Below are 43784 nucleotides of genomic sequence, written 5' to 3'. Positions count from 1 at the left end.
TGTTTTGATCAATAATAGCGCGATCATTTTAACATACGACTATATGTTTCTCAACTGAAAACGGTTATCTTCAGGTGCATAAATTCGTTTTCTACACGGACTATCAAGGGTTTTCTGCATTTTCGTTCAGACACTAACTACAAGGGACAACTCGGAAACGGCACGACAAGTAATCAGTCATATCTCTTCGGTAACGTAAACAGCATTATAAATTCCACAGCTGTGGTAACGGGATGGGAACATACATGCTCGTTGTCTTCGGACGGATCTGTACAATGTTGGGGTAATAACGGATATGGTCAATTAGGCAACGGAACGAATACCGACTCAACCTCTCCGGTGGGGATCAGTCTCGATACCAGTTCTCCTACAAGTCCGACTGCTTTAATTGCAAATACGGTAAATACCACTCAAATCAGTCTAAGCTGGACACCTTCAACCGATAATGTGGGAATAGATCATTATGAGGTAGAAAGATGTTTTAATAATGGAAAATATAATGTAATTGGCAATGCCACGACCACTTCTTTTACTGACACCACAGTTTCAGGTGGCATTACCTATCTTTACCGGATTCGTGCCGTGGATGCTGCGGGGAATAAGTCGGGTTACAGTAATATCGATTACGCTACAACGATCATTTTTACCGATAATCCCCTTGTAGCCGGAGTCACAATGATTAAAGCTCAACATATCACAGAACTGCGTCAAGCGGTCAACGCTGTGCGTGCCAGCGCTGGTCTGGCTGCGGCGCCATGGACGGATTCTACCCTGTCAGGTGTTTCTGTAAAAGCGGTTCATCTTCAGGAACTCCGAAGTAATTTGAATCCTGCTCTCACCACGTTCGGATTTTCCTCTCCCAGTTACACAGACCCATCCCTAACGGCAGGAATAACAGTCATCCGGAAAGTTCATATTGATGAACTCAGGAGTGGGGTAAAGTAATTTTAAGAAATAAGAATAAGTATGGAGAAAACTAACGTGAAAAAACAAATCCAAGCCTCGTACAAAAGTTTATTTTTTTTAGTGGTTTTATTGTCCCTTTGTCCTGATACCACTCATGCCCAATGGGTAACCAGTGGAAGTAACATTTATAATTCAAATATTGGGAATGTGGGAATCGGGACGACAACCCCTGGGGCTAACTTAGATGTGAAACCTACTTCTGATTCACTTGCCGTATTTCGTATTCAGAATTCTGCAGGAGCAAGCGTCGCAAGGGTTGATACAACCTATAAACAATTGGTTTTGGGGTCTAATACCGTTGCAGGCCTGTTGCAATTTGATAATGGGTTCCAAAACTCTGGTTTCATTTTGAAGAATACTGGAGCAACAGGTCAGAGCAGACTCCAGTTTACAAAGGATGCTACAGATGTTGTCACAATAGATAATAGCGGCAACGTTGGCATAGGGACGAGATCACCGGGACGAGCCTTAGATATCAACAGTACGTATCTCGGTCTTACTTCGGGTGCTGGTGCAACGAGGATTATTTTAGGGAACCGGGACTCTGCAGCGATCCCCGGGATTATCACATCAGGCAATGGAAACATAGGTTTTGGGCGGGGATCAGCTTTTGGGTCTACCGATGGGGGCACTTATAGCGAATATTTAACTATTTTAGGGAGTACCGGCAACGTTGGTATAGGGACGACAGCTCCTGCTACCAAACTCCATGTTACGGGTGATGCGACGGTAACAGGAAATATGACGGTAAACGGGAATATAACGGCGAAATATCAGGATGTGGCGGAATGGGTGCCGGCGAGTAAGAAAATTTCTGCAGGGACGGTGGTGGTTTTAGACGAAGGACATGTGAATCGTGTGCTTCCGTCGTCGACGTCATACGATACACGTGTTGCCGGTGTGATCACCTCTACTCCTGGTTTGTTGCTTGGGGAAGCAGGAAAAGATAAGGTCAAAGTAGCGACAACAGGGCGGGTAAAAGTCAAAGTGGATGCAAGTCAGAAACCGATTAAAGTTGGAGACTTACTGGTGACAGGCGACAAAGAAGGGGTTGCGATGAAATCAGAGCCGTTGGACTTAGGGGGAGTGCCGATTCATCGTCCCGGCACTTTGATTGGAAAAGCCTTGGAACCGTTAATGTCGGGTGAAGGAGAAATCCTGGTTTTGTTAAGTTTGCAATAAAGGCGAAGGATTTTTTTTAAACAAAGACCGAAGATATGGGAATTTTAAGGCCTGGAAATAAAGAGGAAGTTAACTCGTTTTTAATCGTCAACTTTTGAATTTCAGAAAACTTTCCATTTGTTAATGTAAAAACAGCAATGGTTTGTTTATCCGGGTCGACAATCCAATATTCTTTGACTCCATGTTTTTCATAAAGTCTTTTTTTAATCCCAAGATCACGAGAAGCCGTCGAAGGAGAAAGGATTTCGATGACTAAATCGGGCGCGCCATGAATATTCTTTTCGGTGAAGATAGGCATTCTTGATTTTGAGACGAAAAGTAAGTCGGGCACGACAACGTCAATATCCGAAAGGACTACATCGAGCGGGGTTTCATACACTTCGCCCAGATGATGGTCTTCAACCCATTTGTTTAATCGAAGGAAAAGTTGTTTTGAAATTCTTTGATGTTTAGTGATAGGCGAAGGGGTCACGTAGTGCTCTCCGTCGATGATTTCATGGCGGTTCAGATCGTCTGTGATTTGAAGATAGTCTTGATAAGTCAATTTAATCGCAGTGTTGTTCATAAGTAAATTGTATCAAAATTAAATATCAAAGTCAAAAAATAATTCGCCGGGAGGAATAGTAATGATCTGTAAAATCAGAGATACATATGGAAAAAAAGTTTTCTGGAAATTAGTCTGTTTGTTTATCGGAATATTATTTATCAATGGTTTCTATATAGAAGTCGTCCAAGCCCAGTGGGCTACCAGTGGAAGTAACATTTATAATTCCAATTCGGGCAATGTGGGTATCGGGACAACAAGTCCGACCAAGAAATTATCGATAAATGGTGAAATTCAGATGACCGGTTATCCAACAGGAGTTTACTTAGGAAACGGTCAAGGTTTTTTCGATAATGGTAACGGTGGTTTAAACATTTCAGTTCTAGGTACATCTGCACTTTCTCTCATAACAAACGGTGGAAACTTATCATTAAATGGCGGTAATGTCGGTATTGGCAAGACTAATCCTAACTATACCTTAGACGTGAATGGAACCATGCGTTTAGAAAACTCTTCAGCTATATTGCAACTGCATTATCCAGGAGCAGGCACTGGAGCGGGTATTCCTATCTATTGGTCTGGAGATCTTGGTGGAACAGAAAAAACATTAGGAGCGGTTGCTTGGAGAAAGCGGAAAAGGCAAAGTCAAAGTGGCGACAACAGGTCGGGTTAAAGTTAAGGTGGATGCCAGTAAAAAACCCATCGAAGTCGGTGATTTATTGGTGACCAGCGATAAAGAAGGGATCGCCATGAAATCGGAACCTTTGGATTTAGGGGGAATGCCGATTCATCGTCCCGGCACCCTTATTGGAAAGGCCCTCGAACCTTTGAAAGAGGGAGCCGGAGAAATCCTGGTTTTATTAAGTTTGCAATAAGATTGAAGACAAAGAGATTTTAAGACCTGGAAATAGAGAGAACGTTAACTCGTTTTTAATCTTCAACTTTTGGATTTCAGAAAACTTTCCGCTTGTTAAAATAAAAACAGCAACTGTTTCTTTATCCGGACGAGCTAAAATAACAATTTGCATTTTTTAAAAAACAGGATTATTCTAATGCTAGTGTAGTGAGTCATAAATCTCTTTGCATTATAACCAATCAGCATATCATGTTAAAGATTGTCATTGCGAACGAAGTGAAACAATCTCGCTTTTTAACGGACATAAACAGGGGATTGCTTCGTCACTAATGTTCCTCGCAATGACAAACCAAATGTAAAGAAGCGTTGGATTTACTACACTAGAATAATAGTCCTCAAGGTTCTCCAACAAATCCTGCAAAATTTCTGAGAAAGTCTGTTCAAAACAGATGAATGAAAGAAAAATTAGAGATGAATCATGCCAGACAAACCATTATTCCACAAAACCGTAATTCAGCCTGATCCGGTGATCGAATGCTATAAGCGTGATGTAGACCGGACTCTTCTTCGGGAAAACTTGAAGCTCACTGTTGAGGAGCGTTTCCGCAAGCTCATCGCCCTGCAACGTTTTGCCGAAGAATTAAGACAAGCCAAGCATGTTCTGAAATGACCGACTTTGAAGGTTTACTGAAAATCTTGCAAAGTCACGGTGTTGAGTTCATCATCGTAGGGGGAGCTGCTGCGACGGCTCATGGATCTACCCATCTTACTGTGGATCTTGACATTGTCTATTCTCGATCGCCTGAAAATATTGAGCGGTTAGTTTCGGCATTAAGACCCCTTTCTCCTTATCTTCGAGGCGCGCCCCCGGGACTTCCCTTTCGCTGGGACGCAGAGACAATCCTTCGAGGACTTAACTTTACCCTTTCCACATCTTTGGGAAGTCTTGATCTATTTGGTGAAATTACGGGAGGAGGAACCTATCAGACGCTCCTTGCAAATAGCATTAATATCACACTTTTTGGGATTAAGTGCTATTGCCTCGGTTTGGATCAGCTGATCCAGGTTAAGCGCGCAGCTGGCCGGCCCAAGGACCTGGAAGTCATTGCTGAACTGGAGACCTTGCGGGAAGAACCTGACTCATTCTAGGACAAAGATTGAAGACAAAGAGATTTTAAGACCTGGAAATAGAGAGAACGTTAACTCTTTTTTAATCTTCAACTTTTGGATTTCAGAAAACTATCCGTTTGTTAATCTAAAAACAGCAATTGCTTGCTTATCCGGGTCAACAATCCAATATTTCTGGACGCTATATTTTTCATAAAGTCTTTTTTTAATCCCAAGATCACGAGAAGCCGTTGAAGAGAAAAGATTTCAATGACTAAATCAGGGCGCGCCCTGAACATTTTGTTTGGTGACAATTTCTGCGCGGGACTTTGAAACAAAGAAGAGGTGGGGGGGGTTACAACATTGGTATTATCCAACAAACGGATTGTGAAAAGACGATTTTGAAAGTTGTTGCAACCTATCAGGTCCCATCCAGAGCCTGTTCCGACCCGGATAAAAAGGGCAAAGGGATCGCCCTTGGAATGACGATCGGATCCTGGAGCGGCATTGCTCCGGATCAGCAGGCCAGACAGGCTTTGTATGCGGGAGAGTATCTGGGCTTCGACCGCCTGGACCTTTCGATCGGTCCCGTGGTTCGTCTTAAAGTGGCTTATCCGATTTCTAATTTTCCTCCGAGATTAAGCGAAATTCTAGTTGCGGTGTTCGGGAAGCTTTCTATGGATAGAGAAATAAAGCTGGTTGATCTCTCTCTTCCGGCTGAAACAGCCTCTGAATTTCCTGGCCCACGCTATGGGATTGAAGGAATCCGAAAAAAGCTGAATGTTTTTCACCGGCCTCCGCTGATGAGTATTTTTAAATGCGCCTTTGGATTAAATCCCAAAGAATATGCAGACTCCTTTTCTGAACAGGTGGCGGGAGGAATTGATCTGGTCAAAGACGATGAAATCTATTTTGACGGGGCCGGACGCATTGAACGGGTTAAATATTGCCGGGAGGTGATGGATCAGGTTTCCCATAGGGAGAAGCGGCAGGTGATTTACGCGGTGAACCTTTCTGCGCCTTCCACCCGTCTTTTGGAAACAGCCCATCAACTCGTCGATGCGGGCGCGAACGCGCTGTTGGTGAATGTGCTGGCTTACGGCTGGAACGCGTTTCATGAATTAGCGGCAGACTCAGAGCTGGATGCCATTCTTGTGGCGCACCCTGCGCTCGCAGGCGCCATTTATCCGGCGCCTTTTCATGGCATCTCTTCATCCCTATTGCTTGGAACCTTTATGCGGATGACCGGCGCCGATTTAACCTTATTTCCGTCTCCTTATGGGAATGTTTCTCTTCCCCGGGGGGAGGCTCTTGATATAGCGGAAAGACTTCGCGAAAAAGGCGCCTATCGCTCGTCTTTTCCTGTTCCTTCAGCCGGGATTCATCCCGGGCTGGTCCCGGAAATGATCAAAGATTTCGGAATAGAAATGGTCATCAATGCGGGAGGAGGGGTGCATCATCATCCAAACGGGACCCGGCAAGGCGCCCGTGCCTTTTTGGATGCCATAGAAGGGGTATGTGAGGGAAAAGAGTTAGCCGAGGTTGCCCGTGGTTCGATACCCTTGAAGGAAGCCCTTGCCCAATGGCCATGATTTCCAAAAAACCTTTCGTCTTTTTAGATTTTGACGGCACGATTACCGAAATCGATGTCATGATTGCCATCATGAAGCAGTTTGGGCCGGAAGAGTGGATTCCGTTAAAGGAGCAGATGCTCTCCCGGCAAATCAGCGTCAGAAAGGGTGTCGGAGCGATGTTCTCTTTGATCCCCTCCAGCGAAAAGAACAGGGTCATTTCCTTCGTCAAAAATGAAATTAAAATAAGAGATGGATTTCCGGAGTTTCTTGATTTTTGTCAAACCGAAGCCATCGAATATAAAGTCATCAGCGGGGGACTCGATTTTTATGTTTATCCACTGATTGAAAAATGGGTCCCAAAGGATAAAATATTGTGCAATGAAGTTGATTTTACCTCTTCTCATTTTCAGGTAAAATGGACCTATCCCTGTGATTCTTATTGCCATCTGGATTGCGGTTTCTGTAAGGTCAGCCTGGTCAGAACCTGTGATCCTGCCGTTTATAACCGGGTTTTAATCGGGGACAGCTTAACCGATTTAGGAGCGGCCAGGATCACGGAAACCGTTATCGGGCGGGATTATTTGTTAGACCAATGCAGGGCCGAGGGGATCGAGGCCTTTTCTTTTAAAAACTTTTTTGACGTAAAAGAAGTTTTGAAACGTTGATGAAAAATTATAAAAAAGAGCTCCGCCTCCTTGCCGGGGTCAAAACCGATTTTGCGTCACGGGGCTGGATGATGGCCACCAGCGGAAATTTCTCTCTTAAAGTTAAAGAAAGCCCTCTCCAGTTTTTTATCTCGGTGAGCGGCAGGGATAAGTCAATCAATCTGCCCGATGATTTTATTTTGGTGAATGAATGGGGAGAGTCGTTAGAGTTGAAAAAAAAACCAGGGACGAAGGTCGTCCGTAAACCCTCTGTCGAGGCGGGGATTCATGCCGAAATTTATAAAAAACGAACTGCCGGGATTGTTTTGCATGTCCACACGCTTTACAATACGTTTATTTCAAAACATTTTCGGGGGAAAGGCGTATTGATTGAAGGGCTGGAGATGATTAAGGGGCTCGGCCGATGGGAAGAAAACTGCCGGGTGAAAATTCCGATTGTCCCCAATTTTCATGATTTAGCCGAACTCGCTTCCGGAGTGGCAAAATCAATTGATCCAGCCGTGCCGGGCATTCTGATTGAAGGCCACGGGCTCTATGCCTGGGGAAAAACCCTTCATGAAGCCAAACGGAATGTTGAAGCCTTCGAATTTTTATTCCAATATTCCGTTTTAGAAAATCAATTGATGAAGGGTGTGAAAAACGGTTAAAAAGGAATATTATGCCAGTGGCGCTTTAAAGTCGGAAACCCGTTGGAAAGACGCCAGGCAGGAAGGAAAAGCGATTACCCGTTATGAAACCGGTCCGGTAAAGACGGAATGGAATTATAAAAACGGTTTGTTGGAAGGGCTTGCGAAAGGCTATTATGAATGCGGGAAACTTCGAACAGTACGGCTATACGAAAAAGGGAGGCCGGCTGGAAAAACCGTTGAATATTTTGAAAATGGAAAAATAAAAGCTGAATGGACATATGTCAATGGAAAACGGGAAGGGATCGTCCGGGAATTTCATGAAAACGGAAAAATAAGATCAGAATGGCATTATCAGAAGGGAAAGCCGGACGGGGGCGCTAAAGAATATTTTGAAAACGGGATGTTGAAGGTAGACGGATCATTTAAAGAAGGCAAACAGTATGGCGAGACGCGGGTTTACGATGAAAACGGTGAAATCCAGGAGATTTGGCGTCATCGCGATGGGCTGTCGGAAAGAAAAAATAAGTGAAGCAACTGGCTCTGCCAGTGCGGAACGCGGGGTTCGGGGGCATTGAGCGTATTTTGCGAAGGTCCCTGAATATAAATAAATGAAACGTGATCGGAGACTCCACCCCCTCTCCTGGAGTCATCATGATTTGTTGATCTACGCAGATCGGGTCAGAATGGCATTAACGACCGACCATCCTTCTTACCGGACATCGATCGAGGCGTTGGTTGAACAGACAAAAGAATTCTGGGGCGCTGTTTTTCAGGAACATATGGGTGCCGAAAGGGAGATCCTCTTTAGCTGTTTGAACTCCTTTTCGGATCAATTTATAAATGAAATGGAACTCATTAACCATGAATTTAAGGAACTGGCCAGGTTGTTTCAGACCATTGAAAATCAGCCGTCCATCGGAGAAGAAACTAAACCCAATCTAATCCGTATCGCAGACCTGGTCACTCACCATGTCCGTTTTGAAGAGAAAGAACTTTTTCCGAGAGTTCAAAGGACACTTCCCGAAGCCGAATTCAACCGGGTGGGTCAGGAACTCATTAAAAGACTTCCCCGCCTCTGCCGTACCAAACACAAATAGGCAATTTCTAGCTTTTTTTATTAAAAAAAAAACGAAAAGCATACAATTTTGTCGTACTAACATGAAACCTCTTAAAACAGGACAAATATGTCTTGACACTTTTTAGTTTTTTAGGCATGATAAAAAACTTTCAACTGGGAAAATCATGAAATCGCTTCGGCTGGCCCTTTCGCAATTTAATGCGACGGTAGGGGACAATAAAGGAAACGCCAAGAAAATCTGCCAGGAGGTCGAAAAGGCCAAAGGGTTGGGAGTCGATTTAATTGTGTTTCCTGAATTGGCCATCACAGGTTACCCTCCGGAAGATTTACTGTTAAAACCCTCCTTTATTACCGAAAATCAGTCCGCCTTAAACGATGTGGTTAAGGCTTCGACCGGAATGGGTGTCATTGTCGGGTTTGTTGACCGACGGGCCGATATTTATAACGCGGCCGCGTTTATCTACAACGGAAAAATTCAAGGGATCTATCATAAAATATATCTTCCGAATTATGGTGTGTTTGACGAGGAGAGATATTTTCGCTCAGGGTCCGCTTATCCGATTTTTGTCTTCAACGGGGTTTTAATCGGGGTGAATATCTGTGAGGATATCTGGTATCCCTATGGTCCGACAACGATTCAATCGGTCGAAGGGAATGCCGAATTAATTATTAATATCAGTTCCTCCCCCTACCATGCCGGAAAGGGTCAATTCCGTGAAAAAATGCTTGCTACCCGGGCCGTCGATAACAATGTCATCATTGCATACGTGAATTCCGTCGGGGGACAGGATGAACTGGTATTTGACGGTCAAAGCGTCATCATAGATCAGAAGGGAGATATCCTGATGCGGGGTCCCGCCTTCGAAGAGAAATCTCTGGTTTATGATCTTTTGATCGATCCGGTTTTTCGATCAAGGCTCCATGATCCCCGACGCAGAAGAAAAGGTTTTCTATTTAGGGAAATGACGGCTTTAACGCCCCAGCCGGTCGTCGTTTCGGAATCAGGCGTGTTAAAAAAGAAAAAAAAGATTTCGCCTTCCCTTTATCAGCCTCTTCCTCTCATTGAGGAAATTTATAAAGGTTTGGTCACGGGCGTCCGGGATTATGTTTTCAAAAACAGGTTTTCAAGAGCGGTCATCGGATTGAGCGGAGGGATTGATTCGGCATTAACGCTCGTGATTGCGGTCGATGCGTTAGGAAAGGAAAACGTTACCGGCGTCTTCATGCCGTCTCCCTTTACCTCAAAGGAAAGCAAAGAAGATGTCCTTGCCCTGGTCAAAAACGCCGGGGTCGATCTCATCACCCTTCCCATAACGGAAATATTCGAAATCTATTTGAAAACTTTTAAAAAGGAGTGGGGCGAGTTAAAACCAGACAAAACGGAAGAGAATATCCAGGCGAGAATCAGGGGAAATTTTCTCATGGGTCTCTCCAATAAATTTGGCTGGCTTGTTCTGACCACCGGCAATAAAAGCGAGATGAGTGTTGGGTATGCTACCCTGTATGGCGATATGGCTGGCGGTTTCTCAGTCATTAAGGATGTTTTAAAAACCGAGGTTTATGCTCTTTCGGATTACCGGAATATGCGGGAGGGGAAAGAAGTGATTCCGCAACGGATTTTTGAAAAGCCCCCTTCTGCGGAACTTAAGTTTAACCAGACGGATCAGGACACCCTTCCTCCCTATGACATTTTGGACGGGATTATTAAAAGTTATGTGGAGGAAGATCAGAGTCTGGACGAATTAGTCGCCCAGGGCTATTCCCGGGGAACGGTTGAAAAAATTATGAAAATGGTGGAGGGAAGCGAATATAAAAGGCGCCAGGCTCCTCCCGGCATCAAAATTACCCAACGCGCGTTGGGGAAGGATAGACGGATGCCAATTACGCAGCAGTACAAGGAGTTCTAAATCATATTAATAACGATGCCATTTTGTAATTCACGATAAGGTAGATTAAAAATGGTCAAAATAAAGAAAGGGAATGTCTTATGACACCGAAGGAAGTCTTGGAGTTTGCCAAGAAAAGCAAAGCAGTAATGGTTGATTTTAAGTTTATTGATCTGCCGGGTGTTTGGCAGCATTTTTCCACCCCTTTACACGAATTGTCTGAAGAGGTCTTTAAGGAAGGCCTCGGGTTCGACGGTTCAAGTATCCGGGGATGGAAATCGATCGAATCGAGCGATATGCTGGTGGTTCCAGATCCGGCCTCAGCGAGAATGGATCCCTTTTCTCAAACCCCCACGTTAAGCGTCATCTGCGATGTGATTGATCCTATTTCCCGGGAACCGTACGACCGTGACCCCCGGTATATCGCCAGGAAAGCAGAAAGTTACTTAAAGTCAACTCATATTGGAGATACCGCTTATATCGGGCCGGAAGCTGAATTTTTCATTTTTGATTCCATCCGTTTCGACCAAAATAGCCATAGCGGGTATTACTTTCTCGATTCCGACGAAGGGGTCTGGAATTCCGGAAAAGAAGGGGAACGCAATTTAGGTTACAAGCCGAGGCATAAAGAGGGTTACTTCCCGGTTCCTCCTACCGACAGTCAGGAAGATATCCGTACCGAAATGGTTTTGGAAATGGAGAAAATCGGGATTTCAGTGGAACGCCAGCACCATGAGGTGGCGACTGCCGGCCAGGCTGAAATTGACATCCGTTTTGATTCATTGCTCAATATGGGCGATAAGCTCATGTGGTTTAAATACATTCTGAAAAATGTGGCCAAGAGGCATAATAAGACGGTAACGTTTATGCCAAAACCAATCTTTGGGGATAACGGTTCTGGCATGCACACGCATCAAAGTATTTGGAAAGATGGAAAACCATTGTTTGCCGGAAAAGAATATTCAGGGATGAGCCAATTGGCGCTTTATTATATCGGCGGTATTCTGAAACATGCTCATTCTCTCGCGGCTTTTACCAATCCAACCACGAATTCCTACAAACGATTAACACCGGGATTTGAAGCGCCGGTGAACCTGGCCTATTCCAGCCGTAACCGAAGCGCGTCGATTCGAATTCCGATGTATTCTCCAAGCCCAAAAGCAAAAAGAATCGAAGTTCGTTTTCCTGATCCTTCCTGCAATCCGTATCTTGCGTTTTCAGCGATGGTCATGGCGGGAATTGACGGAATTCAGAACAAAATTGATCCGGGCGCTCCTATGGATAAAGACCTTTATGACCTTCCGGCAAAAGAAGCCGCCAAGATTAAAACCATGCCGGGCAGTCTTGATCAGGCCCTCAAAGCGCTGAAAGATGACCACGATTATCTGACAAAAGGCGGGGTTTTTTCGGAAGAACTCATTGATACCTGGATGACTTATAAGAAGGAAAAGGAAATTGATCCGATGAGGCTTCGTCCGCACCCGTATGAATTTTTCCTCTATTACGACATTTAACGGTCACGGATCTCTTATTAATAAGAGTGAAGCAACCGGCTTGGCCGGTGCGGAACGTGGGGTTCGGGGGCATCGGAGGATTTCACGAAGTAAAACCGGACGGGCCCCTGAGTATAAATATGATGGAGTGAAAAGAATAGCCCTATCGTAATAGATAGGGCTATTTGGTTTAATCTGTGAATTCTTTGAACGATTTTAAAAAAAATAAGATTAACGAAGTTAAAATTCTTGAATTAACCGCTTTATATGAAATTAGTAAAGCGCTGGCTTGGTCGCTTGACCTTAAAGTGACCTCGACAAAAATCATGGAAATTCTTTCGTCTATCCTGGGAATGAGACGGGGCACCTTAACCCTTCTCCATCCTGAAACAGGTGAACTGGTGATTGAAACCGCCCATGGTCTTTCTCAGGAAGAAATCAGCCGGGGACGATACAGGCCGGGGGAAGGGATCACGGGAAAGGTCCTCGAAACCGGTGAAGCGATTGTGATTCCCGATATCGGAAAAGAGCCTCTCTTTTTAAATAAGACGGGAGCCCGTCCGCTTGATTCCAGGAAAGGAATCTCTTTTATCTGTGTTCCGGTTAAAGTGGCTGGAGAAACGATAGGGGTGTTCAGCGCGGACCGGTTGTTTGATGAATCGGTATCCCCTCAGGAAGATCTCCGGGTCTTAACGATTGTCAGTTCATTGATCGGGCAGTCGATCAAACTCCATCAGCTGATTACCATTGAAAAAGAAAGACTCATGGATCAGAACCGTCAACTCCAGGGAGAACTGAAAAATAAATATGGAATTAAAAATGTCGTCGGTCAGAGTCCGAAAATGGTTGAGGTCTATGAAGCCGTTGAGCGGGTAAGCAAAAGTAAAGCGACGGTATTATTAAGGGGAGAGTCCGGGACGGGGAAGGAACTGATCGCCAAAGCAATCCATTTCGCAAGCCCGCGCGCTGAGAAGCCCTTTTTAAAAATTAATTGCGGGGCCATACCGGAAAATTTACTTGAGAGCGAACTCTTTGGTCATGAAAAAGGCGCGTTTACCGGCGCAACCGAAATGAGAAAAGGGCGTTTTGAAATGGCGCACGGAGGAACGCTCTTCCTGGATGAAATAGGAGAAATGCCCTTAAACCTTCAGGTAAAAATTTTAAGAGTTTTGCAGGAAATGAAATTTGAAAGGCTGGGAAGTTCCAAAACAATTTCAGTGGATGTCCGTCTTGTGGCCGCGACCCATGAAGATCTTGAAAAGTCCATGACGGATGGGACGTTTCGGGAAGACCTTTATTACCGTTTAAATGTCGTTCCCATCCATCTTCCGCCCCTTCGTGATCGGAAGGAAGATATCCCCATGCTGGTCTCCTTTTTCCTGAAGAAATATAACGAAGAAAACGGGAGTTCTATTCAAATCGATTCCGGAGCCATGAAAATGTTAATGGAGTATAACTGGCCGGGAAACGTCAGAGAACTTGAAAATACCATCGAACGGATGGTGGTCATGGCGGAAACCAATTCCATTCAAAAACAAGACGTAGTCAAAATGTTTATGGGGATGCCCGCCGGGGGAAACCAGGGGGACGAAACTCCAGATGAGAGAACGGGGGATCTTCCTTTTACCGTCGAATCGGTTGAACGGGTAAAAATTATTCAGGCACTCAATCAGTGCAATGGCATTCAGGCCAAGGCGGCCAAGCTTTTGGGGATTACTCCGCGGCAAATCGGCTATAAAATCAAGAAGTATAAGATTCAGGGTCAAATGAGTTAAAGTGAGGAAAATTTGAATCGATTTCTACTCATCGTCACGCTCCTTTTGGCAACAGGCTGTATCCGGGGTGATAAACCGCCGCTCATACAGGAACATCTCATAGACGGTGTGATTCAAAAAGAACAGCAGGAGATGTCTATAAAAGTCGAGATGTCCCCGAGACTCTCCATTTTGGGAGAAAACCGGGTCTTCATTACCTTGAAAGATCCTTCCGGAATTCCAATCGAAGATGCTCATTTAAATATCTCTTCGACTTCGAGATTGCCCGGTATGTTGATCGAAAGGGTAGAAGTGAATGACGGCCCTAAAGGAGTTTATGAAACCAAACTTCATTACATGTCAGTGGGGCAGTGGAAAATAACCCTCTCTATCCATCGGTTTGGAAAGAGAGAAATCAAAAATATCTTTCTCTTCGACGTGATCGGTCACGCTTAAATGTTGAAGAACGGTTCATGTCCAGAACGACTTTCCGCTATAAATCGGCCTCATTAAATCGTACATTGAAATAATCCCGATCACTTTAGAGTCTTCCGCTACGGCAAGATGCCGAACTTTATGCTCAACCATCATATCGCTCGCTTCGTCGTCGGATTTATCTTCGTTAATGATCAGGGGAACGGACATCACCTGTTCCACTTTAGTGACATAATAATTCAAATCCTGAGCAAGAACTTTTCGAATGATATCCGCTTCCTCAATAACGCCGACAATTTCTTCACCTTTACAGACCATTAAACATCCAAATTTTTTATCTGCCATCACATTAATGGCTTCACGAACCGTTTTATTAGCATCGATTTTAACAGGATTTTTGGTCATTATTTGTTTTACTTTAACCATTTGCAGGTCTCCTCTCTATAAAAAAGATAATAAAGCGACCGGGTGGGGATCTTTCCTTTAAGGATGACCCTCCGACGGAATATAACGCGTCGTTTTTGTTTGATCCCCACCACTTTAACCTGGAAGAGAGCAAAGAGCGTACCACAAAAAACGAAATGCCATCCAATATCGCATAAATAAAATCCATTAATTTTCAATAAGTTAGAAAAAATTTTCCGGTGATTATTTTTTTAAAAGAAGAGGAGGGAAAAACGGTGTCAACTTTTATTGACGGTTAGAATCTCTGTTTATAAAAATGTGAAATTTATCAATGGGTCGGGGATGTCCAGCGTTTTAGACAACCTTATCTGAGATAGACAATCATTTCCTGAAAGTTTTTTATAAGGTGTATCCATTCCCAAAGAAAAAGTTACCCTTGACAAGTTGCGACCGGTTCAATACTATTTAAGTATGCAAAAGGTTTATTCCAGACGTATGGGAATTTTTTTCCTCTTATTTTCGTTGGTTTCTTTTTTAGCGGGAAACACCTATGCCTGCCTTTTCCCATTTTCCATGCAAATGGAAAAAAGCTTGATGACTTGCGACTCTCCTGAAGTTCTTTCTCCGATGACCCCTCTACAAGCTGATGAAAATTGCAATCAGGCGATCCTGGAGGCAGGAAAAGTCCATCATGTGAATTCTTATCCTCATCCGGTCTCACTTAAAACTGCCCAAACCTCTTCCGTTTCCAGCCCTTTTAATTGCCAGTCGGTTTTTTTACCTAAAAGACCATTTTTATTTTCCTCAACAAAAAATAAATTTCTTCCAACCTACCATCATTTTGTTCCGATTTATACCTTCACGGGCAACCTGTTAATTTAAAATCTCCCTTCACCTGTTATTTTTAGTCAATGATGGTGTATTTAAGGGGGGTTTTATGTCTCGGGAAATTAAAATCCGTTCCCGTTTTCTGCTTTTTTTTATTCTGCTGGGAATCGGACTTTTCAACCATTCTTCACGGGTTCTTGCACAGGATTCCCCGGTTCCAAATGAACCGGGCCAATTATGGTTGCTGATCGACCAGGCAAGGTTGCGCAATCCTGAAATTATTGCAGCCACAAAAAAGCTGGAAGCCCTCCAACAGGAAATTCAGCAGGAAAAAGCCTGGGAAGATCCGGAGTTTACCTTAACACAATATGAAGCCCCCTCCAATTTAGACTTAAGTCATCCCGCGCAAACCTGGTATGGACTCGGTCAGTCCTTTTCTTTTCCGGGAAAGCGTGCCCTAAAAGGAAAAATTGCAGAAAAAGAGGCTGAATATCAATACGAAATGCTTCAAACAACGATTAGAGAAGTTGTCTTTAAGCTTAAATCAGCCTATTACCGCCAGTTTTTTGCCAGTAAAGGAATTAATATTCATCTGGCGCATCAAACGCTTCTTGAGGAATTCACCCGAAGCGCCCAACAAAAATATGCTGCCGGATTCGGGAGTCAACAGGAGATTGTTAAGGCTGAAGTTGAACTCTCCAAACTTCATAACAGCCTGTTAGCCTTGGAAGAGGATAAAATCGAAGCAGAAACAACGTTAAATGCCATTTTAAACCAGCCAGCAGATGTTTTTCTTGAAACTTCGGAAGAGCCGGAGAATACCGAATTTAAGCACACCCTTGAAGAATTAATTCCCTCGGCTTTAAAAAACCGTCCTGAATTGCTGGCCGCCAATCTTCAGATTCAGAAAAAAGGGATCAGCCTTTCCTTAGCGGAAAAATATATCTATCCCGATTTTATGGCTGAATTGACGTATATGGAATCCCACAAAGGAGAGGAAAATAAATGGATGGCGATTGCCAAAATGAACCTCCCCTGGATCTTTAATCATAAATATCAGGCAAAAATCCGTCAGATCCGCCTGGAAAAAGAGGAGACTGAAGCGGAATTGAAGGGGATAGAGAATAAAACCCTGGCGGAATTAAGAATCCTCCACTCCAAAATTAAATCATTGGAGAAATCCCTGAATATGTACAGGAACGGGATTCTCCCCCAGGCTGAACAGTCCTTGAAGGCCTCCCAAATCGCTTATCAGTCCGGAAAGACCGATCTGTTGAATGTCATTGACAGCGAAAGGACTTTAAAAGATCTGGAGATGAATTACTTTGAAACGCTGGTCGATTTTAATCAGCGAATCAGTGAATTGGAAAAATTAACGGGAAAAGATTTGAATTAAACAAAGGAGACACTCAAATGAAAAGGGTATTGATTTATTCAGGATCGATTTTCCTCCTGATTCTTGTCGGAGGGAGTTTTTATTTCAGCTCTTCTTCTATGGAGAATATGCCCGAGGAGGGGAAGAAATCAGGCGTGGAGACCGGAATGCCGGTTCAGATCTCGCCTGAAAAAAGACAAATGATCGGAGTGAAAACAGGTCTTGTCGAAAAGCGTTCGCTGGATACGATTATCCATGCCGCGGGGACGGTTGATTATAACGAAAAAAAAATCAGCCAGATTCAATTACGGGTTTCGGGATGGATAAAAGAACTTTATGTCAACTCAACAGGACAGCAGATCAATAAAGGAGAACCCCTTTTTCAACTCTACAGTCCGGATCTTTTTGCGACCAAACAGGAGTATCTGCTGGCCAAAGAGACTTTTAGCCGGATCAAAGAGAGTCCCATGATCCATGTCCGGGAAGGGGTTCAGTCCCAGATTGAATCGGCAAGAGCGCGGTTATTGTTATGGAACTTGACTGAGGAGCAGATCGACCGGTTAGACGAGGAAGAGGATATGAAACCGGAAACAGTCCTTTATTCTCCTGTCAAAGGGTTTGTGACTAAAAAAGCGGCGGTCAAAGGACAATATGTGACGCCTGAAATGGTGCTGTACGAAATTGCGGATATCTCCTCTGTCTGGGTCTATGCGGATATTTATGAATCCGATCTGGGCTACATCCAACAGAATCAACAGGTCATGATTTCATTCACCGCTTATCCGGATAAGACCTTTTCCGGAAAAATTATTTACATCTCCCCAAATTTAAGCCCTGAAACAAGGACAGTCAAAGCCAGAATTGAATTGCCAAACCCTGGTTTACTTCTTAAACCGGGGATGTATGGCGATGTGGATATCCATATCAAGATCCCGAAGAGACTGGTTGTTCCTGTTGAAGCCGTTATCGATTCGGGGATGCGTCAACTTGCTTTTTTAGACCGGGGAAACGGAATCTTTGAGCCGAGGGAAGTCAAACTGGGAGCCCATCATGAAGGATATATCGAAGTGGTTTCCGGACTCAAAGAGGGAGACCCGATTGTGACATCCGCTACCTTTTTAATCGATTCCGAAAGCAAACTCATGTCGGCGGCCAATATGATGGGGGCGCTCGGAATGGGGGGCGTCAATATGGAAAAAGCCACCATGGGAAAAATGGAGACGGCGGGTATGGATATGAAAGGAATGGATATGGGCGGGATGGAGAAAAAGGATGAAATCCAGGCCATCCGGTCTAAAAAAGCCGGTCCATATGTTCTTAATCTGGAACTGACTTCCGATCCGCCTCGTGTCGGAGAAGATAAAATCTCTCTCAAGATCACAAATAACCAGAATCAAATCATTCGCGACGCGGAGGTGATTTTTTCCTACACGATGACCATGCCGGGGATGATGGTCGAAGAGGTCAAAGGATCGTTCGTAAAAGATACTTATGAGGGAAAAGTAAAATTCGCGATGGCAGGCGGATGGAAGATCGAGGTTTTGATTAAAAAAAAGGGGCAACCCGATGTCAAAGAATCTTTTATTTTTAATGTGAAATGAGTTTTTGCAGGGGGGGAGGCGGAGTCTGTTCCTATGATTGAAAGAATGATCGACTATTCAGGTAAAAATCCGCTCATTGTCCTTTTGGGAGTTGTTTTCCTCTCGGTATGGGGGTATTGGGCTGTTATCCATACTCCCCTGGATGCCATCCCTGATCTTTCCGATGTCCAGGTGATTGTCTATACCGAATGGGAAGGGAGAAGTCCCAATCTCATCGAGGATCAGATTACCTATCCCATTGTCACCTCCATGCTGGGGGCTCCAAAAGTTAAATATGTCAGAGGATCCTCAGACTTCGGATTTTCTTACGTCTACATTGTCTTTGAAGATGGAACGGATATGTACTGGGCCCGAAGCAGGGTGTTGGAGTTTATGAGCAAAGTTTCCGGGAAACTTCCGGAAGGGGTGCGTCCCGTTTTAGGACCGGATGCGACGGGGGTCGGGTGGGTTTATGAATACGCGTTAGTGGATCATTCTGGGAAACGGAGTCTGGCGGACATTCGGGCCTACCAGGATTGGACCCTGAAATATCAGCTCCAGTCGATTCCGGGAGTGGCGGAAGTGGCCTCCGTCGGAGGATTTGAGAAGCAATATCAGGTTCATGTCAATCCCCAGCGGCTCCTGGCATTAAATATTCCCTTTACGAGAGTGACCCAGGCTATTCGGATGGCCAATAAAGATGTCGGGGGACGTTCGATCGAATTAAGCGAACGGGAATATATGGTCCGGGGCCAGGGCTATATTAAAAGCCTGACCGATCTTGAATTGATTCCCCTGGGCGTCAGCAAGAGCGGAGTGCCCATTTTACTCAAAGATATCTCCCATGTGACCGTCGGTCCTGAAATGAGAAGAGGCGTCACGGAATTAAACGGCGAAGGAGAAGTCGTCGGCGGGATTGTGATTATGCGGTACGGTGAAAATGCCTTGAAAGTCATCGAACGGGTCAAGGAAAAAATAGCCGAGATTCAATCCGGTCTGCCGACAGGGCTTAAAATCGTTCCGACCTATGATCGTTCGGGTCTGATTTTACGGGCCATTGCGACACTGAAAGAAAAACTCATTGAAGTAACGCTGGTGGTGAGCGGGGTCACGATTATTTTTTTATTCCATTTCCGGTCAGCCCTCGTGGCGATTATCAGCCTTCCGATTGCCATCCTCCTCTCCTTTATCGCCATGTCTCTGCTTCATCTGACCTCGAATGTGATGTCTTTGGGAGGGATTGCCATAGCGATCGGGGCCATGGCAGATGGCGCCATTGTGATGATTGAAAATGCCCATCGGCGTCTTGAAGAAGAGCCTGAAAAAAAACGGTCAGAAGTGATTCTGGCGGCCGCCAAAGAATTGGGAAAACCGCTCTTTTTTTCACTCTTGATTATCACCGTTTCCTTTATGCCGATTTTTACGCTGGAGGCCCAGGAAGGAAGGCTTTTTAAACCTTTAGCGTTTACCAAAACCTTCTCCATGTTTTTCTCGGCGTTTCTTTCCATTACTCTGATCCCTTTGCTGATGGTCTTCTTAATCAGGGGAAAAATCACGCCTGTTGCCAAAAATCCGATTAACCGTTTTTTAATTCGCCTCTATGAGCCTGCTCTTCGGTTTGTTTTGAAACGCCCGGTGATCATCGTGGCATCAGCGGTGGCCCTGTTTTTTCTGACCATCCCCATTTTTTTGAAGATGGGGTCCGAGTTTATGCCCCCTTTAAATGAAGGGACCATTCTTTATATGCCGACTACCCTTCCGGGAATCTCTATTACGAAAGCCTCGCAGATTCTCCAGCAACAGGATGCTTTATTGAAGCGGATTCCGGAAGTGGAGACCGTTTTCGGAAAAATAGGACGGGCCGATACCTCAACCGATTCTGCCCCTATTTCAATGGGCGAAACCACCATTACTTTGAAACCGGAAGATCAATGGAGACCCGGAATGACGCAGGAGAAGCTCATCTCCGAGATGGACCAGGCCGTCCGTTTTCCGGGAATCCCCAATATTTTTTGGATGCCGATTCAAACCCGGACGGAAATGCTGGCAACCGGGGTGAGGAGCGCCCTTGGAATTAAAATCTATGGGAAGGATCTGGATGACATTAACCGTATTGGAAGTGAAATTGAAGGGGTGCTGAGCGGAATTCCAGGAACGCGGAGCGCTTTTTCTGAAAGGGTCAGCGGCGGCTATTTTATTGATTTTAAAATCGACCGGCAGAAGGCGGCCCGGTACGATCTTTCTGTTTCGGATATTGAAGAGATCATCGAATCCGCGATCGGAGGGGTGAATGTGACCACGATTATTTCCGGCCGGGAAAGGTATTCCGTCAATGTCCGGTACCCGCAGGAATTGAGAGATGATATCAATAAGTTAGGGAGAGTTCTGGTCCCTGCCCCGACAGGGGTTCAGATTCCAATGGTTCAATTGGCGGATATTTCAATATCCACAGGGGCTCCCATGATCAAGGATGAGAATGGTTCCCTTGCGGGGATCGTTTATGTGGATGTCACCGGGCGAGACCTGGGAGGGTATGTTCAGGAGGCTAAAGAAAAGATTTCCCAAAAAATAGACCTGAAAGGGACGACATTAGGCTGGGTCGGTTCTTATCAATATCTTTTAAGAGCAAAAGAACGATTTAAAATTATTATTCCATTGACCCTTCTGGCCATCTTTGTCTTGCTTTATTTAAATTTTAATTCAATCAGCAGGTCCTTTCTGGTTCTTTTAACGGTTCCTTTTTCTTTAATCGGAGGAGTGCTTCTCCTTTATATCCTGAATCTTTTTTCGTTGCATTACAACCTGAGCGTCGCCGTCTGGGTCGGTTTTATTGCTTTAGCAGGGGTAGCAACCGAGATCGGGGTGATTATGATTGTTTATCTGGACCAGGCTTTAAAGACCCGGCAAGAAAAAGGAAGCCTGGAAAATGAAACAGAATTAATTGAGGGAATCGTTGAAGGGGCTGTGAGACGGATCCGTCCGATTGTCATGACGGCAACGGCGATTATAGCGGGGTTGGTCCCTATTTTGTGGAGTCACGGAACCGGCGCCGAGGTGATGAAACGGATCGCCGTCCCGATGGTGGGAGGAATGGTGTCTACCACGTTCTTAACCCTTTTTGTTATTCCAGCCATTTATCTTGTCTGGCAAAGGAGAAAATTTAAAAAATTCGAAAAAAGAGTTTGAAGAGAAGAAACGGGATATTTGATAGAGAGACTCCCGTTTGAGGTGTCTTGAAAAAAATCCGGTTCGAGCTTGCTGATCCCTCCTTTCTATGTTATATATCCTGTTGTTATTTCGTAAAAAAAATTAAATTATTTCCTTTTCATCAGATGGAGAAATGAAAGTTAAAAAAGAAGAGAAAACACCGGTTCCCGGCGTTTTTAAAACCGGTTCCATTGGCTTGATTGGACGGCCTAATGTGGGAAAGTCGACGCTGTTAAATCGAATTCTGGGAGAAAAACTGGCGATTGTTTCAGATAAACCGCAGACCACCAGAAATCGAATCCTGGGAATCAGAACCGATCCGGATGCTCAATTTTTGTTAATCGATACCCCCGGTCTCCATAAACCTAAATCCAAGTTAAACGAATCGATGGTGCGAAATGCGGTTAATGTCATTTTGGAAGCGGATTTGATTTTCTTGTTGATGGAAATGGGAAAAAAGGGATTGGCGATGGACGCCGATTTGGTCGAATTTGTCAGGAAAGATCAAAAAAAAGGGGCTCAGGACCAGGGGAAACCCATTTTTTTGGTCATCACCAAGGCCGATCTCGTCTCAAGGGAAGAACTCCTTCCCGTGATTGGCGAAATAACAAGAACACACTCTTTCAATGAAATTATTCCGGTTTCGGCGTCAAAAAATGAGAATATTGACCACCTTATGAATGTTGCGAAGGCCTATCTGCCGGAAGGACCTCCGCTTTTCCCGGAGGATGAATACACCGATCAACCGCTTCGTTTTATTGCCGCTGAGGTTATTCGGGAAAAAATTATTCAGAAAGTCTACCAGGAGGTCCCTTATTCGGTTGCCGTAAAGATCGAAACCTATGAGGAAAAACCCGAAAAAAATCAGGTTTCGATTAAGGCGGTCATCTATGTTGACCGGGCTTCTCAAAAAGGGATTTTAATCGGACGAAGAGGCGAATCGTTAAAAAAGATTGGAACCGAAGCCCGCCTGGAGCTGGAAAAAATAATCGGAAGAAAAGTCTACCTTGAAACCTGGGTAGAAGTCAGTGAAAACTGGAAAAATAACGATCAAATTTTGAAAAGTCTCGGATATGAGTAACGGTTCGGTTTATGTCAGCGAATTGCTTGGAATTCCGGTTCTCGACCAATCGGGTGAAGAAATCGGGCGGGTAAAAGATTTTTTCATTGCGGGCGGAGAAATATTTCCGAAGGTTTCATCCATTTTATATGGTTTCCGCAAAGACTATATTTTACCCTGGGAAATGGTTCTGATTTATAACCGCCGGTTTATTTCAACAAAAGTTTCAAAATCCGACCGGATGCCCGTTGAGCTCACCCGCCAGGAAATTCTGATTAAAAGGGATATTTTGGATAAACAAATTGTCGATATCCACGGGGCCAAGGTCGTAAGGGTAAACGATCTGGAACTTCAGGATATTAAAGGAACCCTGTCGCTGACTTCAGCCGACGTTGGCGTGGGGGGGATTTTAAGAAGACTGTTAGGCGGAAAAACCCGGGAGTGGTGGCGAAAAAAATTCGATGAAAAGGGATCTAAGAATCTCATCAGCTGGGCGTTTGTGGGGCCGATTCAACCTCAACTAAGAAGGCTCGAATTAAATATTTCCCGCCAAAAGGTGGCACAGCTTCTCCCTCAGGACATCGCCCATATCATGGAGCAGGTCTCGATGAAAGAAAGAGAACTGTTGTTTAAGTCCCTTGATAAAAATACGGCTGCCAGGACCTTGTCTGAATTGGACCCCGATACGCAGGTGAAAATCGTCGAGAAAATGGATCGGGGAGAGGCATCGGATATTCTGGAAATCATGCCCCCCGATGAAGCGGCAGACGTTCTGGGAGATTTGTCCGAAAAGAGCGCCCAGCAAATTATTCAGGCAATGGAAAAAGAAGAGGCCGCGGAGCTTCAGGAATTGCTGGAGCATCAGGAAGATACGGCGGGCGGGATGATGACCACCGAGGTTTTTACGGTCTCTCCGGATTTTACCTGTGACGAAGCCATCTTGAAAATAAAAGAAACAGGCCGTGAAGTTGAAACCATTTACTATCTTTATGTGATTGATGAACAAAGCACATTACTGGGAATCTGTTCGTTACGGGATTTGTTGCTCTCCCGCTGGGATCAAAAAATATCGGTTGGGATGACGACCCATATTAAATTTGTCGCGCCCCATTCGCCCCAGAGGGAAGTGGCCTCGTTGATTTCTAAATATAACCTTTTAGCCATTCCGGTTTTGGATGAAGAAAAAAAACTTCTCGGGATTGTCACGGTAGATGATGTGGTGGACCTGCTCATGAGCTATTACCTTCGAAATACTTAAATTTCATTCTGTCTGACTTATGAATCGGAAAAAAATCCTTTTATTTCTTTCAATCATTGGCCCGGGGATTATTACAGCCAATGTCGACAATGATGCGGGTGGAATAACCACTTACTCCCTTGCAGGCGCTCAATTTGGCTATTCCCTTCTCTGGACGTTGATTCCCATAACGGTTGCCCTGATTATTATTCAGGAGATGGCCTCCCGCATGGGTGTCGTTACGGGTAAAGGGCTGGCTGATTTAATTCGTGAAAATTATGGGATTAAGGTCACTTTTTACCTGATGATTCTTCTCCTTTTGACTGATTTGGGAAATACAGTCGCAGAATTCGCCGGATGGGCGGCGGCCATGGAAATTTTCGGAGTCAATAAATATATTTCCGTCCCTATTGGCGCCCTGCTAATCTGGTGGCTTGTGGTTAAGGGGACCTACCGGACCGTTGAAAAGGTCTTTTTAGTCGCCTGTACGATTTATGTGACCTACATTATTTCCGGTTTTTTGGCTCATCCGCCATGGAAGACCATCCTGGTTCAAACGGTTGTTCCGCAAATTTCGTTTCAGACCGATTACTTGATCATGCTGATCGGCGTCATCGGCACGACCATCGCTCCATGGATGCAGTTTTATCTGCAATCAGCAATCGTTGAAAAAAGGGTAGAAATTCAGCAATACAGGATTTCAAGACTCGACGTGATTTTAGGGTGTGTTTTTACCGATGTTGTGGCCTTTTTTATCATTGTGGCCTGTGCCGCAACTTTATTCGAAAATCATATCACGGTGGAAACAGCCAAAGATGCCGCCCTGTCGTTAGCGCCGCTTGCCGGAAAATTTGCAGCTGAACTTTTTGCGTTCGGTCTTGCAAACGCCTCATTGTTTGCGGCTTCGATTTTACCGTTAGCCACGGCTTATTATGTCTGTGAAGGATTTGGATGGGAGGCCGGAATTAATAAAACGTTTAAAGAAGCGCCTCAATTTATGTGGCTTTACACCGGGTTGATCGTTATCGGAGCCGTCAGCATTTTAATTCCAAACGCGCCTTTATTGAAAATCATGTTTCTTTCGCAGGTAGCAAATGGAATAATGCTTCCTTTTGTTCTTATTTTTATGATTCTCCTGATCAACGATCCCTATTTAATGGGTAATTACACGAACCCGCGTTTCCTTAATCTCATTACCTGGGTGACGGTTTCCATATTGATTGTATTGACGTTTTTACTTTCCGCCGCCCTTTTATTTCCTAACCTGGCAAATCGTTTCGGGCCTTGAAGCCGCCCTATTCCGGAGCAAATCGTGCCTTTAATTGAAACCGACGCTATCGTCATCAACTCTTTGAAACTGGGAGAGGCTGACAAGCTTGTGACCTTTTATTCTTCAAAACTGGGCAAGATAAAAGTGGTCGCCAAGGGCGCCAGGAAAATGAAAAATAAATATGGAAGTTCGCTGGAGCCCTTCACTTTTGGACACCTGGTCATTTACGATAAAAACCCCCAGGTCATGTATCGTTTGTTTCAATCCGATATTATTGAGTCTTTTCAGAAATTAAGATCGGATTTTGATAAGATTATCTATACTTCCAATTTTTGTCTGCTTGTGGAATCTTTATCGCCGGAGGGCGATCCCTCTCCCTCCATTTTCAATCTATTTCTTAAATTATTGGATTACTTGAAAAGTTTTAATGCCACACCGAATGTCATTAACCTTTTTAAAACCAAGCTTATCGGATATGCCGGCTACGAAATGTGTCTGGACCGGTGCGTGAAATGTCGCGAATCCCAACCTCAAGTTAGTTTTTCTCCCATTTTGGGTGGAATTGTCTGTTCTTCTTGCCTTCCAATAAATTGCGGACAATCGTTCCCGGTATCGATGGCTGCCCAGGCGATATTAAAGAGGACCTTTAAATTGGATCCTGATCTGGTACAGAGAATTAAGCCGTCAGAGGAAGTGATTAAAGAAATTAGCCGCATTTTAGATATCTTTATTTTTCACATATTGGGCAAAAAATTTCCGTCAATTTGAATTGTTTTGGCCTCGATGAGGTTTATCTATTAAAACCCCTTATTTATGAGTAAGTTAGGGATCATTTTATGATGTTTATTTCGGTCTTTATCTTGCATAATATATCTAGATGATATTACTCTCAATCCTCCGGATTCCAAAAACCCTTGCTCCAATTTGTTTTTTTCTTTTCTTCGTATTGTTGACAGGGTGTGGAAAAGAAGACCCGGCGCCCCCCGCGGTTCAAAATACAACGACAGATCAGATTGTTATCCTTCAGACGAATCCTCCCGCCGGGGGGGGGCAGACAGGCTCAGGCGCCATCTCAGGGGTTAAAATTTCATCCGTGCCTCTTCCTCAACCCCTTTTTCAAACCTCGAGTGTCACCTATACAGATTCTATTTCCGGGCTTTCTTATATTTATGTGCTCGGAGGCGCTTATTATGATTCTACCCTTTCAACCGATCCGATCAACGTTGATACGGTCTATAGATATTTGGTTTTGGTTCAACCAACAACTGTCGTGCTTTCTGACTTTGCGGTTGAAAAAAATAGATTGCCCGTTTCATTGCGAGGCCATTCCAGTATCATTTATAACAATGCTATTTATGTCATCGGGGGTATTGGGATGGGGTTTCAGAAAACAATTTACCGGGCGGCCATTACCATGGATAGCTCGGTTAAACCGCCCGTTCCTTTATTAGGTCCATGGCAATGGGTCGGAGATCTCCCGGTTGAAGAGACCGGACAGGCTTCTGTCGTATTGGGGAATAGATTATATGTGGTCGGTGGGGTTGAATCGGGGTTTCCACCGCCGAATTGCAGCCCTAATTGCGTCGGTTCGCAGAGTACAGTGTTTTCAGAAAAAATCTACGGCTACAATCTTACGACGGATTTAACCGGTCCCGGTTATTCCGTTTCTTCTGTATACCGCTACACGATGCCAAAAAAGCTTTATACGGCGGCAGCTGTCGCGGATGCAAGTCGCCTCTGGGTTATGGGAGGATGGGATGGAATTCAAAATTCAAATACGGTCTATACGTTTGATGCCAATGTTTTTAGTGGCGCTCTGAGTTGTAGCCCCAGTTCTTGTGTTCCGGGGGAACTACCCAACGGAGTGGGGATTAGTAAGGCTGTTGGCTTGTATTTACAGGATATCCAAAAATTTTCCGGAATCTTTCTCTTAGGGGGTGTTTCAGGAACTCTCAATACACCTGAAATTATCCGAAGGGAGGTCTTTTCGTCGACGCCAGCTTCTCTTTTAACCTGGAACCAGGAAATTTCTTTACCCAAACCGGTCACCTATTTTTCCGCAACAAGCGCTCAGGGTGCAATTTTTGTCATTGGCGGCCTTCAAACAGGTCCATAATTTCTAAGGTCTTAACCTTTTTTTCCGCGCCCGGCCCCTTACGGCTATTGTTTGGCTGACGCCTGACGATTTTTTTGCTGTCCATTTCCATTGACGGTTTTTTTTAATCTTGTTATATTGAAAATAATGATGTTTTAATAAAATTTAATTTTTTTTAATTTTGTGGAAGGAATTTTATGAAAGAGAATAAGGCTCCCAGGCGGGAAGAAGTTTCAAAACCCTTAATAGCCGAAAGAAGGCAGTCTCAACGAATTCCTCTCGTTATTATGGAGGTGAGAGGAAAACAATCTGATCGTGTCTTTTTAGCCTATGCGAATGATATCAGCGCGGGGGGGCTCTCTCTCACGACTGAAAATCGTTTAAACGTGGGCGACCGGGTTCCAATCGAAATGGTCCTGCCAGATAATAAGACGGTAATGACCTGCATTGGCGAGGTGATGTGGAAAAAAGAAATCATGAAAGGTGGTATCATTTCTCAAGGGGTTGGCGTTCGTTTTCATGATTTGGAAGATGGAAAGAAAAAAGTAATCAATAAAATGATTTCCTCGACCGACAAAAAGGGATCGAAAAAATGAGCAAAAGCGATCAGCGAGTCAAACGAAGCGATCGAAGGGAGGATGAGGAGCGCCGGGTCAGGGAACGGAGAGACGGAGAGAGAAGAGAGGGAGAAAGACGTCTGGATACCTGCCCTGCCTGCTTTAGAATTTTAAACGCGAAAGGATATTGTTATTACTGTAAAACTCGCGTTGTCAAAATCAATTGAAGAGATTTTCAACCCTTATTTTTTTAAATGTTATTTTTTTTTACGGATGTTTTTCATCCCATCCCATCCGGATTTCTAACGAACCTTCCCGATGCGTAGAACCCGAAGCGGCCGAGAAACTAAAATACCCCATAAGTCAATCCCCGGAAAATACAAAATGGTGCAAGGGAATTGCGTCCTGGTACGGCAGGGATTTTCATGGACGAAAAACCAGCAGCGGCGAAGTTTATAATATGTACGGCCTGTCAGCGGCCCACCGGACCCTTCCTCTCGGAACATTTCTTAAGGTCATCTCTGTTGAAAATGAGAAATCTGTTATTGTTAAAGTAAATGATCGGGGACCTTTTGTTGCCGGCCGGATTCTTGACCTCTCTTTTGGAGCGGCCTCGGTTCTCGGGATGGCGCAAAAAGGAACGGCGGAGGTGATGTTCGGGGTCGTTCAAACTCCGGCGACTGAAACAAAATCCTTTTTTACCGTTCAGGCGGGGGCTTTTTCAATTAAAGAAAATGCCGTGTTTTTTCAGCAGAAGCTGGTCCGTCAATACCGGCAAACGGTCCGCCTGATCCCGTTTGAAGGTCTTTCCGGGATGGTTTATCGGGTTAGATTAGGCGTATACCAGAAAGAAGATGAGGCCGAAAAAGCGGCTAGCCTCCTGCAAAAGGAAAATGGTATTATTCCGTTTGTTCTAAAAGAAGAACAAATTCACTAAAAGATGAAAGGGTCTCAAAACGAAGTGAAGAATCAGCCTATTTTAAATAAGAAAACAGTCTTGACTGCCGACCAGCGTGGGTTCACTTTAATTGAAATGCTGATTGTCATCACCATTTTGGGCATCCTTATTTCGGTTGCCGCCCCGTCCTACAAATCGGCCACGGTTACCGCCAGTGAAGCGGCCCTCAAAAAAGATCTTTTTATTATGAGAGATGTGATTGACCAATATTACAGTGACCATGGAAAATATCCTTCCACACTCCGCTCCCTGGTGGACGACGGCTATATCCGAAATATTCCAAAAGACCCCATGACTCAATCCGCGGAAACCTGGGTAGAAGTGCCGGCAGAGGCTGAAGATGGGGGAGTTTATGATCTGCACAGCGGAAGCGATCTGGCAGGTCTCGATGGCACCGCTTATAATATTTGGTGACTGAAAAACCGTTCGGTTTTAGCGTTGGGCTTAAAAACCCAAGAACAGAGTTAGAAAGCTGTCATTGCGAGCGAAGCGAAGCAATCTCAAGACTTTACGATAAGATTGCCACGCACCCTTCGGTGCTCGCAATGACATGATTAATAAGTGGGTGCGAAGTCTATCGCTGTTCTTGGGTAAAAACGTAGAGTTTGACAAGTCCTGTATTTATCCTTTATTATGAAGTATTTATGAAATTAATCTTTGTTTATAATGGTGACATTTGAGGAATTTTTATAGAATCAATCAACTTCCGCCCTATGTGCTGAGTACCGTGACCGCCATGAAGGTGGAGGCGAGAAAAAAAGGGGAAGATATTATCGACTTTGGGATGGGAAATCCCGACATGCCGACCCCGCAGCATATTGTCGATAAAATGGTGGAGGCAACCCAGGACCCTCGAAATCATCGCTATTCTCTTTCTAAAGGAATTTTTAAGCTTAGAAAAGCGATAACAGACTGGTATCAAAGGCTTTATGGGGTAAAACTTGACCCGGAAACTGAGGCGATTGTCACCATCGGGTCCAAAGAGGGGATTTCTCATCTGGCGCTCGCAATCGTTGAACCGGGTGAGACGGTTTTAATACCAGGTCCGACTTACGCCATTCATGCCTACAGCATGATCATTGCGGGAGCCAGGATCGTTCAATTTCCTCTTAAACCGGGGGGTGACTTTTTTGCTTCTCTGGTCAACGCTTATGAAAGTTCTCCTTCGAAGCCGAAAATTTTAGTTCTCAATTTTCCTCACAATCCGACGACGGCCGTCGTTGATCTCGCGTTTTTTCAAAAAGTGGTTGAATTTGCGAAAGAAAATGATTTAATTGTCATTCATGATCTGGCGTATGCCGATTTGGTCTTTGAAGGGTATAAAGCTCCGAGTTTTCTTCAGGTTCCCGGGGCAAAAGATGTCGGGGTGGAATTTTATACCCTTTCGAAAAGTTACAATATGCCTGGGTGGAGAGTTGGATTTTGTGTTGGAAATAAAGAAATTATCGGTGCGCTGGCGAAAATAAAGAGCTATCTCGATTACGGAATTTTTCAACCGGTTCAAATCGCCAGCATCATTGCGCTAAACGGCCCCCAGGAATGCGTCAAAGAGGTCGTTGAAACCTACCAGAAACGGAGAAATGTTCTGGTCAAAGGCCTTAACCGTATTGGATGGAAGGTGGAGATGCCCGTGGCGACCATGTTTGTGTGGGCCCCTATACCTGAACCGTTTAATCAATTAGGGTCTCTGGAATTTTCAAAACTGCTCCTCTCCAAGGCAAAAGTGGCGGTTACGCCGGGCGTTGGATTTGGGGAAATGGGAGAAGGATACGTCCGGTTTGCGCTTGTCGAAAATGAACATCGTACCCGGCAGGCCATCTCCGGAATCAAAAAGGTTCTTCAAAAACATAAACCATGAATTCCGCACACAAAGATAAGATACGAGTTGGATTGATCGGTCTGGGAACCGTGGGTGGAGGTGTCGCCCGGATTCTTCATGAAAACGCCGCATTGATCGAAAAACGGGTGGGTGTCCCCATTATCCTTTCGATGGCGGCTGATCTGGATCAGAAAAAAAAGGCCCTCCTTCCTTCTCCTGACACTTATTTTGTCACAGATTTTAAAAAGGTAGTTGACGATCCTCAAATAGATATCGTGGTTGAGCTCGTCGGCGGATTTGAACCCGCCAAAACGATCCTGTTAAGCGCGTTAAAAAAAAATAAGCATGTTGTTACGGCCAATAAGGCGCTTTTGTCTGAGCAGGGAGAAGAAATTTATAAACAGGCCCAGAAAATGGGTTTGGATGTCGGATTTGAAGGGAGCGTCGCCGGGGGCATTCCCATCATCCGCATCTTAAAAGAAGGTCTAGCCGCGAACCGGATTGAATCTTTTTATGGAATCATCAACGGGACATCGAATTACATTCTAACGAAAATGACCGAAGAAAGACTTCCCTTTAATACGACGCTGTCCGAGGCCCAGCGGCTGGGTTACGCGGAAGCCGATCCGACGTTTGACATTCAGGGAATTGATTCTGCTCATAAACTTTCTATCCTGGTGACGCTTGCCTACGGAACCCCGGTGAACTTTAAGGATATTTATACTGAAGGGATCACCCAGATCACTCCTCTGGATATTGAATATGCGCGGGAATTTGGCTTTAAAATCAAGCTTCTTGCGATCGCGAAAAGAAAAGGTGATGAAATTGAGGCGAGGGTACACCCCACAATGGTTCAGGAGAGCGAAATGATTGCATCCGTCAATGGTGTTTTTAACGCGATTTACCTCGTGGGAAACGCCATCGGCCAAACGATGTTTTATGGAAAAGGCGCGGGAGATCTTCCGACAGGAAGCGCCGTCGTCAGTGATTTAATTGACATTGCCCGCAACATTCTTCAAAATTCCTCAGCCGGTCCAAAACATCCTCGTGTCAGGGTCCCGCTGTTGTCGTTTTTACCGGAAGAAAGAAAGCCGCTTAGAATCAAGTCAATCGAAGAAATCGAAAGCCTTTATTACGTCCGTTTTATGGTGCTGGATAATCCGGGAGTTTTGTCCCATATTTCCGGAATTTTAGGGGAACATCAGATCAGCATCTCCGCAGTGATTCAAAAAGGGAGACTGGCGGGAGAAACAGTTCCAGTGGTCATGATGACCCATCTCTGTCTGGAGCGGAATATCCGTTTGGCGCTTGAAAAAATCGACGAACTTCCTTATGTATCGGAGAAAACGTTGTTTATAAGAGTTGAAGGAGAAGAATTTTAAGTGAAACAGGCTTGGAAAGGTCTCATCCACGAATATAAAGAGTATCTGCCGGTTACGGAACACACGCCGATTGTGACGCTGAACGAAGGAAATACTCCCTTGATTCGCTGTTATAATTTAACGCGTCATTTAAGACTCCCGATTGAACTTTATTTAAAGTTCGAAGGATCAAATCCAACAGGTTCCTTTAAGGACCGGGGAATGACAATGGCCATTTCAAAGGCAGTTGAAGCCGGTTCTCAGGCGGTTATTTGCGCGTCTACGGGAAACACTTCGGCTTCGGCCGCGGCTTATGGTGCAAGGGCCGGAATCAAGGTCTTTGTTTTGATCCCTGAAGGAAAAATAGCGCTTGGAAAATTAGCGCAGGCCATGATTCATAAGGCGATCGTCGTTCAGGTCCAGGGCAATTTCGACGAAGCCCTGACCATTGTCAAAAAAGTGTCTGAAAAATTTGCCATTACCCTGGTGAATTCCATTAATCCCTATCGATTGGAAGGGCAGAAAACCGGAGCTTTTGAAGTTTGCGATCAATTAAGGGATTCGCCGACCCATCATTACCTCCCTGTGGGAAATGCCGGAAACATTACCGCATACTGGAAAGGGTATAAAGAATATCAGGCGAAGGGTCATATCGCCCAGTTGCCTAAAATGATGGGTTACCAGGCGGCCGGCGCCGCTCCAATCGTCATGGGGCATGTGATTCAGAAACCTAAAACCATTGCGACAGCGATCCGAATTGGGAACCCGGCTAGCTGGAAATCCGCCCTTCAGGCCGTTGAAGAATCAAAGGGTGAAATTAACCTGGTCACCGATGAAGAGATTGTTGAGGCTTACCGTCTTATTGCGGGAAAAGAAGGGGTGTTCTGTGAACCGGCTTCTGCGGCTTCTTTTGCGGGGGTTATTAAATCTTTTAAGAATGGCTATTTAAAAGAAGGAGACGTTGTGGTTTGCACCTTGACCGGACATGGTTTAAAAGATCCTGATATTGCAGTGTCGGTTGCCCAAAAACCGACAACGGTTAGGGCCAATTTTGAAGAGGTCGTTAAAGTATTAGGATATTAAGTGAAGCAACTGGCTATGCCAGTGACGGACTTGGGAATGGTCGTAGTTAGACCGAGCGGGGCGAAGGGATGCGCGTTGGCACGAGAAAGTGCCAACAAGTTTGTGCATGGGTGCGAGACAGTGAGCACCCCGGATCATTGAGAGTGAATTTTTCGAAGGCCCCTGAATAAGAAAAGGAAAAATGAAATGAAATATCTTGCAGTCCTGGTCAGCGGATTAGATCCCTGCCTGTTAAATCAGAATCTGGAAAAAGACGCTCCGCAACTCAAACAGCTTCTGGACCAGGGGTTTTCGGGAAAACTTCAGGCGGGAACCGATATTTCGACCCGGGATGAATATATTTCGTTCCTGCCCGTTTTGGGTTACGATCCCGGGCTTTATTATAAGGGCGAGGGCTCGCTCCTTGCCGCAAGAGCCGGCGTCCATTTGGAAAAAGATGATGTCGCTTTTTGCTGCGACCTGGTGACTTTAAAACATCAGAAAGAAGGGTATACCTTTCAAAAATTTGGTCCAAAAATTGTCATGGAAAATTTACCGGAAGACGCTCTTTCTGATGAAGAAGGAAAAGAGCTCATCCGGGAAATTAACGAACAGTTTGGCACCGAATCGATTGTTTTTTACCCGGTGAAAAATACCTCCCATTTAATGGTCTGGGTCGCGGGAAAATCGAAATTTCAAATGGCGCTTCCAAATGAGATGATAGGAAAACCGCTTTCTTCCTGTCTTCCCAGGGGGGACGGCGCAAATACGCTCATCCGCTGCATGGAGGTGGCGAGCCAGTTTCTTCAACAACACCCCATTAATGAAGAACGGGTCTCACAGGGAAAACAGCCCGCCAATGGAATCTGGTTTTCCAGACCGGGGAAAGCCATGGAATTACCCGCGTGGGAAGACCTTTATGAGCTTAGAGGAACCATGATTGCGGACGATGACCTGATTCAGGGGATTGGGCAACTCACCGGATTTTCCAGGGTTGAATACGCTGAAACAGGAACCCAAACGTTGAAGGACCGGTGTTCCTTAAAGGCTAAAGCGGTAATCAAAACGCTGACCGGACACGATTTTGTATTCGTTCATCTTCGAATCGATAAAAATGAAAAAGAAGGCGCTGTCCAGGCGATAGATCAACTCTTCCTGGCTCCCGTCCTGGAGCAATTAAGGCAAAACTCCGACTGGAGGGTTCTTTTTATGGAGACCGCTCCATTTTCCGATTTTCCGAGACCCATGACCCCCGGGCCGATTGAAAAGGAAATATCCTTTCTGATTTCTTCGCCCGGTCAGCAAAAAAAAACCGGACTGGCCTTTCAGAAAGTTTTTCAGTTAATGCCCCGCTTTATCAACGGGGGCCCCTGGGATTAAAATGGGTTTAGTTGTCCATAAATATGGCGGGACCTCGGTTGGCACACCGGAGCGGATTAAAAACGTGGCGAAAAGGGTAGCCGCCGCCAGGAAAAAAGGGGATGATATCCTGGTTGTGGTTTCGGCGATGAGCGGAGAAACCGACCGTTTATTAAAACTGGCTCATCAGATTTCAAATAATCCTGACGACAGAGAAGTCGACATGCTCCTTTCGACGGGAGAAAGAGTGACCATCGCGCTTTTGGCCATGGCGCTTCAGGATTTGGGATTAAAGGCCAGATCTTTTACCGGAAGACAGGTCGGCATCATCACCGATAGCGTTCACACAAAAGCGAGGATCGAAAAAATTACCGCTGAACGAATTTATGAGGCCTTGAAGGAAGGAATTATTCCCGTCGTCGCGGGATTCCAGGGAATCGATGACCGGTCGGATGTCACCACTTTGGGAAGAGGGGGCTCGGATACGACCGCGGTTGCTCTGGCAGCCGCTTTAAAAGCCGATGCCTGTGTCATCTTTACCGATGTGGAGGGTGTTTATACGACCGACCCCAATATCTGTGTTTCGGCGCGAAAACTGGAAAAGGTTTCTTATGAAGAAATGCTGGAATTCGCCAGTTTGGGCGCGAAAGTTCTGCAAACGCGTTCAGTCGAATTTGCCATGAAATATAATGTGCCGGTTCTCGTTTGTTCAAGCTTTAACGATAAGAGCGGTACATGGGTTACCCGAGAGGATCATTCAATGGAACAGGTTGAGGTTTCTGGAATCGCTTTTGACAAAAATCAATCAAAAATTACGATGACGGGGGTCCCGGACCGGCCGGGAATTGCTTCTAAAATATTTGGGGAAATTGCGGCTGCGAATATTGTCGTTGATATGATCATCCAGAATGTGAGTCAGGATGGTTTAACCGACATTTCCTTTACGGTTCCCAAAGGCGACTTAAAGGAAGCGACTTTGATTGTCTCTAAAATCGCGAAGGAAATCGGGGCCGGAGAGCTGCAAACTCAGGAAAATATCGCGAAAGTTTCAATCGTAGGGGTCGGAATGCGGTCTCATTCGGGTGTTGCCTCAAAAATGTTTTCCACACTGGCTTCCGAAGGGATCAATATTATGATGATCAGCACGTCGGAAATTAAAATCTCCTGTGTGACCGATTCAAAATATACCGAACTGGCCGTCAGAGCCTTACATGAAGCGTTTAACCTTGGAAGGGATCCCTCCCAGAACCCGAAAGCGGGATAAAATCATTCATGCGTTTTGTGGAAATATATGACACAACTTTAAGGGACGGCGCTCAAGCGGAAGATATCTCCTTTTTACTGGAAGATAAACTTCGGATTACCGAAAAACTTGACGAGCTTGGAATTCCTTTTATTGAAGGGGGATGGCCCGGCGCCAATCCAAAAGACATCGATTATTTTAAGGAGGTTAAAAAGCTTTCCTTGAAAAACGCCACCGTTGTCGCTTTTGGGTCAACCCGGAAGGCCGGCAACCCGGTTTCGAAAGACCCGAATCTTCACGAGCTGATCAAGGCGGGTACCTCGACCATCACGATCTTCGGTAAAAGCTGGAATCTTCATGTAGAAGCCGCCCTGAATATTTCTTTAAAGAAAAATCTGGAGCTGATTTATGATTCCGTCGCCTACCTGGTTTCAAAGAAAAAAAGAGTCTTTTATGACGCGGAACATTTTTTTGACGGGTATAAGGCGAATCCCGATTACGCCATCCAGACCTTGAAAAAAGCGGAAGAGGCGGGAACAGAATGTATTATTTTATGTGACACCAACGGCGGAACCATGCCCTGGGAGGTGAAGGAAATTTTTCGCGCGGTTGACCGTGAAATCAAAATTCCCCTGGGCATACACACCCATAACGATTCGGAAACCGCGGTGGCTAATGCTCTCGTGGCCGTTGAGTTAGGGGCCACGCAGGTTCAGGGGACCATTAATGGTTTCGGAGAGCGTTGCGGAAACGCCAACCTTTGTTCTTTGATTCCAAACTTAAAATTAAAAATGAAAGTCGGGTGCCTTTCGGATGAACAGATGACTCATCTGATGGAAGTTTCCCGGTTTGTCAGTGAAATAGCAAATTTGCCCCATTATAAGAGGCAAGCCTATGTGGGTGAAAGCGCCTTTGCCCATAAAGGGGGAATCCATGTCCATGCCATCCGTAAAAAAGCCGAAACCTACGAACATGTGCTTCCGCAATTGGTAGGAAATCAGCAAAGGATCCTGATTTCGGACTATTCGGGTAAAAGCAATCTCTTACATAAGGCTGAAGATTACGGCATCAGGCTTGCTGATAAAAGTCAGGCGCTCCACGATCTTTTACAGAATTTAAAGGAGCTTGAAAATCAGGGTTATCAGTTTGAGGGGGCAGAGGCCTCTTTCGAATTGCTCATGAGAAAAACGGTTGGAAAGCATAAGCGGTTTTTTGATTTAATTAAATTCAGGGTCATTGTCGAAAAACAGATGGAGACCGGAGAAACGGTTTCAGAGGCGACGATCGAGCTTCAGGTAGGGAAAGAGGTTGAACATACCGCCGCTCTGGGAAACGGGCCGGTGAATGCCCTTGATAATGGTTTACGGAAGGCGTTAGAAAAGTTTTATCCGGCCTTAAAACATGTTAAACTGTTAGATTATAAGGTCAGAGTGCTTAGCGCGAGCGGGGGAACCCGGTCAAAGGTCAGGGTTTTAATCGAATCCGGGGATGAACACCGAAAATGGGGAACCGTCGGAGTGTCCGAAAATATCATCGAAGCGAGCTGGCAGGCGTTAGTCGACAGTATTGAATATAAGCTTTTAAAAAGTGGAGCAACCGGTTTTGCAGGTGCGAAAGCGAGCAAGGCGAGCGAGAGGGGGAAGCTTCGTCCGGCTTTGCCGGTGAAGGGGGCGACGTGAGCCCCTCTAAAAGACGCCCCTGAATAAAAGTGAAGCAACCCGGCTTTGCCGGTGCGAAACGCGGGGTTCGGGGGCATTGAGCGCAGTTTGCGAAGGCCCCCGAATAAAATAGAGGAAGAAAATGGTCATCGAAGAAGGGATCGTGGTTGAACAAAAAGACGGGCAGGTGTTAATTTCCATTGACCGTACCGAAGCCTGTGAAGGATGTCCAACGACAAATATTTGCAAGGCCGAAGGAAATAAAATGATTATGAGAGCCAAGGACACGATGGGCGCGGCCATTGGACAAAAAGTAAAAGTGGCGGTGGAGCCGGCAAATTTTCTTTATCCTGCCTTTTGGGTGTATGGATTTCCGCTCTTATCGTTAATCGGGGGGGGAACCGTCGGAAATCTTCTGTCGATCGGATTGTCGCTTGCTCGGCATAGCCAGTTGTTTTCAGCCCTGGGAGCCGTCGTCGGATTGGTCTTAAGCCTGTTTGTTGTCAAAAGATTTAATACCAGGCTTGAAAAGGGGTTGGAGTATCTTCCCGTCGTGATTGAGATAGAATCCTAAAATCGTCAGCTAAAATGACTGTTCAGAAGGAGCCAGGTGCGAGGCCGCAGCCTTGAGGACGACGCAGGCGTACGAAATTGGTACGTTGAGGAGACCGAAAGGCGAGAACGTAGCAGATGGCTCCTTATCAACAGTCAGAGTTTTAGAAATTGGCGATTGGCGGGTTCAGAATCATCTTTGCAGGCGTCGCCATATAACAATCTTTCCCGACGTAAAAAATCCCGCGAAGCTTTATCATGTCCTGATCGACAACCGTTGCATCAATCAAAACAACCCCGTCTTTTTTTCTTTTAACTTTCACATTATTCGGCGTAATCACAATCTGGTTTTCGTTATTATCATTAATGACCAGAACATTTTTAACGACCTGAACGATTTTTTTACCGTCCCGATTATAGCTCGAAGAGTTTATCGTAAGCTGATTGTTATTTCCGATTTCAAAGGAGATTAAGGGCTCTTTGTTGACAAAAAGCATTTCAGGGCATCCCGGGTAGACCTGTTCACCGATCATAAATTTTTGATTTGACATTTAGAATTTCCTCTTCGCAACGGGTAAAGTTTATTGCCGATACCGGGGTACGCTAGGGTCGACTTGGGCCGACCAGGCATCGATTCCACCGGCCATATTTTTTACATTTTGAAAACCACAGGCCTGAAGAAATTTCATGGCTTTAAAGCTGCGAACACCATGATGGCACTGGCAAACAATTTCAGCGTTTGGATCCAATTCTTCTTTTCTTTTTTCCAACTGTCCTAACGGAATTAAAACCGCCCCCTCAATCTTAGAGATCTGATATTCCCATGGCTCTCTAACGTCGAGAATAACGATTTTGCGGCCTTCGTCTATTTTTTTCTTAATCTCTTCGGGACTCAGGTTATCGCTTCCCCCAAGAGCCGCGAACCGTCCTTGAAAATTAAACATTCTGTTACCCCTAATAAAGGAATTCAATCAATATACTTAAAATTAATGATAAGAGTCAAACAACAAATATTATTATAACAGATCCGGGCAGAGGTGAGAAGGAAGACCTTTTATGATATAATCCCACGGGATGGCGTGATTGCCGCCCGGAAAAAATAAGTTATTTAGAAAGAAGCGGAACCAGATAAGGCCATAAATGATTCACGACAAGCTGATACCCTTCAGCAGTGGGGTGAAGCCCGTCGGCTTGATTTAAGCCTTCCGTCGCCGCGGTCCCTTCCAGGAAAAAAGGAATGACCGGAATTTTATATTTTGCGGCCAACGAGAGGTACATCCGGTGAAAGCCGTCGGTATATTCAGGACCGTAATTGGGAGGAAGCCTCATCCCGGCAAGCAAGACCTTAATCTTTTTCTTTTGGAGCTGCTTGATTATTTGACCTAAATTAGATTGAATCATCTCAACCGGTGTTCCCCGCAGACCGTCATTGGCTCCCAGTTCGACAATGACGATATCGGGTTTTCGACGGATGACACTATCGATCCGGGAGAGGCCCCCCGAGGTCGTGTCGCCGCTGATTCCCGCGTTCACGACCCGGTAAAGAAATTTTTCTTTTCTTAATCTGTTTTCCAGGAGCGAGGGGTAGGCTTCATCCAAAGCGACGCCGTAGCCGGCGGTTAAACTGTTTCCAAACGCGACAATCAGCCGGGTTGTGGAATTTCCGTCTTTTTGCGCTCCATTCACCGCAGAGGCCGTTATCAATAATAAAAAAATAAAAACTGTCACTTTCACGTTAAAATCCTGGAAGGTGTCATTTATCCTCCAACGAGTTTGTGTATAATAACATAAAAGGAAAATAGATCTTTCGTTTTTTTATCTCCGTTGATATCAGGAATTGCTTATGATTTTTGTTAAAGACCTTTCAATGAAAGTATCCGCCGGTTCCAGAGAGTTGGTTATTTTAGATAAAATCAACCTTCACATTTCAAAAGGAGAATTTTTCGCGGTCATGGGTCCTTCCGGAAGCGGGAAATCAACCCTCCTCGGTTTAATGGCCGGGCTTGACACCCCGACGTCGGGTTCTATTCAACTAGACCAACAATCTGTCGATCAGCTCGACGAGGATGAGCTGACCCGGTTAAGAGGCCGATTGATCGGATTTGTATTCCAATCCTACCAGTTAATTCCCAATCTGACGGCGCTTGAAAACGTTTCTGTCCCGTTGGAATTATTGGGAGAAGATGATATCAGAAAACGCGCCCTCTCCCTTTTAAATGAAGTCGGTCTCTCCGACCGGTTAAGCCATTATCCCGCTCAGCTATCCGGCGGGGAACAACAGAGGGTGGCGATCGCGAGAGCCTTTGCCATCAGTCCCCCTATTCTATTGGCCGACGAGCCGACCGGGAACCTCGACACCGACACCGGGAATAAAATCATCGATTTATTAATCAGTCTGCACCGGAAACACCAGAACACCATGGTCTGGGTTACCCATGACCTTGATATTGCCAAAAAAGCAGACCGCGTGATAAGACTCCGGGACGGAAAAATTACACCGCAATGAAGAAACTTCTTTTTATTTTCAAAATGGCAAAGCGGGAAATTTTAACCTCGTGGAGGCATTTTATTTTTTTTCTCTTTTGCGTTGCCCTGGGGGTGGGGAGCATTGTCGGGATAGGAAGTATTTCAGACCAGATCGAGTATTCCGTTTTTAAAGAGGCCAAAGGTTTATTGGGAGGGGATATTGAAATTGATCTCAACCATGCACTCAGCCCTGAAGGGCTGAGTGCCATTCAAAAGCTGGAAACTCGGGGGATCAAGCATATCCTGGTGCAGGAAATGATCGCCATGGCGAGCAACCCCAGGGATTCGACGCCCCAGCTGGTTGAGTTAAAAGCCGTTGGGGCAGAGTATCCGTTTTATGGAACCTTAACCCTTGATCCCCCTGCGGGTCCGAACCCTTTTGCTCAATCTCATATGGCCTGGGTCGAGGAATCGCTAGTGATCAAGCTGGGGATGAGGGTGGGAGAGGAAATTAAATTAGGCGATATTCAGCTCAAGATAGCCGGAGTAATCAAAAAAGAGCCCGACCGGATGACCGAAGCCTTTAGTTTAGGTCCAAGGGTGATGATTTCAGAGAGGGATCTGAAGGTCTCAGGCCTGGTTCAGCCGGGGAGCAGAGTTCGTTATCGTTATCTTTTACAGGTTCCTCCAGACCGGTCAATTCCGCAAACGCTTTTGGAACTGAAAACTTCCCTGGCCGATGAAAGGGCAACGATTGAGTCCTACACAGACGCCCAACCCCGTCTGCGCCGTTTTTTAAATAATTTAACTGTTTATCTCGGGTTTATCGGTCTGATTTCTCTTTTTATAGGAGGGATAGGGGTGGGAAACAGCATCCACGCTTATCTGAAAGAAAAGACACAGACCATGGGCATTTTGAAATGCCTTGGAACCCCGTCGAGCGCCCTCTTTTACATTTATTTTCTGCAAACCCTTGTGATGGGGTTATTGGGAAGTCTTTTCGGCGTGGGAATCGGTTTATTCCTTCATAAGATTTTTCAGGGATTGTTAAAAACCATTCTCCCGCAATCTTTAACCTATTTTTTCCCCACCATCGCCGTTTTAAAGGGGATGATTGCGGGAACCCTCGTAGTCCTCTTATTTTCTCTCATTCCTTTATTTAGGATCAAAACCCTTTCGCCAAACAGAATCTTAAAACGGGATATTCTGGCTTCCTCGTTGGGCAAAATCGGATTCCGCCAGGGAATGGCGATCGGAGCGGTGTCGTTGGGGATACTGGCATTTATCTACTGGCAGTCGGGCTCTTTGAGGGTTGGAGCGACCTTTACCGGTATCTTCCTGGGCGCGTTAATTTTGTTGAAGTTTTCTGCATGGGCGGTTTTGCGATGGATTAAAAACCTCAAACCCGCTTCATTTGCACTTCGTTATGGGATGGCCAATTTAAACAGGCCCGGACAATTTGCTCAGTCGGTTATTCTCTCCATCGGCCTTGGAATTACCGTCATTTGTGCCGTTTTAATCATCGGAACGGGATTGTTTCAGCAGGTGTCTGACAATATTCCGGTCAATGCCCCGACATTCTTTTTCATCGATATTCAAAAATCGCAAAAGGAGGCGTTCGAGGCCCTTTTAGTCCGAAGATCCCGCCAAATGGGGTTCAAAGATACGCATGAGATGGTTCCGATTGTCCGCTCCCGTCTTCAAGCCGTGGGGAGCATTCCGGTTAAAGAATTGAAAAACAACGAGGCATGGTATTTTCAGAGAGAGTATGTTTTAACCTCGCAGAAGGAACCCCCCTATGAGAACAAGATCGTCAAAGGGGCCTGGTGGTCGCCAGGAACTGAATCGGGAACAAACAAGATTTCAATAGAAGAGGACTTAGCCAAACACCTTGGCGTGGGGCTTGGGGCCAGCCTGACTTTTGATATTCAGGGGACGCCGGTCCAGGGCACTATAACCAGTATCCGGAGCGTTAATTGGGAAAACCTTCGAACCAATTTCTTTATCATCTTTTCTCCCGGCGCGTTTCAGGAAATTCCGATGTCATATATCGCGACCTCCCAATCCCGTCCTGAACTTGACCTGGAGTTTCAACGGGAGGTGGTTTCCGGCTTTCCCAATGTGACGGCGGTTAATATCCGTCATGTGCTCAATTCCCTGAAAGAGATCATGGGCAAAATTCTTCTGGCGGTGGAGTTTATGGGCGGGTTTGCTGTAATCGCCGGCCTGATCGTGCTTGCCGGCTCGGTAGCGGCGACACGATATTTCCGGCTCAAAGAATCGGTGATTTTGAAAATCCTCGGAGCGGTGAGGTCGAAAATTGCCGGGATCTTTGTCAGTGAATATACGTTGCTTGGAACGATCGCGGGCGTGATCGGAATGATGATGGGGACCCTGCTGGCCTGGGTATTTTTGAAATTTATCATGGAAATAAAATGGCGTTTTCCTGTTTTAGGCGTGTTGGCCCTCTTTGTTTCAACGGTAGTCCTGACGATACTGATCAGCTTTTTAATGATTTACCGGATGATTGGCAAAAAACCGCTCGCGGTTCTTCGTCAGAATTAAAAACAAACCGGCATTCTTCATTTCAAGAAGCGTCGCTGTAGTTTCTTGAAAAAAAATCAGTTACCAGTTGACTGTTTTCAATAAGTTTGGTACCAATATCAAATATCCCTGTTACCTTAGGCCGATGTAGCTCAGTTGGCAGAGCAGCTGATTCGTAATCAGCAGGTCGGTGGTTCGATTCCACTCATCGGCTCCATTAAAATCAACCCCTTGTACATTTCTCTTACGGACCTTGCCCGTAAGGCCAAAAAATTAAAACGTCTTTATTCGGGGAAATCGACCTGAGCCATGAATGTTTGAAGAATAAAAATCTTCAAATTGTTATCTTTAGAATCAACTGGAAAAAGAAAAAAACCCGGCCGGTTGGGTGCGTAACCTTGAATGAAGCCATACATGACTTCTCCATCCTTGCAACGCACAATCGCTTTTTTACCATACGCTGACTTAGGTGCATCAGCAAAACTTTTGGCCACTTGATAGTCTTTATTCCCTGTAAAATCTTTGACAAAAAAAATCGCTTTAAGTTCTGAGAACTTTATTTCTATGGGTTTCTGGTGAGAAAGTTGGCCCGTTACAGTAAGGTGAAAAGAATCCTTGCCTGGAGAAAAATCGTGGGACGTCCCTTTCCATATTTTTCCGTCCTTAAAGTGGACGACGATTTTTTGATCCAGGGCCATGAGCGGTTTTTCCTTAATCAGGTAATAAATTCATATCAGAGTGCAACCGGGTAGTCAATTGAAATCAGTGCCGGTGTCCGGTCAAATCAGAAATGAAGAGAGATGGCCTATTCATGCCGGGACCGGCTCGCAAACTTAAGGGGGTCAGGTCTTTAATATTGCTATTTTTTTGAAGAGGTGATAACTTTGCTTTATGGCCAGGCCGTTAAGAATTGAATATTCGGGAGCCCTTTATCATATCAGCACCCGCGGGAATGCCCAACAGAAGATCTTTAAGGATC

44 protein-coding genes and 1 tRNA gene are annotated in these 43784 nt (G+C 45.2%); 38 read left to right on the top strand and 7 right to left on the bottom strand.

What is annotated here, in order from left to right; translation table 11 throughout:
- Positions 1–252: 252 nt before the first annotated feature.
- Both HYR79_11985 and HYR79_11980 read left to right on the top strand, forming a co-directional pair.
- On the top strand, positions 253–945 hold the full coding sequence (locus HYR79_11985; protein ID MBI1822418.1) for a fibronectin type III domain-containing protein: 693 nt from the start codon (positions 253–255) through the stop codon (positions 943–945).
- Between the two features lie 36 nt (positions 946–981).
- A complete protein-coding gene (locus HYR79_11980; GenBank protein ID MBI1822417.1) occupies positions 982–2148 on the top strand; it encodes a hypothetical protein in 1167 nt (388 codons plus the stop codon).
- A 16-nt stretch (positions 2149–2164) separates the two neighbouring features.
- On the opposite strand, the gene HYR79_11975 is transcribed toward HYR79_11980, so the two are convergent.
- Positions 2165–2713, bottom strand: coding sequence for a Uma2 family endonuclease (locus HYR79_11975; protein MBI1822416.1), 549 nt, complete (start codon positions 2711–2713; stop codon positions 2165–2167).
- Positions 2714–2774: 61 nt separating this feature from the next.
- Here HYR79_11975 and HYR79_11970 point away from each other — a divergent pair, with 61 nt between their 5' ends.
- From HYR79_11970 to HYR79_11955, 4 genes are all read left to right on the top strand, one after another.
- Positions 2775–3365 carry a hypothetical protein gene (locus HYR79_11970; GenBank protein MBI1822415.1) on the top strand — a complete coding sequence of 197 codons (591 nt, stop codon included), beginning with the start codon at positions 2775–2777 and terminating at the stop codon, positions 3363–3365.
- Positions 3343–3567, top strand: coding sequence for a hypothetical protein (locus tag HYR79_11965; protein ID MBI1822414.1), 225 nt, complete (start codon positions 3343–3345; stop codon positions 3565–3567). The genes HYR79_11970 and HYR79_11965 overlap by 23 nt, the downstream gene beginning before the upstream one ends.
- 459 nt (positions 3568–4026) lie before the next feature.
- Entirely contained in the window at positions 4027–4218 is a 192-nt protein-coding gene (locus HYR79_11960; GenBank protein MBI1822413.1) for a hypothetical protein, read from the top strand.
- The gene (locus HYR79_11955) at positions 4215–4697 is read left to right on the top strand and encodes a hypothetical protein (GenBank protein MBI1822412.1); all 483 of its coding nucleotides are present in this window, start codon (positions 4215–4217) and stop codon (positions 4695–4697) included. Before HYR79_11960 ends, HYR79_11955 begins: the two co-directional genes overlap by 4 nt.
- Positions 4698–4787: 90 nt before the next feature.
- On the opposite strand, the gene HYR79_11950 is transcribed toward HYR79_11955, so the two are convergent.
- Positions 4788–4886 carry a Uma2 family endonuclease gene (locus HYR79_11950; protein MBI1822411.1) on the bottom strand — a complete coding sequence of 33 codons (99 nt, stop codon included), beginning with the start codon at positions 4884–4886 and terminating at the stop codon, positions 4788–4790.
- A gap of 167 nt (positions 4887–5053) precedes the next feature.
- On the opposite strand from HYR79_11950, the gene HYR79_11945 reads away from it, so the two are divergent.
- The 9 genes from HYR79_11945 to HYR79_11905 all read left to right on the top strand — a co-directional run bounded on the left by HYR79_11945 (position 5054) and on the right by HYR79_11905 (position 14190).
- Entirely contained in the window at positions 5054–6247 is a 1194-nt protein-coding gene (locus HYR79_11945) for a 2,3-diketo-5-methylthiopentyl-1-phosphate enolase (protein ID MBI1822410.1), read from the top strand.
- Entirely contained in the window at positions 6238–6894 is a 657-nt protein-coding gene (locus HYR79_11940) for an MtnX-like HAD-IB family phosphatase (protein MBI1822409.1), read from the top strand. The genes HYR79_11945 and HYR79_11940 overlap by 10 nt, the downstream gene beginning before the upstream one ends.
- Entirely contained in the window at positions 6894–7541 is a 648-nt protein-coding gene (mtnB, locus tag HYR79_11935; protein MBI1822408.1) for a methylthioribulose 1-phosphate dehydratase, read from the top strand. The genes HYR79_11940 and mtnB overlap by 1 nt, the downstream gene beginning before the upstream one ends.
- Positions 7542–7668: 127 nt before the next feature.
- Complete coding sequence (locus tag HYR79_11930; protein ID MBI1822407.1) at positions 7669–8052, top strand: toxin-antitoxin system YwqK family antitoxin; 384 nt, start codon at positions 7669–7671, stop codon at positions 8050–8052.
- A gap of 79 nt (positions 8053–8131) precedes the next feature.
- Positions 8132–8620, top strand: coding sequence for a hemerythrin domain-containing protein (locus HYR79_11925; GenBank protein ID MBI1822406.1), 489 nt, complete (start codon positions 8132–8134; stop codon positions 8618–8620).
- Positions 8621–8765: 145 nt separating this feature from the next.
- Positions 8766–10508 (top strand): NAD+ synthase, encoded by a 1743-nt coding sequence (locus HYR79_11920; protein MBI1822405.1) that lies wholly within the window; start codon positions 8766–8768, stop codon positions 10506–10508.
- Between the two features lie 80 nt (positions 10509–10588).
- A complete protein-coding gene (gene glnA, locus HYR79_11915) occupies positions 10589–12001 on the top strand; it encodes a type I glutamate--ammonia ligase (GenBank protein ID MBI1822404.1) in 1413 nt (470 codons plus the stop codon).
- Positions 12002–12210: 209 nt separating this feature from the next.
- The gene (gene nifA / locus HYR79_11910) at positions 12211–13755 is read left to right on the top strand and encodes a nif-specific transcriptional activator NifA (GenBank protein ID MBI1822403.1); all 1545 of its coding nucleotides are present in this window, start codon (positions 12211–12213) and stop codon (positions 13753–13755) included.
- Between the two features lie 12 nt (positions 13756–13767).
- On the top strand, positions 13768–14190 hold the full coding sequence (locus HYR79_11905; GenBank protein MBI1822402.1) for a FixH family protein: 423 nt from the start codon (positions 13768–13770) through the stop codon (positions 14188–14190).
- Between the two features lie 15 nt (positions 14191–14205).
- Here the strand turns inward: HYR79_11905 and HYR79_11900 are convergent, their stop codons facing one another.
- Positions 14206–14595: a CBS domain-containing protein gene (locus HYR79_11900; GenBank protein ID MBI1822401.1), complete on the bottom strand. Its 390-nt coding sequence runs from the start codon at positions 14593–14595 to the stop codon at positions 14206–14208.
- Between the two features lie 474 nt (positions 14596–15069).
- Between HYR79_11900 and HYR79_11895 the strand changes: the two genes are divergently transcribed.
- The 20 genes from HYR79_11895 to HYR79_11800 all read left to right on the top strand — a co-directional run bounded on the left by HYR79_11895 (position 15070) and on the right by HYR79_11800 (position 37817).
- Positions 15070–15456: a hypothetical protein gene (locus HYR79_11895; protein MBI1822400.1), complete on the top strand. Its 387-nt coding sequence runs from the start codon at positions 15070–15072 to the stop codon at positions 15454–15456.
- Between the two features lie 55 nt (positions 15457–15511).
- Positions 15512–16798 carry a TolC family protein gene (locus HYR79_11890; protein MBI1822399.1) on the top strand — a complete coding sequence of 429 codons (1287 nt, stop codon included), beginning with the start codon at positions 15512–15514 and terminating at the stop codon, positions 16796–16798.
- Positions 16799–16815: 17 nt separating this feature from the next.
- Positions 16816–18378, top strand: a complete 1563-nt coding sequence (locus HYR79_11885; GenBank protein MBI1822398.1) for an efflux RND transporter periplasmic adaptor subunit — start codon at positions 16816–16818, stop codon at positions 18376–18378.
- A gap of 33 nt (positions 18379–18411) precedes the next feature.
- Positions 18412–21543: an efflux RND transporter permease subunit gene (locus HYR79_11880; GenBank protein MBI1822397.1), complete on the top strand. Its 3132-nt coding sequence runs from the start codon at positions 18412–18414 to the stop codon at positions 21541–21543.
- A gap of 154 nt (positions 21544–21697) precedes the next feature.
- A complete protein-coding gene (gene era / locus HYR79_11875; GenBank protein ID MBI1822396.1) occupies positions 21698–22645 on the top strand; it encodes a GTPase Era in 948 nt (315 codons plus the stop codon).
- Entirely contained in the window at positions 22638–23882 is a 1245-nt protein-coding gene (locus HYR79_11870; protein MBI1822395.1) for a CBS domain-containing protein, read from the top strand. The genes era and HYR79_11870 overlap by 8 nt, the downstream gene beginning before the upstream one ends.
- 19 nt (positions 23883–23901) lie before the next feature.
- Positions 23902–25149: an Nramp family divalent metal transporter gene (locus tag HYR79_11865; GenBank protein ID MBI1822394.1), complete on the top strand. Its 1248-nt coding sequence runs from the start codon at positions 23902–23904 to the stop codon at positions 25147–25149.
- A gap of 24 nt (positions 25150–25173) precedes the next feature.
- Positions 25174–25899: a DNA repair protein RecO gene (recO, locus tag HYR79_11860; protein MBI1822393.1), complete on the top strand. Its 726-nt coding sequence runs from the start codon at positions 25174–25176 to the stop codon at positions 25897–25899.
- 109 nt (positions 25900–26008) lie between these two features.
- Positions 26009–27247: a hypothetical protein gene (locus HYR79_11855; protein ID MBI1822392.1), complete on the top strand. Its 1239-nt coding sequence runs from the start codon at positions 26009–26011 to the stop codon at positions 27245–27247.
- Between the two features lie 176 nt (positions 27248–27423).
- Positions 27424–27822: a PilZ domain-containing protein gene (locus HYR79_11850; protein MBI1822391.1), complete on the top strand. Its 399-nt coding sequence runs from the start codon at positions 27424–27426 to the stop codon at positions 27820–27822.
- A complete protein-coding gene (locus HYR79_11845; GenBank protein ID MBI1822390.1) occupies positions 27819–28010 on the top strand; it encodes a hypothetical protein in 192 nt (63 codons plus the stop codon). The genes HYR79_11850 and HYR79_11845 overlap by 4 nt, the downstream gene beginning before the upstream one ends.
- Positions 28007–28720 carry a septal ring lytic transglycosylase RlpA family protein gene (locus HYR79_11840; protein ID MBI1822389.1) on the top strand — a complete coding sequence of 238 codons (714 nt, stop codon included), beginning with the start codon at positions 28007–28009 and terminating at the stop codon, positions 28718–28720. The genes HYR79_11845 and HYR79_11840 overlap by 4 nt, the downstream gene beginning before the upstream one ends.
- Positions 28721–28723: 3 nt before the next feature.
- Positions 28724–29155 (top strand): prepilin-type N-terminal cleavage/methylation domain-containing protein, encoded by a 432-nt coding sequence (locus HYR79_11835; GenBank protein MBI1822388.1) that lies wholly within the window; start codon positions 28724–28726, stop codon positions 29153–29155.
- Positions 29156–29477: 322 nt separating this feature from the next.
- Positions 29478–30599 (top strand): aminotransferase class I/II-fold pyridoxal phosphate-dependent enzyme, encoded by a 1122-nt coding sequence (locus HYR79_11830; protein MBI1822387.1) that lies wholly within the window; start codon positions 29478–29480, stop codon positions 30597–30599.
- Positions 30596–31942 carry a homoserine dehydrogenase gene (locus HYR79_11825; GenBank protein ID MBI1822386.1) on the top strand — a complete coding sequence of 449 codons (1347 nt, stop codon included), beginning with the start codon at positions 30596–30598 and terminating at the stop codon, positions 31940–31942. Before HYR79_11830 ends, HYR79_11825 begins: the two co-directional genes overlap by 4 nt.
- Positions 31943–33004, top strand: coding sequence for a threonine synthase (locus HYR79_11820; protein ID MBI1822385.1), 1062 nt, complete (start codon positions 31943–31945; stop codon positions 33002–33004). It begins immediately after the preceding gene.
- A 186-nt stretch (positions 33005–33190) separates the two neighbouring features.
- Positions 33191–34363, top strand: coding sequence for a hypothetical protein (locus tag HYR79_11815; GenBank protein ID MBI1822384.1), 1173 nt, complete (start codon positions 33191–33193; stop codon positions 34361–34363).
- A gap of 1 nt (position 34364) precedes the next feature.
- On the top strand, positions 34365–35606 hold the full coding sequence (locus tag HYR79_11810) for an aspartate kinase (GenBank protein ID MBI1822383.1): 1242 nt from the start codon (positions 34365–34367) through the stop codon (positions 35604–35606).
- Between the two features lie 8 nt (positions 35607–35614).
- Positions 35615–37264, top strand: a complete 1650-nt coding sequence (locus HYR79_11805) for a citramalate synthase (GenBank protein ID MBI1822382.1) — start codon at positions 35615–35617, stop codon at positions 37262–37264.
- Positions 37265–37385: 121 nt separating this feature from the next.
- Positions 37386–37817 carry a SoxR reducing system RseC family protein gene (locus HYR79_11800; protein ID MBI1822381.1) on the top strand — a complete coding sequence of 144 codons (432 nt, stop codon included), beginning with the start codon at positions 37386–37388 and terminating at the stop codon, positions 37815–37817.
- Between the two features lie 142 nt (positions 37818–37959).
- Here the strand turns inward: HYR79_11800 and HYR79_11795 are convergent, their stop codons facing one another.
- The 3 genes from HYR79_11795 to HYR79_11785 all read right to left on the bottom strand — a co-directional run bounded on the left by HYR79_11795 (position 37960) and on the right by HYR79_11785 (position 39442).
- Entirely contained in the window at positions 37960–38346 is a 387-nt protein-coding gene (locus HYR79_11795) for a hypothetical protein (protein MBI1822380.1), read from the bottom strand.
- Positions 38347–38376: 30 nt separating this feature from the next.
- Entirely contained in the window at positions 38377–38739 is a 363-nt protein-coding gene (locus HYR79_11790) for a rhodanese (protein ID MBI1822379.1), read from the bottom strand.
- A gap of 160 nt (positions 38740–38899) precedes the next feature.
- The gene (locus tag HYR79_11785) at positions 38900–39442 is read right to left on the bottom strand and encodes an arylesterase (GenBank protein MBI1822378.1); all 543 of its coding nucleotides are present in this window, start codon (positions 39440–39442) and stop codon (positions 38900–38902) included.
- Between the two features lie 196 nt (positions 39443–39638).
- On the opposite strand from HYR79_11785, the gene HYR79_11780 reads away from it, so the two are divergent.
- From HYR79_11780 to HYR79_11770, 3 genes are all read left to right on the top strand, one after another.
- The gene (locus HYR79_11780) at positions 39639–40301 is read left to right on the top strand and encodes an ABC transporter ATP-binding protein (protein ID MBI1822377.1); all 663 of its coding nucleotides are present in this window, start codon (positions 39639–39641) and stop codon (positions 40299–40301) included.
- Positions 40298–42826: an FtsX-like permease family protein gene (locus HYR79_11775; protein MBI1822376.1), complete on the top strand. Its 2529-nt coding sequence runs from the start codon at positions 40298–40300 to the stop codon at positions 42824–42826. The genes HYR79_11780 and HYR79_11775 overlap by 4 nt, the downstream gene beginning before the upstream one ends.
- 120 nt (positions 42827–42946) lie before the next feature.
- Positions 42947–43022, top strand: a tRNA-Thr gene (locus HYR79_11770).
- 67 nt (positions 43023–43089) lie between these two features.
- Here the strand turns inward: HYR79_11770 and HYR79_11765 are convergent.
- Positions 43090–43503 carry a hypothetical protein gene (locus HYR79_11765; GenBank protein MBI1822375.1) on the bottom strand — a complete coding sequence of 138 codons (414 nt, stop codon included), beginning with the start codon at positions 43501–43503 and terminating at the stop codon, positions 43090–43092.
- Positions 43504–43784 lie beyond the last annotated feature (281 nt).

This window comes from Nitrospirota bacterium, from assembly GCA_016178585.1.
GTDB lineage: Bacteria > Nitrospirota > Nitrospiria > JACQBW01 > JACQBW01 > JACOTA01.
This window is presented reverse-complemented; position numbering and strand designations above follow the sequence as displayed.

What these genes read in the sequence shown, in the direction of transcription:
- HYR79_11800 (MBI1822381.1), top strand. Translation starts at nt 37,386, where the DNA reads ATGGTCATCGAAGAAGGGATCGTGGTTGAACAAAAAGACGGGCAGGTG.
- HYR79_11955 (MBI1822412.1), top strand. Translation starts at nt 4,215, where the DNA reads ATGACCGACTTTGAAGGTTTACTGAAAATCTTGCAAAGTCACGGTGTT.
- HYR79_11810 (MBI1822383.1), top strand. Translation starts at nt 34,365, where the DNA reads ATGGGTTTAGTTGTCCATAAATATGGCGGGACCTCGGTTGGCACACCG.
- HYR79_11970 (MBI1822415.1), top strand. Translation starts at nt 2,775, where the DNA reads ATGATCTGTAAAATCAGAGATACATATGGAAAAAAAGTTTTCTGGAAA.
- HYR79_11890 (MBI1822399.1), top strand. Translation starts at nt 15,512, where the DNA reads ATGTCTCGGGAAATTAAAATCCGTTCCCGTTTTCTGCTTTTTTTTATT.
- HYR79_11795 (MBI1822380.1), bottom strand. Translation starts at nt 38,346, where the DNA reads ATGTCAAATCAAAAATTTATGATCGGTGAACAGGTCTACCCGGGATGC.
- HYR79_11835 (MBI1822388.1), top strand. Translation starts at nt 28,724, where the DNA reads ATGAAAGGGTCTCAAAACGAAGTGAAGAATCAGCCTATTTTAAATAAG.
- era (MBI1822396.1), top strand. Translation starts at nt 21,698, where the DNA reads ATGAAAGTTAAAAAAGAAGAGAAAACACCGGTTCCCGGCGTTTTTAAA.
- HYR79_11975 (MBI1822416.1), bottom strand. Translation starts at nt 2,713, where the DNA reads ATGAACAACACTGCGATTAAATTGACTTATCAAGACTATCTTCAAATC.
- HYR79_11960 (MBI1822413.1), top strand. Translation starts at nt 4,027, where the DNA reads ATGCCAGACAAACCATTATTCCACAAAACCGTAATTCAGCCTGATCCG.
- HYR79_11940 (MBI1822409.1), top strand. Translation starts at nt 6,238, where the DNA reads ATGGCCATGATTTCCAAAAAACCTTTCGTCTTTTTAGATTTTGACGGC.
- HYR79_11880 (MBI1822397.1), top strand. Translation starts at nt 18,412, where the DNA reads ATGATTGAAAGAATGATCGACTATTCAGGTAAAAATCCGCTCATTGTC.
- HYR79_11805 (MBI1822382.1), top strand. Translation starts at nt 35,615, where the DNA reads ATGCGTTTTGTGGAAATATATGACACAACTTTAAGGGACGGCGCTCAA.
- glnA (MBI1822404.1), top strand. Translation starts at nt 10,589, where the DNA reads ATGACACCGAAGGAAGTCTTGGAGTTTGCCAAGAAAAGCAAAGCAGTA.
- HYR79_11925 (MBI1822406.1), top strand. Translation starts at nt 8,132, where the DNA reads ATGAAACGTGATCGGAGACTCCACCCCCTCTCCTGGAGTCATCATGAT.
- mtnB (MBI1822408.1), top strand. Translation starts at nt 6,894, where the DNA reads ATGAAAAATTATAAAAAAGAGCTCCGCCTCCTTGCCGGGGTCAAAACC.
- HYR79_11850 (MBI1822391.1), top strand. Translation starts at nt 27,424, where the DNA reads ATGAAAGAGAATAAGGCTCCCAGGCGGGAAGAAGTTTCAAAACCCTTA.
- HYR79_11765 (MBI1822375.1), bottom strand. Translation starts at nt 43,503, where the DNA reads ATGGCCCTGGATCAAAAAATCGTCGTCCACTTTAAGGACGGAAAAATA.
- HYR79_11780 (MBI1822377.1), top strand. Translation starts at nt 39,639, where the DNA reads ATGATTTTTGTTAAAGACCTTTCAATGAAAGTATCCGCCGGTTCCAGA.
- HYR79_11870 (MBI1822395.1), top strand. Translation starts at nt 22,638, where the DNA reads ATGAGTAACGGTTCGGTTTATGTCAGCGAATTGCTTGGAATTCCGGTT.
- HYR79_11775 (MBI1822376.1), top strand. Translation starts at nt 40,298, where the DNA reads ATGAAGAAACTTCTTTTTATTTTCAAAATGGCAAAGCGGGAAATTTTA.
- HYR79_11895 (MBI1822400.1), top strand. Translation starts at nt 15,070, where the DNA reads ATGGGAATTTTTTTCCTCTTATTTTCGTTGGTTTCTTTTTTAGCGGGA.
- HYR79_11865 (MBI1822394.1), top strand. Translation starts at nt 23,902, where the DNA reads ATGAATCGGAAAAAAATCCTTTTATTTCTTTCAATCATTGGCCCGGGG.
- HYR79_11830 (MBI1822387.1), top strand. Translation starts at nt 29,478, where the DNA reads ATGAAGGTGGAGGCGAGAAAAAAAGGGGAAGATATTATCGACTTTGGG.
- HYR79_11855 (MBI1822392.1), top strand. Translation starts at nt 26,009, where the DNA reads ATGATATTACTCTCAATCCTCCGGATTCCAAAAACCCTTGCTCCAATT.
- HYR79_11825 (MBI1822386.1), top strand. Translation starts at nt 30,596, where the DNA reads ATGAATTCCGCACACAAAGATAAGATACGAGTTGGATTGATCGGTCTG.
- HYR79_11815 (MBI1822384.1), top strand. Translation starts at nt 33,191, where the DNA reads ATGAAATATCTTGCAGTCCTGGTCAGCGGATTAGATCCCTGCCTGTTA.
- HYR79_11845 (MBI1822390.1), top strand. Translation starts at nt 27,819, where the DNA reads ATGAGCAAAAGCGATCAGCGAGTCAAACGAAGCGATCGAAGGGAGGAT.
- HYR79_11900 (MBI1822401.1), bottom strand. Translation starts at nt 14,595, where the DNA reads ATGGTTAAAGTAAAACAAATAATGACCAAAAATCCTGTTAAAATCGAT.
- HYR79_11920 (MBI1822405.1), top strand. Translation starts at nt 8,766, where the DNA reads ATGAAATCGCTTCGGCTGGCCCTTTCGCAATTTAATGCGACGGTAGGG.
- HYR79_11885 (MBI1822398.1), top strand. Translation starts at nt 16,816, where the DNA reads ATGAAAAGGGTATTGATTTATTCAGGATCGATTTTCCTCCTGATTCTT.
- HYR79_11790 (MBI1822379.1), bottom strand. Translation starts at nt 38,739, where the DNA reads ATGTTTAATTTTCAAGGACGGTTCGCGGCTCTTGGGGGAAGCGATAAC.